Consider the following 57344-nt stretch of genomic DNA (forward strand, 5'->3'; position numbering starts at 1 on the left):
TGATGATGCTGCCGTGCTAGCCGCGGTCGATGCGGCGGGTTACCGTGCGTCGAGTGTCTAGCGTGAAACCACCACCCAACCCAACGGCCTGATGAACCCAAAGGCCCTCACGAGGCGTTACACGCTCGATTGATATCGCCCGGATCTTCGGGCACGGCAACATTTCATGATCACCTCCACGGAAAGGAATCCTGCATGTTTGCACGCGACCGCGACGGACACCACCACCCCAACGGCCATACGGCTCACGACCAGCCCCAGTCTGCTAAGGCCACCGCCACCCACACGGATCATCACGCAAGCCACGAAACTGCCATGGGGCACGGTGGGCATGAGCATCATGAACATGCCTCGGGCGGGCACGGCCAGGAGGGCCAACACCATGCCGGCCACGGGGACCACGGTGGACATGCCGGTCACGGCCACGGGGACCACGGAGACCATGTCGGACAGTTCCGGCGGTTGTTTTGGATCATGCTGGTCCTGGGCATCCCGGTGGTCGCATTCAATCCGATGTTCGCCGATTTGCTGGGTTATCAATTACCTGACGCGACCTGGGTGTGGTGGGTCTCGCCAATTCTGGGCACCATTATCTATTTCTGGGGCGGTCAGCCCTTCTTGACCGGGTCCGTCTCCGAGATCCGGGCCCGCCAGCCGGGCATGATGCTGCTTATCGGGTTAGCCATTACGGTGGCGTTTCTTGCCTCCTGGGGCGCAACCCTGGGCATCTTGGATCACGAGCTGAACTTCTGGTGGGAATTGGCCCTACTGGTGGTCATTATGTTGTTAGGCCACTGGATTGAGATGCGATCCCTGGCCCAAACCACCTCCGCTTTAGACTCCCTGGCCGCCTTGCTGCCGGATGAAGCCGAGAAGATCGACGGCGACGAGGTGGTGACGGTCGCTCCAGCTGAGCTGGTCGTCGGAGATGTCGTCATTGTCCGGCCAGGTGCTGCAGTCCCTGCTGATGGCCAGATCGTCGATGGTAGTGCCTCCATGGATGAATCCATGGTCACCGGAGAATCCAAAACCGTCCGACGCGGGCAGGACGACCACGTCGTGGCCGGCACTGTGGCCACAGATTCCGGCCTGCGGGTCGAAGTCACCGCCATTGGAGATGACACCGCGCTGGCGGGGATCCAGAAACTCGTCGCCGACGCCCAAGCCTCCTCATCCAAAGCCCAACGCATCGCCGATACCGCCGCAGGCTGGTTGTTCTGGTTCGCCCTAGGGGCTGCGGTAATTACCGCGCTGGTGTGGTCCATACTGGGCATGCCCGACGCCGCCGTAGTACGCACCATCACCGTGCTGGTCATTGCCTGTCCTCACGCCTTGGGCCTCGCCATTCCGTTGGTGGTCTCCATTGCCACCGAACGTGCGGCCCGTGGCGGGGTGTTGATCAAAGATCGCTTGGCGCTGGAATCGATGCGCACCGTGGATTCAGTACTGTTCGATAAAACCGGCACCCTGACCAAAGGTGAGCCCACCGTCACCGGGATCCACCCGGTCGGGGACCACACCGAAGATGACATCTTGGCGTTGGCGGCGGCGGCCGAAACCGACAGCGAGCACCCCTTAGCCACCGCGATTGTTGGCGCTGCCCGCAGCCGCGACCTCGACGTACCCGATGCCACAGATTTTTCCTCTTCCCCGGCTGTGGGTGTCAAAGCCACCGTCAAGGACACCGTCATCGAAGTCGGGGGCCCTTACCTGTTAGACCACCACGCCCAAGATGAGTTAGCGATTGCTGATCAATGGCGCGACGAAGGTGCCATCATTCTCCACGTCCTAGCCGATGGTCAAATCATCGGCGCGCTGCGCCTCGCCGATGAAATCCGACCCGAATCCCGTGACACCGTGGATGCCCTGCATGCCCATGGGGTTCAAGTCGTGATGATCACCGGAGACGCCCAAGCCGTGGCCGACACCGTGGCCCACGAATTAGGCATTGACCGGGTCTTTGCTGGGGTCCGCCCCGAAGATAAAGCCGCGAAAGTCGCCGAACTGCAAGCCGAAGGCCGCAAAGTGGCCATGGTCGGTGATGGCGTCAACGACGCCCCAGCCTTGGCTCAGGCCGATGTCGGGATCGCCATTGGTGCCGGCACCGATGTGGCCATCGGCTCGGCCGGGGTCATCCTGGCCTCATCAGATCCACGCTCGGTACTGTCGGTCTTTGAACTGTCGCAGGCCAGCTACCGGAAAATGAAACAAAACTTGTGGTGGGCTGCCGGCTACAATATCGCCGCTGTCCCCCTGGCCGCCGGGGTGCTCGCCCCGATTGGGTTTGTCCTGCCGATGAGCGTGGGGGCAATCCTGATGTCGGCCTCCACCGTGGTGGTCGCCCTCAATGCCCAGCTGCTGCGCCGCTTGGATCTCACCCCGGCTGCCAGTGTCGCCAGGTCCCTGGACAGGGCACCCGAAACCTTGGACGCCTAACATGAGACGCTGCTGTGACAACACCGGTGCAACCCGAAAGTAGACCCATGACCAACGCCCCGCATTCCGAATCCGCTGACCACGGCTATATCAGTGACAAAGACCGCTACCTGGCCCGATTGAAACGCATCGAAGGCCAAGCCCGCGGCATTCATCGCATGATCAATGAAGAGACCTACTGCATTGATATCCTCACCCAAATCAGCTCCATCACCTCAGCCCTGAACAACGTCGCGCTGAGCCTACTCGATGACCATGTGCGCCACTGCGTCGTCCGTGCAGCTCAAACCGACGGGCCAGCAGCCGAAGAAAAGCTTTCCGAAGCTGCCGACGCCATCGCCCGCTTCGTCCGCTCCTAAAAACCACCACGGCCAGACGTTCAACCTCCTGCGCCCACTGCCCAAGTGGACCAGATCGATAAGTAAAAGCAGGTCAGCAGGCTACTGACCTGCTCCCAACCTGAGCTGGACCGGGGCCTCGACCCCAGGGCGCTGCGTGGAAGACACCTTGAACACAACGGACACGGCCTCAACGCCCCGACGGTACCCTTAGGGGGTAGTCCTATCTTGGGCGCTACGTCAGATACTTCACTCGTGGAAAGGCTCCATTCATGACAGGAACACCACTACGGCGCCGCATCACCGGCTTGATTGCCGTTGCGGTACTGGGGGCCAGTGTGGTCTCATGCGCCGGACAAGACCAAGACGCCACAAACGCCCCTCAGACCGATAGGGATGGTGTCGGAGTGACAGCCGGAGCCAATCAACCCGCAGAAGTCAACGAGGTGGACCTGCACTTTGTGGCGATGATGACACCACATCATCAACAAGCCGTGGACATGAGTGAGATCATCCTGACCGCCGAGGGCACCAGCGCAGCCACCGCGGACTTAGCCGACCGGATCAAAGTCGGCCAACAAGAAGAAATCGACAGCATGGTCGGCTGGGCTGAGCAATGGGGCCAACACGACCTGATGGCACATCATGCCACCCACATTGCCAATGGCATGATCACCCCAGAACAGCTGGACCAGCTGGAAACACTTGCGGGCGAGGAAGCAGACACCCGATTTCTCCAGCTGATGCATTTCCACCACCAAGGGGCCATTGCCATGACCCAGGACCAAATCGACAACGGCGGCTACCAACCTCTAGTGGACCTAGCCCAACAAATGATTGACATCCAAACCGCTGAGATGCGCGAGATCGAACAACTCCTGGACGCCAAAGGTGAAAGGCTTCTGACTGAGTAACCAGCACGCTGCATCCAAAGGCCACGGCACGGGTATGCCGCCGTGGATTATGGCTGTCGCGGCAATGATGGCCGTGCAGCTGTCCAATGCCCTGTCAGTGCCGGTGATAAACCAGGTTGGATCGGCGGGTACCGCGTGGTTGCGCATGTGTTTCCCCTCACCCCACTCCACAACGACCGCGTCGACGAACAGGCCTTCACGGACCTCATCGAGCGGCTGGCTGCGTCGGAGGTGGATTCGATTACCGCGCTCGGATCGACCGGCTCTTACGCCTACCTCACCCCGGAAGAGCGCGACCGCGTTGCGACACTCGCGGTCGAGCATGCCGGATCGGCTCCGGTGTTCATCGGTGTCGGAGACTTGCGCACCTCACATATCCTCGCCCATATCGATGCCGCAGAACGGGCGGGAGCTTCGGGGGTACTGGTACCCCCGATGACATATCAGCCCCTCACCGACGATGACGTGTTCGAGCTGTATCGCACCGTGACCGAGCACACGGAACTGCCGGTGATCGTCTACGACAGCCCCGGCACCACCCACTACATATTCACCGGCGACCTCTACGCCCGCATTGCCGGCCTGCCGGGAATAGCGTCGATCAAGATCCCCGGCGTTCCTACTGACCCGAAATAAGCGACGGAGCACGTCGCCGCGATCCGTTCGATGGTGCCGGAGCACGTCACGATCGGGGTTTCCGGTGACGCCGTCGCCGCGAACGGCCTGAATGCTGGCTGTGATGCTTGGTACTCGGTAATCGGCGGCACACTGCCCAAGCTTGCCCTCGCAATCACCGACGCCGCGCAAGAGGGCCGCGAGGGCGAGGCTGCGGCAGAATCGGAGCGGCTCGAATCCTTGTGGGGTTTGTTTGCCGAGTTTGGGGGCAGTCTGCGTGTGACCGCTGCGATCGCCGAACACCTGGGCCTAGCACCTCACGGGTGCCTGCCGTTGCCAATACAGGGCCTTACCGAGGCTCAGCGCGCCCGTGTCGTGCAAGTGGTGGACGAGCTCGGTCTTGCCTGACCAGCTGAGTCTCCCCATGCGTACGGGTGCCCGGGTGGGCGGCACCTCGTCAATCAACGGCACCAGGGCATAGAAAACCCCGGGACATCGAGTGAACGATGTCCCGGGACTTCACACTGTGCGCGAGAGGGGACTTGAACCCCTACGTCCGAAGACACTGGAACCTAAATCCAGCGCGTCTGCCAATTCCGCCACTCGCGCGGGCGAACCCAGCATACAAGACCCTGACTTTGGTCAGTGGGGCTCGAGGTGGGTTCGCGGGATTGGGGCGAGGTGCCGAGGTGGTCGGCTGCCGAGGTGGGGAAGCGGCTCGGCTGTTGCCGGTTGGTCAGTCGATGCCGAGTTCGCGGCGCAGACGCTCCACGTGGCCCTTGGCACGTACGTTGTACTGGGCGACCTTCACAACACCTTCTTCATCCAGCACGATCGTGGAGCGGATGACACCCTGGACGATCTTGCCGTAGTTCTTCTTTTCACCGAACGCACCCCATTCGGTCATGACCTGTTTGTCCGGATCAGACAGCAGCTTGAAGTTCAGGCCTTCCTTTTCCACAAACTGGGCGAGCTTTTCCGGTTTGTCCGGTGAAACGCCCAGCACGGTGTAGCCGGCAGACTTCAACGACGACAGGCTGTCACGGAAATCGCATGCCTGCGTGGTGCAGCCGGGAGTCATGGCGCGCGGGTAGAAGTAGACGATGACGGGCTTGCCGCGCAGGTCAGACAGGGTGACGTCCTCACCCGTGTGATCAGTCAGAGTGAAATCTGGGGCGGTGTCGCCGATCTCTAGGCGGGTCATTGCATTCCCTTCGTTAGGAGCCTTGTTCTGCACTTCATTCTGCCACCTGCCTTGCCACCTGCCGCCTGGTGTCAGTCGGTCACGGTAAGCTCGGAGGAGTAAGCAGACTTCCGAAGAAAAGGAATGCGCGTGAGCAACGTCTACACCTCGGACATCACTGTCGACAACGCTTCGAAGGCACAGCTCGAAGAATCCATCCGCCTGCGCGAACAGCGCCTGGCTGCCAACATCGACACCCTCATCGGCGAAGTCCACCCTAAGGCCATTGCCGCTCGTGCAACCGGCCGGGTCAAGGGAGCCGCCGTCAACTCGGACGGTTCAGTCCGCGCTGACACCGCCGCACTCGTCGGCGGCCTTGTTCTCAGCGCTGCAGCGATTGTCGCCCTGGGCATTGTGCGCAGCCAGCGCAAGTACTGATCAGGCATTGATCGGCAAGTATTCGCTGTATGTCTGAAACGTCGCGTACTCGGCCGGCGGCAGAAACCGCCGGCGAGCTTCCCATCCGCATGCTCCACGACCGTCTGCTCGTGGAACCTGACAAGGAAGCGGGGGAGCGCAAATCCTCTGCTGGCATTGTCATCCCCGCAACTGCGGCTATGGGCAAGCGGCTGGCGTGGGGCACGGTGGTGGCTACCGGCCCGAATGTGCGCCAGGTCAGCCTGCACGACACCATCCTGTTCGACCCAGAAGACCGTGCCGAGGTCGAACTCGACGGATCCCTGTACACGCTTCTGCGTGAACGCGATATCCACGCGATCTCGCAGACCGCGGGCGAGGACAGCACCGGCCTGTACCTGTAGCCGCTAGGGCGGCTGCTGGTTTGGCGTCGGGGCTGCCCTCCCTGATCGCACGAGGTGCCGCTCAGCTCGGTCTTGTGCGGTTGGTCACAAAGGCCGGATTTGGGTTGATTTCGATTTCCCACCGCCGCAGGAAGTGTGTATAGTAGTTTCTCGTTGCGCACCTCTAGCTCAATTGGTAGAGCAACTGACTCTTAATCAGTGGGTTCCGGGTTCGAGTCCCGGGGGGTGTACGAATCACCAAGACCGCCGTCCAGCATCGCTGGGCGGCGGTTTCTTTCGTTTGAGGCCTATGCGTTCCCGCCTCATCGATCGTTGCGAGGGGCTGTATTTCATGCGCAGGGTTGACTGGTCGACTGCGGCACGACTATTGTAGTCGTATCAACCTCAGCCGTTGACCCTCCACCGATAAGGAGAGTGCCGACGACTGAGGTTTTCGCGTATGCAGTGGAGGCCGCAAATGCACAGGGCGAGAGATCACAGAATGCCGCTTCGTGAAATCACGACAGCTGTGCTTGTCGACGGAGGCTTCTACCGTAAGCGAGCAGCCGCCCTGCTCGAAACACTGATACCGTAACGACCTCACCACAGCGTCCTTGCAGCTAAAGCACCGGCCTACAGGTGCGTAATGCTCAAGAGAACATTAACCCCACAGCACGCAGGGTGCGGGATTGCTTTTGTTTACGGAAACGAGGGGCAGCTAAGTCCCTACTGTGGGGAGGGCGGTCCGATGTCAGAGTTTGATGACGTCAATAGGTACCTCGAGTCGATGTATCGCGTCTTTTATTCGCTGCTTGCGATTGCTGACGAATCACGTGGACGTGAGCCCAGGCGAGTTTATACGCCGTTCGAACAAGAGCCGTCTCTATTCTTTGACGATGCTTATAGTGCAGTTGTCGATGCTGGCGTGATTATTGAAGATGACGAACTGCTGGCAGAAGCAGTAGCGATCGGGAACGAGTTCCTTGAGGTGCTTGAGGAAGAAGGTACCGAGGAAGACAGGTTCAACTTCAGCTATTACTTCGACCCGTTCGTTGAAATGCACCGTCAGGCGGGCCTGGACGTCTGAAGCCTCCGGATGCAGAGACCGCCACCGAAAGATGGGAGCTGCTGTTATTCCGTTTGGAATTTTTGCCTGCTTTTCAGTGCTGGACTGGGCGAGAAGTGACAAGCATCGAGGCCCAGTTGGTTTGGCAGAAGCCTCATCGGCGAAAGGATGCAGTTCTTCATGACGACTTCTAAGCAGTGGGTTCTGGCTTCCCGCCCCACCGGCACCCCAACTATGGACAACTTCCGCCTCGAAGAGGTGGAACTTCCCGAGCTTTCCGACGGCCAGATTCTCGTAGAGAACAAAGTCACCACGGTTGATCCCTACATGCGCGGCCGGATGAACGATGTGAAGTCCTACATTCCACCTTTCGAAATCGACAAGCCGATGACCGGTGGCGCTGTCGGCATCGTCCGCGAATCCCGCTCCGAAAAGTTCAAAGTGGGTGACGCCGTCAGCCACTCGCTGGGCTGGCAGGACGTCGCCGTCGTCGATGAGTCGGCTGCCAAGCCCGTCGACCTCGACATGGCACCCGCGCACGCCTACCTCGGCATCCTCGGCCTGACCGGTCTGACCGCCTACGTTGGTCTGACCCGCATTGCCGAAATCAAGGAAGGCGATGTCGTGTTCGTTTCCGGCGCGGCCGGCGCAGTCGGCTCGGCTGTCGGTCAGTTCGCACGCCAGCTCGGCGCATCGAAGGTCATCGGATCGGCAGGCACCGACGAAAAGGTTGAGCGGCTTATGGAGCTCGGCTTCGATAGCGCCATCAACTACCGTGAAGGCAATCTTTCCGCACAGCTCAAGGAAGCTGCGCCAGAAGGCATCGACCTGTACTTCGACAACGTCGGCGGAGAACACCTCGAAGCAGCCATTGCCCGCATGAACGAGTTCGGCCGCGTCGCCATGTGCGGCGCGATAGCGCAATACAACAACACCGAAAAACCCTCGGGGCCGCGCAACCTCGCACTGGCCATCGGCAAGTGCCTTACTCTGCGTGGATTCGTGCTCGGCAAGTATCTGGACGCCGCCCCTGAATTCCAGGAGCGCATGGCTCCGCTTGTCCTCAACGGCGACATCAAATACGACGTGACCACCCGCCACGGCATCGAAGCCATGCCTGAGGCATTCCTCGAGCTTTTCACCGGCGGCAACACCGGCAAGATGGTCGTCGAGATGTGACCACTGGGGTTCGCAAGCCGTGGTGAGCTCCTCCTCGTGAGAATGACGAGGGGGATCTCACCACAGGGGCTCCCATCTAAAAGCCGGTAAGTGCGTCTAGACAAAAGCTGAAGATTTCAGCCCTCAACCTTCGCGCCGCCGGCTAAACTTTTGCCCAGATTCACGCCGCGCGAAGGGCGCCGGCGCATTCCGGAGGGCCAACCCATGCAGAATCTGCAGAAGAAACTCACCCGAACATTTGCCGTCGGCCTGATTCTGATTATGGGCTTTGTTCTTGCCGGCTGCGAGGGCGTTGCTGCGGGGAAGCTCAATATTGATTTGAGCTTTGACAAGGAAGGGCGTCTCACAGGCACTTACAAGTTGGTGGTTAACACCGCCCTCGTTGAAGAGGAATTGTCAGCTTCCGGCGCCTCGCTCGACAAGGATGAAGTCAGTAAGCAACTCGACCGGCTGGTCGATGACCTGGAGAGTGACGCCCCAGAAGGGATGACGGTCGAGAAAATCGACACCGGGTCCGAAGCGGGGCTGAACATCACTCTTGACGAGGTGCCGTCCGGCGAATTCGACATCGACGGCCTCGAGGGCCCTGATGCTCTGGTGAACGTCAACAGTGACTTCATCTCGGTAGGTCTGGCGAACCCCGTCCAGCCGGAGGCTCTTCTCAACCACGGGCTGCCGGCAGACCCCTCTGAAGTGCTCACAGAAGCGCAGATGACACTCACTCTGCCAGGCAACATTGACCACGACACCGGCGGTGAGGTCAACGGCAACACCGTGACCTACGACCTGCTCACCTACGACGACTTTGCAATTGCCGTCTCAGCGCCGCTCTCCTCCGGCCCCTTTGCTGCCACCGGCTTCCCATGGATGTTCATGGCCATTTTGATCGGCGGAACCGTTCTGCCGATCATCATTGGGGCAGTGATCGTCGTGATCGTAGTCAAGAGGCAGAAAAAACAGCGGCCAGCACCAGCGTCTCCGGGTGCTTCAATGGCGTATCCGCCGCAGGGGCAACAGTCGGCCAACCCGGGCCAGGTGCCCCACGGCGGGCAGAACCCACCGCGGGGATACCCGGGCCAGCAGCCGCCGCAGAACCCACCTCACGGTTCAGGACCGACGCCGCCCAACCCTCCTCAGAGGTAAGCCTCGGCCGCCCGCTGCTGACACATTCGGCTGAACCGCAGGGCGCAGGCGAAGCTAGCTGGGGTGTTCCGCTTGATCAGTCGGAAACGACCTGCGTATTCCCTCCTTTAGTGAACCTCACCGTGCCCAAGGGCGGCAGGTTCGATCCATGGAGCACGTGGCTGAGTGCGCGGCGGGGCGACTGCGCTTGGTGCAGACGCTCAAGCCATGGCCGCCAGGCTTCAGCGTTGAGTCGAAAATCCGGGAAATAGTCGCCGAACCACTGTTTGAAAAGATGGCCGTGTGCGGTTTCCTGCAATTCGCCCTGCTTCCGCGCACCCGTCAGCAGCTCAGAGAGTAGGAAGTATTGGATCGGGCTGAAGCCGGCATTGTGCAGTTCTTCGGCTGTGTCTTTCCAAGATTGGGGGACGCGCGTGCCGCCCTTGACGACGCTGCCTGCAATGAAATTCATGATGGTCGCCCCTGGGAACGCAGGGCAATGGTCGAGCATGTAGCGAGACCACAGAGGGCGATCAGCTTCAGGGACTTCGCCCCAACCATCCGTTGGGTCGACGTTGTCAGATGTGCCTGTGCCGGTGTTGCCACGGTGAGTAGACATGGGAATGTTCCTTACCGGATCCCGGTGCGTCTGCGCGACGGGATCCATCGACTTGCATGAACGTTTGCTCATGCCGGTTCTTCCCCTGGGGCACCCCGCTCGATGGAGAGGGTTGCCGTGCAGCCAGCCAGGTACTGAAAGCTGCAACTCTTGAACCTGCTGACAACATACTGGAACTGGAGAAACTTCGGGCGGAAGCGGTAACAAATCGTCATATTTGCATACGCGTCCCAAGCTCTCTGTTTGCGGCTAGAATCACGCTCAAACACACGCCGCAAAGTGAAGCAGGGAACCAACCGGAGGCAACCCTATGCAGAACCTGCAGCCGAAACTCACCAGAGCACTGGCCATCAGCCTGGCTCTGATCATGGGACTTGTTCTTGCCGGATGTGGGGGAGTCGCCGCCGGAAAGGCGGACATCAATCTCGACATTGACGAAGATTTGCTTGTCAGCGGCACCTACCAGATGGGTGTTGACCTTGTTCGTCTTGAAAAAGAAAAGTCGATTTTCACATCTGTGCTGAGTGAGAGCGAACTCGATCAACGCGCTGATGAGATGGTCAGCGACTTACAGAACAGTATCCCGGAAGGGGCGACCGTCGAGAAAGTCAAAACCGGTTCGGAAATCGGGATCATGATCACTCTCGACAAGGTTGTGGCCGAGGACTTCGACATCGACGGTGTGCCTGGTCCCGACATCATGCTGGAAAAAGACGGCGGCGTGATCTCGATGAGTATGGAAAATCCGGTTTCGGCTACGGTTCTGGGAAATCTGGGATTCCCTGTGGACCCGTCAGAAACGGTTACTCAAGCACAGCTGACGCTGGCCTTTCCCGGCGACATTATTGATGCCGAAGGCGGTCGCGTCAACGGCAACACCGTGACCTACGACCTTCGCTCTTACGGGCAGAACACTATCGTTGTCAATGCGGAAGCACCCAGCTTCCCGTGGCTGCTCGTATTCGTCATCATCGGCGTGGTGCTGCTGCTGATCATCGGTGCCGTCGTCATCTTCCTGCTCCTCAAAAAGAAGAACGCTGGGCAGCCTGCCGCGCCAGTAGTCAGCGGCCAGTATCCCTATGACGGGCAGACTTCTGCCTATCCGGGATCCGGGCCTTACACGGGCCAGGTGCAGACTCAGGGGTATCCGGGGCAGCCGCCTCAGGGTTCGGGATCGGTGCCGACGTACCCTCCGCAGGGCTCAGGTCCGATGCCACCGCAAGGGGCAGGCCCGGTGCCGCCTCAACCTTGGCAGAGTCCGCCTCAGGGTTCGGGACCGGTGCCGCCTCAACCTCCGCAACCGCCGCAGGCATAAGCCGCCACACCTGTCGAGGCTGCCAACCTCACCCACAAAAAAATTCCCGGGCGCCATATGAACGGTGCCCGGGAATTGACTGGGGTGGCTAACGGGACTTGAACCCGCGACCCCCGCGACCACAACGCGGTGCTCTACCAGCTGAGCTATAGCCACCATCACTGCCGCTTGGACAGCATTGACAATGGTAAGTCACGCTCGGCCGTAAGGCCAAATCGGCTCATGTTTCACTCCGTCGAGCTCAACAGGCGCCTTGCTGAACCCCTGCATTCACACCGCGAACAGTCACGTTCTCACCAGCAGATAAACGAGCCATAACGTTTTCCGTGCAAACTGGGAACTGCAATATGCGCGGCGTAAAATCACTCAGGTGAAATAGCGGTTCACCCACCCGCTGGCAGGTTGGAACCAATCCCCTTTGACTCCCCAGTAGAAAGCCCGAGGATGAAGCACGCTGACGTCAGCTTTGCTGAGGACAGAACTGTCCTGCTGACGATCGACGGCGCCTCGGAACAGTGCCGCGACCTCGGCGCAGCACTTGCGGCCGTCCGCGACGAAGCGGCAATCGACGATCACCCCATATTCGTGCAGATCACCGACGGTGATTCTTCACATTCCGTGGTCATCGCGGCTGATGGAACAGTGGCAACAAGCGAACTTCCCATAATCCAGCCGCAGAACGCAGTAGAGAACAGAGAAGACCGCACTGTCGAAAGCGCGCAAGAATCAAAAGCTCCCGACCAGGGGAGCGGGCTGGAAAATCAGGCGGACACCTCGGCACCCTTCACAGAATCAGCCGTGCCATACGCCTCGGCTGCGGGATCCCCGGAGGGTGATTCCGCACCCCGGCCAGCAAGGGCAGACGGGCCGGTGGAGGAGCCTGGTGGCACCTCGGAAGAAAACGGCACAAGGCGAGCCGCAAGGCGCCACCGCACCCGGCAGGGCAACGGATCACTGCTGACCCGGCTGCTCTCTGACGAACCAAAACCAACAAGGACCGCACGCGAAGACCGCCGCAAACGCAGGCCATCCATGCTGGTGCCGTCAATCGTGTTGGCTGTCATGCTGATCGTGGTCATCGTTCTGTGGGTCATCCCATCATTCGTCGGCGCACCCGACGGCGGGCTGGAAGAAACCTCAGCAAATGTCTCCGGTGGAGCCGAACAGCCCAAACTGAGCCTCAAAAAATCAGACAGCGTCGTTCCCGGATTCAAGAATGAACCTGCGTGGGAACTCCCTGTCGACCCTGCGGCATCAGTCAGTGCATCCGAACGCGGAATCGTCGTAGTCAAAAACCAAACCGTCGACATCTACGACCCGGCAACCGGCCGCAAACGCACAAACATCACCATGGACGGCGATATTCAGATTGCCGCCGAGACCAAAATCAACAACCGCCCAGCCCTCCTGCTGCGCTCAGGTGATACCGCAGAAGTCCTCTTCGACGGTGAAGACAAAACCCACAAGTACGAACTTCCCAAGAACGCCGAAATCTCGCTGGCCGGAACATCACCCATGATCGTCGCAGACGAAAAGCTGTACCACTTCCACGATGACAAAGTGCACCCCGTTGTGGGCATCGAATCCGGCTTCACCCCCATGGGGCTCGACGGTCGGAAGATCATCACCGCCGCCTTCGACGGTGACGTCGCAGTATCCGACACCGACACTGGCCTGACGGAGAAGTTCTCACTCGAAAAACCTGGTCGCGACCTCGTAATCCTCAAGTGGGTGACAGCCGGACACGGCAAAATCGTCACCGTGTGGGGCGAAAGCGGAACTGAACTAGAATCCGACGCCTCTGTGCAGGTCGTAGTCAGCGACACCAGCCAAGGCAAGATCGTGTCAACGGTCGAAGCTCAGGCGAACCGAATCTCCGAAGCCAAATGGGAACGGGGGCAGGGCTTCCACCTGGCAGTATTCGGTCCCTACCTGTTCGACATGAAGACCGGCCTGCTGGTGCGTGACGAGGCAGGCGAAGATGTGCGCTTCGGGGAACCCCGCGGCACATACACGCCCGCAGTGGTCGAAGGCAGCCCCGCAATCGTCGCAGGTGACGCCGCCTACGAAACCAGCAACAACCTCATGGCCGTCGATTCGGACGGCGAATACGCGGTCGTCCGCAGCGAATCCGATACAATCAGAGGCTACGCACAAGCACACGAAGGGTAATAACGGGCGTTGCGCCGTACTTCGGTCAGACGTTCGAAACAGCTGAGCACGCACATTTGAGCACGTACAACGCTGATGCACACACCGGAAGGCGGCATGAGAATCACGTTCAAGCGCCCGGCGATAGCCGTCGCGCTGTGCTGTTTTGCCGCCACCGGCCTGCTGTTTACAGTTTCTGTCCCGGCAGCCTCACAACCGGAAAACGATCCGCCCCCGACTTCAGGCACCCCGTACGAGCCCACTGATCCTGACGGCAATAACAGCCCTTCGCCGTCAGACGAACCCTCCGACGACTCGGTGGACACTTCACCCACGGATGAGCCAAGCGACGAAGCGACGGAGAACCCGACGACGCAGCCGTCTGACGAACCTAGCGACGAACAGACCGGTACTCCGACGAATAAGCCAACCGAAAAGCCGACGGACAAGCCCACGTCGAAACCCACTCAGAAGCTAACTGAGAAACCAGACCCGGAGCAGCCGGACGAACCCGAGGATCCTCCAGCCGACGACCCGCGCCTGCCGCGCACAGGTCCGCCTGGCAGTAGTCCACTGCCTCCCGACGGCCGCTTCAACAGTGACAGCTCTGGCCGGCAGGGCGGCTATCCGGACACCGGCAACAGCGGCACAAACTGGGTTCCGCAGAGCCCCAGCCCCGGTTCTGGCGGCTATGCCGAACAGAACCGCGGTGCGGTCAACGACCCCGTTCCCACTCCTGAAGCCGAACAGACCGAGTCTTCCGAAGACGGCAGCCGCAACTCCGCGCTGAAAGGCAGCCAGGCTGGCGTGGACAATGCTGAAGCTCGCAGCAGCAGCCTGCTGTGGGGTGGCCTGACAATCCTCGTGGGCTTGGCCATCATTGTGGCGGCGTGGCTGTTCCTGCGCCGCTCACAGAAAGACCAGAAGCAGCGCGGCTGAGTGCGCCCCTGGCGCACAATGACGAGGCGGAGCACCAAATCCCGGAGTCTCGGCACCAGGGAGCCCCGGCACCTCGGCACCGGATCTTCAGAACAGCGGGCGGTCTGGCGTGTGCCCCTCAAGTTCCAACAGCATCCGCTTGCGCTCAAGCCCGCCGGCATAGCCGACCAAACCGCCGTCGGCGCCCATCACCCTGTGGCACGGCACGATGATGCTGATGGGATTGTGCCCCACAGCGCCGCCAACAGCCTGTGCCATGCCCGGTTTGCCCAGCTGCCGGGCAATCTGCCCGTACGTGGTCAGTTCGCCAAACGGAATGTCCAGCAGCAGCTGCCAAATGCGCTTCTGACTGTCGGTGCCGTGCAGAGCAATAGGAACATCGAAAGTCTGCCGCTGCCCGGCAAAGTACTCACGCAGCTGCTCAAGTGCCAGTCCGATGACCGGATCACCAGCTGCCGAGGCGGAGCTGAGCTCCCGCCCGAAAACTTCCGGTTCGGGACTGTGCTTGATGGGCACGTGGTGAACTCCGACCAGCTGGTCGTCGTGCGCGATGACAACGGTGGGCCCGGTCGGCAGAGTCACGTGCGCGTGACGGGCTGAGCACATAGGATCAGCGGCCGTCGTTTTCTATGTCCATGCGCTGCAGGCTGATCTGACGTGCCGAAGGTTCGACGTTGGACTTCACAACCGTCTTCTCTGTGACCTCGAAGTTTTCGCGGTATTTGCCGAACAACAGCCGGCCTTGAGAGACGAGCGCTGTTGAGGAATTGAAGATCATGAGCGTAAAGGGGAACAGCAGCCACTGAGCGAGCATCGACACTGAGCGCAGTCGTGAATAGCGCACAGGCCTGGGTGGGAGCAGGTTGACGAACACCAGCAGCGATGTGAGCAGCATGATCATGGCCACCTGCTGGATGGCACCGACCAAGAACGGCATGTTGCTGGTGAATTCCGGTGCGTTTTCGCCGGTGGCACGCAGCACCAGGAACGGCACCCAACCGCCTACGGCGATGATGAGCGAAACACTGGCAAGCGTGACGTGGCTTTCCAACAGCAGGATGAACTGACACAGCGTGCGGAAGAACTTGGGCTTCGAATTGGCCCAGCCTTTAACGGCGTACGGAACGTCAGATGCTCCGTAGGACCAGCGGGACAGCTGTTTGAACTGCGCTTTGATCGACTGGCCCAGGTTCCCCGCCAACACCGCGTCCTGATAAATGGGCACGTGCACCGGGATCACCCGGTAGTTGCCGTCGAAGTGGAAGTACGACCGCCAGAACTGGTGGCCGTCTTCGACGATGGTGCGCGTGGACCAGAAGTCCATGTCGATAAGCGCATCGAGCGGCTGCGAATGTGATGCGAAGTTCCGCAGCGAAAACGGCCGGACCGTCTGTGTGAGATTGAAGAAGCAGTTGGCCGATGCGATCACGCGGGTGACCGCGGGGGCATCCCAGATGTTCGACAGGTACAGCGCGATCGGCTGATAGGACGCCCGCTGACGGTCTTCAGCCCGAATGTATTCGTAGGCGACGTAGTCGAAGTAGCTTTCGTACGGCTTGTTGTCACAGTCGAGAGTGGTGACCATGACTTCGGCAGGGTCGTAGCCGTTTTCTTCCGCCCACATGGCTGTGCGCCGGCCGGCGTAGGTGATGTTGCCGCCCTTGCCGGTGATTTCACCGGGGATATCGCGGGGGTGTTCAACGAGTTCGTAGGTGCCGAACTTCGCGCCGTACTTTTCCTTCAGCCGCTGCGCCGTCAGCTGCATGTCCGGGCCACCGCGCTCTTCGTAGGCGAAGAAGATGTGCAGGTGATCCGCCGGTGTCGTTGTGTACAGCAGCCCGCGGATGGTCGGTTCGATGACTTCGTACGGTTCGTTGTACGCCGCAATGATGACTGCGTGCTGCACCCTGGCCGGGTGCGGGTAGTTCTGGGGGTTCTTCTGCACCTGCCGCAGCAGCTGCCGATGCTGGGCTGCCCTGAACGATCCCGGTGGGGTCGGCGGGACTCGTTTGCCGTCCAAGACCAGCGCAATGTCCAGCAAGCGTGCATTCCAGTCCACGCGGGCAGCCAGGCGAAAACGCCGCAGTCCGCGCACAAGGTCAATCGCACCGCGCACACCCCGAATGAACATGTAGGCGACGATTGCCAGCACCCACAGCGCACCCCACGTGGGGTTGATGAGCGACAGGATGACGACAGCCGCGAGGTTCCCGTAGCTGAAGAGCGCCGGGATCATTTCGAAGAAACGGTAGCGGGAGTCCCGCTTGCCCAGCGGGATTTCGTTGCCTTCGTTTGTCGGCAGAAGGGGAGCGGCGGTAGTGCTCATGTTCAGCTGTCTGCCGAGGTGCCTGGGGACTTCGGCTGGTCACTTTCGGCTGAGTCGGTGGGGAAGTACTCGGAGGTGATCTCCGATGCGATCTTGGCCGAAGCTGTTGAATCCGGGGCGTCTGCCGTGAACACCGCACGACGGTAGTAGGCGAGTTCGGCAATGGAATCGAGAATGTCGCCAAGGGCCCGGTGGTTGCCTGTCTTGGCAGGAGCGGAATAGTACGACGACGGGAACCAGCGCTTGGCCAGTTCCTTAACCGAGCTGACGTCGATGATGCGGTAGTGCAGATAGTCGACGAGTTCCGGCATCTGCTGCTGCAAGAACATTTTGTCAGTGCCGACTGAATTGCCGCCCAGCGGCGCCTTGCCGGAAACCGGGACGTGCGAACGGATGTAGTCCAAGACGTGCTTCTGTGCGTCGGCAACCGTGGTGCCCTGGTCGAGTTCGTCGATCAGCCCGGATTCGCGGTGCATGTTCGTCACGAAGTCGTTCATGTTGTTCCGCGCGGCCTCAGACGGCTTGATGACGATGTCGATGCCGTCGTCAAGCGGTTTGAGGTCGAAGTCGGTGACAATCGCCGCGACTTCGATCAGTTCGTCCGTGCCGACCTCAAGGCCGGTCATTTCGCAGTCAATCCATACAATTCTGTCTACAGCCACGACGCCCATATTAGCGGTGCGGTCTGACACAGCCCGCTGAGCGTGAGCAGACCGCTGAGAGTCCGCCCAGAACTCGGCTTTGTCGGGTACGTAGAATGGACAGTTGAACCGCAAGCTGATCGAAGGGGAGCGCGTGCGCTCAATTGCTGCAGTCGTGATGATCGTCCTGGGCGCTGTACTCGGCGTCGTCGGAGTTCTTCAGAAGACCGTGTGGGCACCGCCGGAAAACATTACGGCGACCACGCAGACTGATGAAAGCTCCGCCGCGGCCGTCATCGAGCCCGGAGTTCTCAACCTGTATCCCGGTGGAGCCCAGGTAACCGTTAAGGGCACCGGCGACATTACCGTTGCCCACGCCTCGAAGCCCAACGTCGAAGCGTGGCTCGGCGAAGCCTCCTACCTCGACATCACGGGGCTGAAAACCCAAGAAGAGCTGCGCACAGAAAAAGTTGCCGGCGAAGAAGACAGCGTGCCCAACCCCGCGGGAGCAGACCTGTGGGAAGACTCCACAACCGAACCCGAACAGGTGACCTTCACGTGGGACGAACCGGCTGGCGACACCTCGTTCTTGATCGGCAGCAGCGAAAAGACTGACCTGCAGGTCTCGGTTACGTGGCAGAACGACGCCACCAACGCGTGGTCGACCCCGCTGATCGTCATCGGACTCATCCTCATTGTTCTGGGCATCCTGCTGTTCATTTCCGGCACCAAAGCGAAGAAGCGCGAAAAAGAACGCGAGCAAGCGCGCCGTGAGCGCCGCCGCCGTCTGGCCCAGATGGGTTCGGCGTTTGCGATCGTTCCCGGCCTGGCGCTCGCAGGCTGTGGTGCACCCGAACTGCCCGAACCGCAGCCGTTGGAAACTCCCACCGCGCCGGCTGCCTCCGTCACCGACGAACAGCTTGAACGTGTGCTGGAGGACATCCACACGACTATCAAGGAAGCCGACGACAAACTCGACACGAAGAAACTCGGCGAACGTGCCGACGGCAGCTTCCACCAGCAGCGCGAAGGCGCCTACAAGATCAAGAAGAAGGATAAGAAGGCCAAGCTGCCGGCCGCCCCAGCCTTTGACGATGTCAAGGTGAACTTCACCTCGGCAACCGACTCCTGGCCGCGGATCACATCGGCAGTCGTCAGCGGAAACGACCAAACCCAGCTGGTCATGCTCAGCCAGCAGGACCCCCGCAGTCCCTACCGCCTATGGGCGCTGACCGTGCTCCTGCCCGGCGCTGAATTCCCAGAAGTCGAAGATGCGCGCGTCGGTTCAGGCCTCCTGGCGGCCGATCAGGACGGCCTGGTCATGACGCCCAAGCAGACCGTCGAAAACTACGCTGAAAAACTCCAGAAGCCCAACAAGGCCAAGCGCAAGGGCGACTTCGAAGACGACGCGTTCGCCAAACAGGAACTCGAAACGTACAAGAAGATCAAGAAGGAAATCGAAAAGGGCAACGGCTCGGCCAAGGTTGAGTACAGCCCCGGCAAGCAGATCGCAGCCCAGTCGACCACCGACGGATCGGCCATCGTGATCGGCTCGGCAGTGCAGACTCTTTCCCTGTCACCCGAAACGCGCGAGGGCCAAACCGGCGAACTCACAGTGCCCAACCCGCAGGCCAAGGTCGTCGGCGAAAGCAAAACCCAGCGCACACTGCAGACCGAATACACACAGGTCTACGCATTCGTCGTGCCCAAGAAGGGCGAAGGCAAGGTGCGCCTGATCGGCGTTTCAACCGCCATGTCCGACGCCAAACTCAGCGGCAACAACTGACGAGGAGAACATGACTATTCCCCAGCAGCCCGAACACCCCGGACACGGCCAGCAGGCAGAAGGCCCGCAGGCCGGCCAGCCGAACCAGCCCGGCCAGCCGGGAGCCCAGGAAGGCCAGCCAGGAGCCCAGGAAGGCCTGGACCTTTCAGCGGTTCGCGGACACGGCACCTCGGCAGCTTCGGCACCGGGCGGTGCGGCACAATCAAGCGAGGCACCCGGCCCCAACCAGGTCGAAGTTCCCGCACTCGCCTTCGAAGTGAACGAGCAGACCTTTGAATCGGCCGCCCGACTGTCGATGGAACTGCCCGTGGTGCTCGTGCTGTACTCCGGCCAGCAGCCCGAAAGCCAGCAGATCCTGCCCGTCATGCAGAAGATCGTTGAAGACCAGGCTGGTCGCGCAGTGCTGGGACTCGTGGATGTTGCCACCAGTCCCGCCATCCAGCAGGCATTCCAGGTGCAGGCCCTGCCGACGGTTGTCGCCGTCATCAAGGGCCAGCCCGTTCCGCTGTTCCAGGGTATGCAGCCCGAAGCGCAGATCCGCCAGCTGTTTGACCAGATCGCACAGGCGGCGAGCCAGGCCGGACTGCACAAAACCGCGTGGGTTAAAGGCGCTCCCGGGCAGCAGGGTCCCCGCCACCCCGAAGCGCTCGAAGCACTGGAAGCCGGCGACCTCGACCGTGCCGAACAGGTGTACAAGAACGCACTGGCCGAATCACCGGCAGATGACGAAGCGAAAGCCGGCATCGCCCGCGTCGGTCTGCTGCGCCGCACCCGAGACAAAGACCTCGCCGCTGTGCGACAGGCCGCAGCTGACAACCCATCGTCCGTTGATGCGGCAATCGACTGCGCCGACCTCGACGTAGCAGGCGGCCACGTAGAAGACGCATTCACACGACTGATCACGCTCATCGGAACCACCGCAGGCGACGACCGCGAAAAACTCCGCGTACACCTGCTGGACCTGTTCGACGCCGTCGGCGCTGAAGACGCACGCGTCGTCAAAGCCCGCGGCCGTCTGATGCGCGCACTGTTCTGATGACACGGCTTCTGAGCGCCGGACTGCTGGCGCTGGTTGGAGTTCTCGGCTTGGTGCTGGTGACATCAGCACTGTCCGTTGTCGGCTTTGACGGGCAGGCCCGCACCGAGGCGATGACCGCTGACGAACGCAGCCAGGCAGTCATGATCGACCAGCAGCTGATTCCCGTGACCAATGCTGTGGCGGAGGTCAGCGTCGAATCCGACAGTCCCGTGTTCATCGGAACCGCCAACGGGGTTGACGCTCGCAGCTACCTGTCGGGCACCGCGCACGACGAAGCCACCAAGATCAAACTGCCGGGCGAAATCGAGCACAGGTTCGTAGCCGGGGGAGACTCCCTGCCGACTGATCCCGAAAGCCGCGACTGGTGGATTGCACAGGAAACCGGGACATCGCCGAAGGTGCGGCTTGGCCTCGACAGCAACCCGCAGATGGTCGTTGTTGCCGCACCTGAAGGTGACCTCGCTGACGCCAAAATCACCGTCACGGTTGACACGCCCGGTGTTGTTCCTCTGGCACTCATCGGCCTGGCTTTCACAGTGCTGGCCTTCGCGGCTGCAGTGTGGCTTTTCCTGTCCTGGAAGCACGACCAGCCGAAGGTCGCGGTGGGCCGCCGACGCGGTGCGGGCGAACAAGATGCCGAGGCGCCCGGCACCCGGGTGCCAGAAGGCGAGGAGCCGGGCGGCACCTCGGCAGCAGATGGGGAGCCGGACGCTCAGGTGCCAGAAGGCGGGAAGCCGGGCGGCACCTCGGCAGATGTGAAGAAGACAGCGGAGGGAGCCCGATGAAGCGCGCACTCAGCCTGATGACGGCAGCCTTTGCGGGACTGGGGCTGCTGAGCGCGTGTGCCGGCGCGCCGCCGATTGCCCGGCCTGCGGTTCCGCAGTCCAGCGAATACGCGAAGGCGCCGCTGCGTGCCGGCGATGGTTCGGAGTTCATCACCGACTACACGAAGAAACTGCAGAAAGCGCTTGCTGATGACGGCAAAGGTCTGGATGAAATTCAGGGCGGACCGATGCTCGACCGCACAAAAGCTGAAGTTCTCGTAGCGAAAGCCGAAAAGAAGAAACTCGGCACGGTCGGCTTCGACAAGGTGGTTGCAGGCGGGCCGAAGCAGTCGGAGTATCCGCTGTGGTTCTTTGCCTTCGCCAATGCTGACGATGCCGAATCCGGCACGCAGGCTCTCCTGGTGACGCGTGAAGACGCCAACAGCGAATGGACAGTGCAGCAGGGACTTTTCATCGACCCCGAGCGGGTGCCGAACCTCGCACTGGAAGACGGCCAGGTTGCTGAGGCAGGCAAACAGTACGCCGTCGATTTCGGCAAGACCGTCACCGCGGTCAAGGACTACCTCAGCGGTGCGGGCAAATCCGGCGGCGGCGATTCGCTGGATGACTTTGACTTAAGCGGCGACGGCTTCAAGGGCTACCGCGACTACGTTGACGAGTACGCGAAAGACACCAAATCGTTCAAGCGCGTTGAATCACGCTGCCAGCCGTACACGGAAATCGACTTCGAAAAGTACGCGGTGAAAGCTGAGGGCGGCGGCGCTGTTTCGATGGCGGAAATGCGGTGCACCATCACACTCGAGGTGCCCGACGACTTCAACTTCACACTCCCCAAACAGGTTTCCGCCATCACCACGGGGAAGAAGAACGGCAACCGCGTAGAAATCGAAGCGTCAATCCCGTTCCTCATTGAAACCAGCAAGGACAAGACCAAGCTCACCAGCCCCGACTGGTTCCCACTGTCCGGCAAACAGACCTCCGCAAAGGGTGGGGGCAAGGACAAGGGCGAAGACAAAGGCAAGGACGAAGGCAAGGACGAAGGCAAGGGTGAAGGCAAGAGCAAGGACGAAGGCTCCGGCGACTGAGCCGCGCTGGCCTAGGTTGGCTCAGGCTGGTTTTGGCGGTCGGGGCGCGCCCTTAAGCCTGGTTACCACCGGGTAGCAACAAAAACTCCCGTTAGCAGTTACGGCTAAAGCGCAGATTCCGGCTAAGGGGTGTCTCGGTGCGGCTAAGGCGTGGATTTGTTGCTAACGGGTGTTTTTGTTGGTGGATTGGCTGGCCGAGGTGCCGGCTGACTGGCCGAGGTCTCTTCTGGGGGCGAGGCGCCTTCTGGCTCGAGGTGCCGGGTCCGCCGGCTTAAGCCCCGTACTGCTGGGCGATGCGGTCTACGCGGATAAGCCACAGGATGCCGAGCACTGGCAGCACCAGCGGAACGAAGCCGTAGCCGATGCCGAAGCCTGACCACACGGTGGCTTCGGGGAAGAGCTCCGGCCTAACAAGGCTGAAGATGCCGACGGCAATAACTCCGACAAGTTCGATGAGCACCGAAACGACAGCAATCCGGTGGGCTGTGCGGTTGGCGATTGCCAAACAGACCGTCGCGACAATGTAAACAACAGCCGAAAACGCCGACAGGCTGTAGGCCAGCGGCGCACGGTCGAAGTGCGAAACAAGCTGGTAACCGGCCCGCGCGGATGCCGACAGCGCAAAGATGCCGTACACCGCGGTCAGGGCGCGCCCTGGCCCGGAGTGCATTGCAGAGTATGCGTGCGGCTTGGTGCCGGAAACTCCAGCGTTGTCAGCGTTTGCGTTCGTGTTCACAGCCAGATCTGGTCCATTCGAATAATCATGACGATGACGGTGGCGCCGGCTGCGGCCAGCACCCACGGGCCCCATTTGCTGGGCTCAATGTATCCCCACACCGCGGCTATCGGCACGAGGATGATTGCGGTCAGCACGTACCCGAAGAACAGCAGCGGGTCGGCATTTGTCTGCCCGAAAAGCACAATGCTGGTGACCAGCTGAACGATCAGCAGCAGAAGCACTGCACCTGCCCACCAGATCATTGCGATCGGTGCCGGACGGTTTCGCAGGGCCTGGATGGTGCCCCACAGGGCAAGCAGCCCGGCGGCCGCATATTGGGCATAGGTCAGGAACGCAATCACGCCTTAGAGTGTATCGCCGCGGTCGTTAGACTCGGTGTGTGCGTTCCTATTTCGACTATGCAGCGACATCGCCCATGCGCCCTACCGCGCTGAAGGCCTACACCGACGAACTGCAGAAAATCGGCAACCCATCGGCCCTGCATTCGCTGGGCCAGCAGTCACGCCTGCGCTTGGAGGATTCGCGCGAGGTGCTGGCTGGGGCGGTCGGCGCGTCGACCCCGGCCGAGGTGGTGCTCACCTCAGGCGGCACAGAAGCCGACAACCTGGCCATCAAGGGTCTGTTCTGGCATCGCAACGGCGTGCCGGCCGAAGGCACGGGCGCGCCAACACCCGCCCCTGAACTGTCGCACCCGATTATCATCACCACCCCGATTGAGCACAACGCCGTCCTCGACACCGCCGGCTGGCTTGAAACCCAAGGCGCGCAGGTGCTTCTGGTCGACGTTGACACCGACGGCGTCATCAAACTCGACCACCTGGAGGAGCTGCTGCGCGACCACGGCGACCGCACGGCCCTCGTGTCGATCATGTACGCCAACAACGAAATCGGCACTGTCCAGCCGATCAAGGAAGCGGCAGCACTCGCCAAGGCCGCGGGCGTTCCCATCCACACTGACGCGGTGCAGGCATTCGGCCAGCTGCCGCTGAACTTCGCCGATCTGGGTGTTGACGCGATGACTGTCACGGCCCACAAGATCGGCGGCCCGGTGGGCATCGGCGCTCTCATCCTGTCGCGCGACATCAAGGCGGTCCCCGTTCTGCACGGTGGTGGCCAGGAGCGCTCGCTGCGTTCGGGCACCCTTGATGTTGCAGGGGCTGCCGCTTTTGCCGCCGCCGCGCAGGAGGCAACGGGGGACATAGCTCACGAGGCGCCGCGCCTGTCTGGTCTGCGTGATCGGCTGATCGCCGGTATCGAGGACAGCGTCCCGGATGCTCACCTGTCAGGCCACCGTGAAGACCGGCTGCCGGGCAACGTCCACTTCACTTTCCCCGGAGCGGAAGCCGATTCCCTCCTGTTCCTGTTGGACGCGGCAGGTTTTGCCACCTCGGCCGGTTCGGCCTGCAGTGCCGGTGTCAACCGGCCCAGCCACGTACTCCTGGCCTGCGGACGCAGCGAAGACGAGGCCCGCTCATCCCAGCGGTTCACACTGGGCCACGGAACAACAGAAGAAGAAGTCGACAAGCTCATCGAAGTCCTGCCCGGTGTTGTCGAGCAGGCACGCAAAGCCGGCATGAACTCCGCCTACGACTGGAGCCAAGCCGACTGAGCCGCAGTTCGGAATAGAATCAATGGCCCAAACGCTGTAACAGCAGAGCTTTGTAACAGCAGGGCGCTGTAAGATCGCGGGCGCTTTCACAGCCAGCAGCCCAATCGAAGGAGGGACCGTGAAGGTACTGGCAGCCATGTCAGGCGGTGTGGACTCAGCTGTCGCCGCCGCACGAGCCAAAGACGCCGGACACGAAGTCGTCGGCGTGCACTTGGCGCTGTCGCGTATGCCCGGAACCCTGCGCACGGGGTCGCGCGGCTGCTGCACCATCGAAGACTCCCGCGATGCCGCCCGCGTTGCCGGCATGCTCGACATCCCGTTCTACGTGTGGGACTTCTCCGAGCGCTTCAAAGAAGACATCGTCGATGACTTCATCGCCGAATACTCACAGGGACGCACCCCCAACCCGTGTATGCGCTGCAATGAGCGCATCAAGTTCGCAGCCCTGCTCGACCGTGCGCTCGCCCTGGGCTTCGACGCGATTGCCACCGGCCACTACGCCGAAATCCAGTGGGTCGACGGCCACCCGCAGCTGCACCGCGGTCAGGACATGAACAAAGACCAGTCCTATGTGCTGGGCGTGCTGACAGAAGAGCAGCTGCGCCACTGCTATTTCCCCATTGGCGCCAGTGCCGCCAAGGCCGATGTTCGAGCCGAAGCTGCCGAACGCGGCTTCCCCGTGGCGAACAAGCCCGACTCCTACGACATCTGCTTCATCCCCGACGGCAACACAAAAGCGTGGCTGGCAGACAAGATTCCCATGCGCCCCGGTCTCATCAAAGACAAAGAGGGCGAAGTGCTGGGCGAACACGACGGCGCACAGTCGTACACCATCGGCCAGCGCAAGGGTCTGGGAATCGACAAGCCGACCGCCGACGGCAAACCCCGCTACGTGGTCGACGTCGACACCCGCACGAACACCGTCACGGTGGGCCAGAGGCCGGACCTTTCCATCACTCGCTTAACGGGCATCCGCACCACGTGGTGCGGTCAGCCGCCGGAAGGTGCCGGCAGCTCCGAAGATCAGGCCATGGAATGCGAAGTGCAGATCCGCGCCCACGCTGAACCGGTACCGGCCCGCATGTGGATGGGCGAATATCTGCCGGATCCGCCGGAAACCGAATTCAACGTTCCGCAGGCTCGGCCTGCCGGACAGCTGATGCACATCAGCGTCGACGAACCCCTAAGCGGTGTCGCACCCGGCCAGACGATGGTCGTCTACGACGGCACCCGGGTGCTCGGCCAGGCCACGATCGACCGCACGGCAGCCTGACATGACCGGCCAGTCTGCATCACCCGGTTCGCCGCTCACTTCGCCCATCACCGCCGAACTGGCAGCGGCCGGCACCAGGCCCATCGACCGAGCCCGCTTCGCTGCCGGCGGTGTGCTGTTCTCCCAGCGCAGAGCAGGCCAGCAGGGTGTCGGCATTTTCTTCAGCGAAGGCGAGGCTCAACCCCGCGACATCCTGCCGGAGAACCTGACGGCAGGTTCGCGCGTTCACGAATACGGCGGCGGCGCGTGGGACTGCGCAGACGACGGCACGATCGTGTTCGTCGACCGGGTTTCGCAGCGCCTCTACACGGTCACCCCTGGCACAGCCCCGCAGATGCTTACAGATGATTCCGCCGGCAGTGTGTTCTTTGGTGACATAACGGCAGCCCGCATCCCCTCAGCTGCCCCGACCGGCACCTCGTCAGCCCCTGTTTTCACCGCGGTACGTGAGTTCCGCGGCACGCACCCGCACGACGTTGTTCGAGACATCGTCCTCATCGACCCGAGCGCAGACACCCCTGTGCGCTCGCTTTTCCCCGCGGACTGGAAGGGGGAGGACCGCCCGCACTTTGTGGCGTATCCGCGGCTGTCCCCGGATGCACAGCACCTGGCGTTCATCGGCTGGGACCACCCGGATATGCCGTGGGATGCCACCCGCCTGTTGCTGGCTGACCTCGACCCGCAGACCCTCAAACCGCAGGGTTCGCCCGTGGCCATCCTGGGTGCTGAGAAGCGTCAGTCGATTCTTCAGCCCGAATGGCTCAGCCGCTCCACACTGACGGTCAGCACTGACGCTCGCGGCTCGTGGTCCGTGGTGAGCTTGGATGTGCGCGTGTTTCGGGATCGTGCGCTCGGCACTCCCGGAACTCCCGAGGCGGAGGTTGCCTCTGTTCTTGACGACCCCGGTGAGATCGGGGGTCCTCTCTGGACGCTGGGTTCACGCTGGTACCTGCCGGTGCTCGGCGGGCAGCGGATCGTGGCGACCGCCGCGCGCGACGGAATCTCGACCCAGCGCACTGCAGCGCTTTTGTGGGCCGACAGCCGCCCCGACTACCAGGGCAGCGGCCCCGTGGATTTCGAAGCCGACATCGACTGGGCCGAAATCGAAGACTTCCGCGACACCGTCGCCCTCATCCGCGCAGGCGGACGTAACCGGGTTGACGGCCTGTACACCTTCGACATCGCTTCAGGTGAGCTCGAACCGGTGGCCCTGTCGATCGTGCTGCCGGAGAGCTGGTCGGCTATCGCCGAATACCTGCCGCGGGCCGAAGTGCGCGAATACTCCGGCATTCAAGCTGTCTGGTACCCGCCGCGCAGGCCGGACAGTGCAGCGGAAGACGACCGCGGTGCGACCGGTGACCTCCACCTCGGCGGCGGTGCTGAACAGGCCCCACCGTGTGTGGCGTTTGTACACGGCGGCCCGACCTCGCGCGTTGTTCCGCGGGTGACGCTGCACCACGCGTACTTCACGTCCCGAGGGATTGCGGTCATCGACGTCAACTACCGCGGCTCGACCGGAATGGGACGGCAGTACCGCGAAGCGCTCAAGGGCCAGTGGGGCGTGCTTGACGTTGCCGACACCGTGACTGTCGCCCAGGGCTTGGCCGAAGACGGCCTCATCGACCCTGACCGCGTGGCCATCAGCGGCGGTTCCGCCGGCGGCCTGACGGTGCTGCAGGCGCTGACTACAACAGACGTCTTTGCCTGCGGAAGCTCGTATTACGGGGTTGTGGACCTGCGTTCGCTTGCCGAAGACACCCACGACTTCGAATCCCGCTACCTGGATGGGCTCGTGGGCGGTGGGGATCCCGAAACGCTGCGGAAAGCATCACCGCTGGCCCGCCTTGAGGACATCAGCGCACCCGTAGCCGTGTTCCAGGGCGAAAAAGACGCCGTCGTCCCGCCGAACCAAGCGCGCGCACTCATCGACGCACTGGAAAAGGCAAACCTGCCCTACGCCGCACGATTCTTCCCCAGTGAAGCCCACGGCTTCAGTGATCCCGAGGCCATCCGCACCTCGCTGGAAGAAGAACTGAGCTTCTACGGCCGCATCATGGGCTTCCCCGTTGACGTCCCGCCGGTGCAGCTGCGAGGACGCGGCAGGTGAACCTGACGGCCACAACCGGCGTGTGGGCCGGAACCGAACCGCGTGAAGCTTTCAGCGCCGCCGTCAGCGCATCTGGCGAAGGCCTGCCGGCCATCCCGCAGATCGCCCAGCCTGCCGAGGGCGGCACCCGCTGGGCGTTGGACTTCCTGGCACCGGCGGCGGGCATGCTCGACCTGCCCGTCGACCTCAGCCCCGCCGGCTGGCGGCTGGCCAGGGGAGAGGGCCGCGAACAGCGACTCAGCCGTTCTCACACCGCCCAAATCCTCGACGCCGTCGAAGAATACTGCGACGAACGCCCCACGTTCCTCACCCTGCCCGGGCCGTGGCACCTGATCCGCCACATGACACTGCCGACTGGGGCGCCCGTGCTGTCCGGCTTCGGTGCCGTGCGCGATGTCCTGCAGGCTTACGCTTTCGCTGTCCAGGCGCACCTTGCCGAGGTGGAGCGCAGGACCGGGCAGGCACCTCGGGTGCGGATTGTGGAGAGGCACCTGGACCCGATCCTCACCGGGTCAGTGCCGACCGACTCCGGGTTCCGGACCCTGCCCGCCCTGCCGGAGCAGGCAGTGTTCACAGGACTGCAGTCCTTCCTGGCCAGGTGCGGGGAGAGCCCGCTGCTGCACGTGCCGAAGCTTGCGACCGTGCGGATCGGCGGGAAGGACATTCGGCACGCTGATCAGCTGCTCGACATCGGTGCCCGGTCGATTGTTGTCGATCTGCCGGCTGGCTCTGGAGCGGCTCGGTCTGATGGGGCTGCTGTCGAGGTGGCGGCTGGTGATTCTCCGGCCGGTCTGGCCCGGTGGGAGCGGCTGGCTGAATGGGTTGATGCCGGGCACGAGGTGTGGCTTAACTTCCCGCACACCATCCAGCGGGCGCGGTTAAGTCAGACCCTGGCGCTAGTGTGGGAGCCGTGGCAGAGAATCGGCATGAGCCGCACCTCGGCAGCCCAGTTCGGTGTCCTGACCGGCCTTGCTGAACCGGCTTCTGCAGGTCTGCTGCCCTCACGGGCTGACACCGGCACATGCCGCAGCCTCATGGAGGCCGCAACGGATATTCACAACGCGCTGAAAGAAGAAGAATGAGCACCTATTCACCGGAACAGGCAGCCGAACGCGCTGCCCGGCTGCGCGCTGAAATCGAAGAACACCGCGAGGCCTACTACGTCCACGACGCCCCCACGATTCCGGATGCCGACTTCGATGCGCTCATGCGCGAACTCGAACAGCTCGAAGCCGATTTCCCGGAACTGGCTGCAGCAGATTCACCCACCCAGAAGGTCGGCGGCGGCGTTGACACAGAAGCCTTCGCGCCGGTCGACCACGTGGCCCGCATGTACTCACTGGACGACGTCTTCTCCGTCGAAGAACTCGACGCCTGGTTCGCCCGGGTCAAGCGCAGCGTTCCAGCCGGCACGCAGTTTCTGTCGGAAGTGAAGATCGACGGTCTGGCGTGCAATCTGCTCTACCGCGACGGCACACTGGTGCGCGCTGCCACGCGCGGTGACGGCTACACCGGCGAAGACATCACGGCGAACATCCGCACGCTGAAAGACATTCCGGTGGAATTGGACACTGACGCCCCGCCGGCGCAGGTCGAAATCCGCGGGGAGGTTTTCTTCCCGCTGAAAGACTTCGCTGATCTCAACGCGGGCCTCATTGACGCCGGCAAGGACCCCTTTGCCAATCCGCGCAACGCCGCAGCTGGTTCGCTGCGCCAAAAAGATCCCAAGGTCACAGCGCAGAGGCCGCTGCGCATGCTCGTCCACGGTGTTGCCGCCTGGGAGGCCGGTGAGGGCCAGGAACTGCCCAAGCGTCAGTCTGAGGTCTACGACATTCTAGGTTCGTGGGGCCTGCCCATTTCGCAGTACTACAAGCACTGCGAAACCGAAGACGACGTGCATGCCTACATCGAGCACTACGCCGAACACCGGCACGACCTCCTGCACGACATCGACGGCATCGTCATCAAAATCGACGACTTCGCGGTGCAAGAACAGCTGGGCTATACATCGCGAGCACCCCGCTGGGCGTGCGCGTACAAGTACCCGCCAGAAGAAGTCACAACAGAACTGCTCGACATCCGCGTGCAGGTGGGCCGCACCGGCCGGGTGACCCCGTTCGCCATTATGGAACCCGTCCTGGTGGACGGCTCGACGGTCGAAAAGGCCACTCTGCACAACGGCTACGAGGTCAAACGCAAGGGTGTGCTCATCGGCGACACCGTTATCCTGCGCAAAGCCGGCGACATCATCCCCGAAATCCTCGGGCCGGTGGTTGATAACCGCGACGGCACAGAAGTCGAATGGCACATGCCCACCCATTGCCCGGACTGCGGTACGGAACTGGTCGAACAGAAAGAAGGCGACCGCGACCTGCGGTGCCCGAACTCACAGACCTGCCCGTCCCAGGTGGCCAACCGCCTGTTCTATCTGGCTTCCCGGGCAGCACTCGACATCGAGGCCCTCGGCGAAGAAGCCTCGCTCGCACTGACCAACCCCCTGAGCCCGGACGAACCCCCGCTGCGCTCAGAAGCAGGCCTGTTCGACCTCAAGGCCGAAGACCTTGCCGATGTGTGGGTTGAACGCGAAGAAAAGAAGAACGGTGTGCCCACCGGCAACATCAAGCGCATCCGCTACTTCTACAACCAGCCCGAGTACTACACCTCAGGGCCGGACAAGGGCCAGATCAAAACCCCGGCTCAGCCGTCTGCGGGCACGCTGCGCATGCTCCAGGAAATCGAGGGGGCAAAAGACAGGCCGCTGTGGCGCGTGCTCGTTGCCCTGTCCATCCGCCACGTGGGCCCCACCGCCGCGCGGGCGCTGGCAGCTCACTTCGGATCAATGGAAGCGCTGCGGGCCGCCGACCTTGATGCTCTGACCGAGGTTGAAGGTGTGGGCACGACAATCGCCCAGTCGCTCCTTGACTGGTTCGAAGTCGACTGGCACGCAGAAATCGTCGACCGCTGGGCCGCCGCCGGGGTGTCAATGGCCGACGAGGTCGCCGAAAGTGCCGAAGAAGCCGGGCCGAAGCCGCTGGAAGGCAAAACGGTCGTGGCGACGGGCTCGCTCGAAGGCTACACGCGGGACTCCGTGAAGGAGGCCATCATCGTCGCCGGAGGCAAAGCCGCCAGTTCGGTCTCGAAGAAAACCGACTACGTTCTGGCCGGCGAAAAGGCCGGTTCGAAGCTCGCAAAAGCAGAAGAGCTCGGCATCACCGTGCTGACAGAAGAGCAGTTCAACGCGCTGCTGGCCGGAAAAGACGTCTGAGTCAGCGGAAGTACAATCAGACCAGCAGTTATATCAAGCAGAAAGGGTGACGATGTCGGAGGAATCCGCAATCACATCCGACCAGATTGCGCACTTGGCGCAGCTGTCGCGCATCGCCATGAGCGATGAAGAACTCACAGGACTCGCTGACGACCTCGGCACCATCATCGAGGCCGTCGCGCAGGTCAAGGAAGCAGTAGGGGAAGACACCCCGGCCACCAGCCACCCCATCCCGCTGACCAACGTCCTGCGCCCCGACGTCGTGGGCCCCGTGCTCACCCCCGAACAGGCTCTCTCCGGCGCTCCCGCGCAGGAAGACAGCAAGTTCCTCGTGCCGCAGATTCTGGGGGAGGACTGACATGGCCGATCTGACTCAGCTTTCCGCACTCGAACTCGCTGAAGGCCTCAAGGCCGGCGAATACAGCTCGACCGAAGTGACCCAGGCGCACCTGGACCGCATCGAAGCTGTCGAACCGCAGGTCAAGTCCTTCGTCACCGTCACCGCCGACACCGCTCTGGCGGCAGCGGCCGATGTTGACCGTCGCCGTGCGGCAGGCGAAGACCTCCCGCTGCTGGCCGGTGTGCCAATCACCCACAAGGACCTCGTGGCCACGGAAGGCATCCGCACCACCGCATCCTCGAAGATGCTCGAAGACTGGGTGCCGCCGTACTCCGCCACCGTCTACGAAAAGACGAAGGCCGCCGGCATGCCCATGCTCGGCAAGACCAACCTCGACGAATTCGCCATGGGCCAGTCCACCGAACACTCGGCGTTCGGCCCCACCCGCAACCCGTGGAACCTCGACCGGATCCCCGGCGGTTCTTCCGGTGGTGCGCTCGCCTCGCTGGCAGCATTCCAGACGCCCCTGGCACTGGGCACCGACACCGGCGGGTCCATCCGCCAGCCGGCTGCCTTCACCGGCACCGTCGGCATGAAGCCCACCTACGGTTCAGTTTCCCGCTACGGCATCATCGCCATGGCAAGCTCGCTGGACACCGTGAGCCCGTCGGCGCGCACGGTTGCCGACACCGCGGCCTTCCACCAGATGCTGGCCGGTCATGACCCACTGGACTCGACGTCCCTGCCGGACGAAGTCCCGGACTTCCTCGCAGCTGCCAAGCGCGGTGCCGAAGAAGGGCTGAAGGGCAAGCGCCTGGGCGTTATCCGCCAGCTGCTCAGCGACGACACCTCAGAGTCTGTGCGCGCTCAGTTCCAGGCCGCCGCCCACGAAGCCCAGAAGCAGGGTGCAGAAATCGTCGAAATCGACGTGCCCAGCCTCGGCTACGCGGTGCAGGCCTACTACATCCTCATGTCGTCGGAAGTGTCGTCGAACTTGGCTCGCTACGACGGCATGCGCTTCGGCCTGCGGGTCGAACCCGAAGAAGGCCCCGTCACCGCTGAAACCGTGATGGCTGCCACTCGTGCCGCCGGTTTCGGCAAGGAAGTCAAGCGACGCATCATCATGGGCACCTACGCCCTGTCGGCAGGGTTCTTCGACGCGTTCTACGGCTCAGCGCAGAAGGTGCGCACCCTCATCCAGCGCGACTTCGCCCAGGCCTTCGAACAGGTCGATGCGCTCATCGCACCCACCACGCCGAACACCGCGTGGGAATTCGGTGCGGAAAACCGCCTGAGCCCCATGGAGATCTACCTGTCAGACGTCACCACGATCCCCGCGAACCTCGCGGGCATCCCCGCCATGAGCCTGCCGGCCGGCCTGGCAGACGACGGCCTGCCCGTCGGTCTGCAGCTGCTGGCACCGGCCAGGGCCGATGAGCGTCTGTACCAGATCGGTTCGGGCTTCGAAGCCGCGCTGAACGCAGCTCGCGGCGGCAGTGTGCTCGACAACATCCCCGCACTCGCAGCGGACAAGAACTGAGGAGCGGAAACATGAACTACGAAGAAGCCGTATCTAAATACGATCCGGTCCTCGGCATCGAAGTCCACGTTGAACTCGGCACCGAGACCAAAATGTTCGACGCCGCCCCGAACACCTTCGGCGGCACCGCAAACGCCAACGTGACCCCCACCTCGCTCGGCCTTCCCGGATCGCTCCCGGTGGTCAACGAAAAGGGTGTCGAATCGGCCATCAAGATTGGCCTGGCACTGGGCTGCGAGATCGCCGAATCGTGCCGTTTTGCGCGCAAGAACTACTTCTACCCGGACCTCGCGAAGAACTTCCAGACCTCGCAGTCTGACGAACCGATCGCCTACGACGGTTCGGTCGAAGTTGAACTCGAAGACGGCGAAATCGTCACGGTCCCGGTTGAGCGCGCCCACATGGAAGAAGACGCCGGCAAGAACACCCACGTGGGCGGTTCCGGCCGTATCCAGGGTGCCGAATACTCGCTGGTCGACTACAACCGCGCGGGTGTTCCGCTGGTCGAAATCGTCACCCGTCCCATCGAGGGCACCGGCGCACGCGCACCGGAAGTCGCAGCCGCCTACGTGCGCACACTGCGTGACATCTTCCGCGCCCTCGGAGTGTCCGAAGCTCGCATGGAGCAGGGCAACGTGCGCGCCGACATCAACGTGTCGCTGCGCAAGTCGCCGGATGCGCCACTGGGCACGCGCACCGAAACCAAGAACGTCAACTCGTTCCGCTCGATTGAGCGTGCGGTGCGCTACGAGATCGTCCGCCAGGCCGAACTGCTTGATGCCGGCGAATCAATCCTGCAGGAAACCCGCCACTTCCACGACGAAACCGGTGAAACCTCGCCCGGTCGCGAAAAGTCGGATTCCGATGACTACCGCTACTTCCCGGAACCGGACCTCGTGCCAGTTGTGCCGTCGCGCGAATGGGTTGAACAGCTGCGCGCCGAACAGCCCGAACTGCCCACGGCAAAGCGTCGTCGTCTCATTGGCGAATGGGGCTTTTCCGACCTCGAAATGCGCGATGTCATCAACGCCGGGCTGCTCGAAACGATCGAAGCGACCGTCGCCGCCGGTGCCAAGCCGCAGGGTGCGCGCAAATGGTGGACCGGTGAAATCGCCCGCCAGGCCAAGCAGCAGGACGTCGAACCGGAAACCCTCGTGGCTCCGGCTCAGGTTGCCGAACTCGAAAAGCTCATCGCAGACGGCAAGCTGAACGACAAGCTGGCCCGCAAGGTCCTCGACGGCGTCATCGCCGGTGAGGGTGACCCGCAGGCGGTCATGGAAGCCAAGGGCCTGGAAATCGTCAAGGACGATGGCGCGCTCGAAGCCGCCGTGGACGCCGCGATTGCCGATAACCCTGATGTTGTCGAGCGCATCAAGGGCGGTCACATGCAGGCCATCGGCGCCCTCATGGGTCCCATTATGAAGGCCACCCGCGGGCAGGCTGACCCCAAGCAGGCACGCGAACTCATCATGAAGAAGATCGGCTGATATGACTGCGCGCTGGCGGAAACTGTGGGAACGCGAACTGGGCTCAACCGTGCCCAGCTACCGCTTCCTGGTGGCAGATTCCGTCAGCGAATCAGTCACCCGCGCGTGGAAGGCCCGCGGGTACGAACTGGCAAGCACTTCCGGCAGCACCAAGGCACTCGGCCCGCTCATGCACCGGAACGTGCTTGCCAGTCGCGCCGTTTTCATCGGCACAACAACCGTCGGCGGGATCGTCACGGGAGGACTGGCGTTCCTTACCGGCGTTGCCTCGCTCATCGTCGGTGACCTCGTGGATCCCGGCGCAATCCTCACCGGACTGTCAGCCGCCGGCACGCTCGGCACATCCGGGTACACGGGTGCGCGCTACCTACGGGATCCCAAGCGGCTGAACAAGAAGGCGTTGGAAGACGCACAGAACGCTATGTGGCTTACCCCTCAGGCGCTCGGCTATTCCTTTGGGCGGCAGGACACCGATGAACAGCGGCTGTTCCACCTGACCGTGCACATCGCACAGCAGATCAGCCGCACCCCAGCCTGGAACGACCCCGTGCTGGAAGACCACGTGTCTCACATCGATCTTGACCACGCCGTGTCGACGATCGGTGTGCGGCTGCAGGAAATCTTCCTGCTGCGCAGCGAACTCGAATCTCTGCGCGATAGGCGAACCGCACCGCAGATCGACGCCTATCAAGAACAGCTTGCCGCGGCATTCCGTTCGATTGCCGACCGTGTGACCGCAATGCACGACTACCTGGGCGGTCTGGGCCGCCTGTCGGTCAAACTCAGCGAACTGCAGCGCAGCGAACAGTCTCGTGAAATCGGGGAACGTGTGCTCGACGTGGTCGCTCGCACCGCTGCTGATGACGCTGCATTGACCAACCTCGAGCACCTGGGGCTGGCGGCAGATTCGCACGTCGAATCCATCCAGCAGCTGCTGGGTGAACTTGAAAGCTCAGCCGCGGAATTCAGTGGGGAAGCTGAGGCGGTGGGGCTCGACCGCGAACTCGACAGGTAACCGAACCCCGCAGGTAACGCGAAACCGGCAGGGGAGCGGCGCCTCGTCAGCCAACAGAACCCCGCGGATACCCGCGGTCAGGCGTGCAGTGGTGAGCGGCGCCTGGTCAGATCAGTCCAGGTCTTCGTCGACAGCTTCGTGCCCGAACGGGTCGGGGTCGGTGCCCGGCAGCCACGACAGGCCCGGTTCGCCGTAGCCGAATTCAGCTTTGGCACGCGTCCACTTCTTAGCCCAGCGCTTATCCAGGCGGTCAACGTAGAGCGTGCCCTGCAGGTGATCGAATTCGTGCTGCATGATGCGGGCAAACCAGCCTTCAGCGCTCAAGGAAATGCGCTCACCGTTTTCATCAAAGCCGTTGACCGTCACCTTGTTTGCGCGCTTAAGGGGAAAGTCCAAGCTCGGCACAGACAAGCAGCCTTCGGATTCCGTGTCCGGGTGCGGGCGGCTGTCGGGGATGCGCGAAGCCGTGAGAATCGGGTTGATGAACACTCCGCGGCGACGGCGGCCCTCAACTTCGTCATCCGCGTCATAGACGAAGATCTGCTTGCCAACGCCGATCTGCGGGGCGGCCAAACCCACGCCATTGGACACCTTCAGCGTTTCGAACATGTCTGCGACGAGAGTGCGCAGATCATCATCGAAATCGACAACGGGATCGGCTTTGCGGTGCAGAACAGGTTCGCCGTACACGACGATCGGATGAATTGCCATGCGCTCATCCTATCGACAGGCACTGACACGGGCAGGACATCCACCCGCGCCGACAAGGGAGCGAATTGTCCGGTGGGGAAGCGCAGTCTGGCGCATGGGCTACATGCTCACAGGCTGTGATGTGCCCCTCATCGGCCGTCCCCGGTTGTGCTGTCGCGAAGTCGACGGGCCATAATCGGGAATATATGTCCGGTCAGCTCTGTTATCCGGACTGAAGATCAGCAGCTGAAGCCATTGGCTGGTGTGTCACGTGTAAAAGCGGGACTGCCGGCAGCAGTTCCGTGAACCTTTTCGAATCAACTCAAAGGAAAGCTGTGACTGTTTACAACAGTGTTTCGGAACTCGTCGGCAAAACACCCCTCCTGCGTCTTAAGCACGCCAGTGAGCGCACCGGTGCTGAAATCCTCGCCAAGCTCGAATACTTCAACCCCGCCAACTCGGTGAAAGACCGCATCGGCGTTGCCATGATCGACGCCGCTGAGGAAAGCGGCCAGCTCAAGCCCGGCGGCACGATCGTCGAAGCCACCTCGGGCAACACCGGCATCGCCCTGGCCATGGTCGGAAGCTCGCGCGGCTACCGCGTTGTGCTGACCATGCCGGAATCCATGTCGATGGAACGTCGCGCTCTGCTGCGCGCATTCGGTGCTGAACTCGTTCTGACCCCCAAGGCCGACGGCATGAACGGCGCTGTCAGCAAGGCCAAGGAAATCGCTGAAGAAACCGGCGGTCTGCTGGCTTCGCAGTTCGCCAACCAGGCCAACCCCGAAAAGCACTACGCCACCACCGGCAAGGAAATCCTCGAAGACGCCGGCACGGTCGACATCTTCGTTGCCGGCATCGGCACCGGCGGCACCATCACGGGTGCTGGCCGCGCTCTGCGCGAAGCCAACCCGGACGTGAAGATCGTCGCTGTCGAACCGGAAGCTTCACCTCTTCTGTCCGAAGGCCAGGCTGGACCCCACGCCATTCAGGGCATTGGCGCGAACTTCGTTCCCGAGGTTCTCGACACCGAGCTCTACGACGAAGTCCAGACAATCGGCAACGAAGAAGCTCTCGAGGCTGCACGCCGCGTGGCTCGTGAAGACGGCACGCTCGTGGGCATCAGCGCAGGTGCTGCTCTTGCGGCAGCCGAAAAGGTTGCATCGCGTCCGGAAAACGCCGGCAAGAACGTCGTCATCATCTTCCCGGACCTCGGTGAGCGCTACCTGTCGACGCCGCTGTTCCAGGAATACATGCACTGATGAGCCGACTCCTCAAAGGTGCGCTGCTGGCCGGCAGCGCGGCACTCAGCACGGCCGCCGCGGTCGGTTTGTCTAAGCCGAACGTGCGGGCGACTGTGCGCGAAGACCTCGACAATGCCCGCCGCCGTGACCCCGCGGCGACGAACGATGTTGTCACTGCGCTGAGCTACCCGGGCCTGCACGCCATTTGGGCGCACCGGGGGATTCACCGACTGTGGAACAGGCCCGGTGGCAAGGCTCCTGCACGTCTGCTGTCGCAGGCTGTGCGGGCGCTGACCGGTATTGAAATCCATCCGGGTGCCACCATCGGCCGGCGGTTCTTCATTGACCACGGCAGCGGTGTTGTTATTGGTGAGACAGCTGAAATCGGCGACGACGTCATGCTGTACCACCAGGTGACTCTCGGCGGGACGTCCACCGAGGCCGTCAAGCGTCACCCCACCATCGGCAACGATGTGCTCATTGGCGCCGGAGCTGTTGTGCTGGGGCCCGTTGAGGTTGGCGATGGTTCTTCGGTCGGTGCGAACGCTGTCGTTGTGGGCGATGTTCCTGACGGCACGATCGCCGTTGGCATTCCTGCCAAGATCAAACGCCCCAAGGAGCGCCACGTCCCCACCCACGGCGAGGTGGAACTGGTCGATCCCGCCATCTGGATCTGATCTGGACGCGGTTTTGTGAGTGGGTCACGCGGTGAGGTGATTCGTTTCAGCGGCTGTGGCCCCTGTCTTACGGCAGGGGCCACAGCCGTTTGTGGGATCGAACCAATAGTCCAGCATCAAGGTGACGGCCCCGGGGAGTGGTGCGGCGCCTCGTCATCGCGCCCTGCCACACGCTTTAGCAACGAAAACTCCCGTTAGCAGTGGTTGCTAAGGCGCGGATTCCGGCTAACGGGTGGCTCGCCGGAATGAACTCACGAGGTGGAGGTCAGGCTGACCTGCTGGGTCGGGAATTTTCCCCCGGCACCTCCCCGTTAGAATGGTTGACAGTTCAATCAACTCAATCTGAGTCTTAGGAGCGCACTGTGGAATTCGGAATCTTCACCATCGGTGATGTCACCCGCGACCCCGTCAACGGCGCCATTCCCACCGAGCACGAACGGCTGATGAGCACCGTGAAGATCGCCGAACACGCAGAAGCCGCCGGGCTCGACGTCTTCGCAACCGGCGAGCACCACAACCCGCCGTTCGTCGCCCCGGCCAACCCGACAGTCCTCTTGGCGCACCTGGCCGCGCGGACCGAGAAGATCCACCTGAGCACCTCGACGACCCTCATCACAACCAACGACCCCGTCCGGCTGGCCGAAGACTACGCCTACCTGCAGCACCTGGCTGGCGGACGCATCAGCCTCATGATGGGCCGCGGCAACACCGGACCCGTCTACCCGTGGTTCGGCCAGGACATCCGTGAAGGTATCCCGCTGGCAGTCGAAAACTACGCACTGCTGCACCGCCTGTGGCGCGAAGAGAACGTCAACTGGGAAGGCCGTTTCCGCACGCCGCTGCAGGGATTCACGGCAACTCCGCGCCCACTGGACGACATCCCGCCGTTTGTGTGGCATGGCTCTATCCGCTCGCCCCAGATTGCCGAACAGGCCGCCTACTACGGCGACGGCTTCTTCCACAACAACATCTTCTGGCCCACATCCCACACCGCGCGTATGGTCAACCTCTACCGCCAGCGCTACGAGTACTACGGCCACGGCAAGGCCGAACACGCAATCGTCGGATTGGGCGGCCAAGTCTTCATGCGCAAGAACTCACAGGACGCGGTCAATGAATTCCGCCCCTACTTCGACAACGCCCCCGTGTACGGCCACGGGCCCAGCCTGGAAGAGTTCTCCACGCAGACACCGCTGACAGTCGGCAGCCCGCAGCAGGTCATCGAACGCGCCCTCAGCTTCCGCGACTGGGCAGGCGACTACCAGCGCCAGCTGTTCCTCATCGACCACGCGGGCCTGCCGGAGAAGACCGTGCTCGAACAGATCGACATCCTCGGCGAAGAAGTCGTCCCGGTCCTGCGCCGCGAATTCGCAGCCATGCGCCAGCCCGGCGTTCCTGAAGCGCCAACGCACGAATCACTCATGGCTCGCCGTGCAGCAGGAGAAGACCCCATTCCCGGTGGCGGACCGAACTCCAAGGCCGCTCAGGAACATGCACGCGCTGCCGAAGAACACCAGGAGGGCTGACCGTGAAGATCACAGCGCTGACAGTCTCACTGTCCGAATCGAGCACCAGTAACCGGCTGGCGCAGAGGATTCTCGATGCAGCGGCAGAGCTAGCAACAGAAGCCGCGCCAGAAACCGCGGCAGCAGACCCACAAGCGACAGCCCCATTCGAAACCGAGATCATCAACCTGCGCGAGTTCTCCCACCAGCTGGTTGATTCCATGCTCACCGGAGTGCCATCGGACGAGCTCGACGAGGTCTACGCCAAACTCCGCACTTCTGACGCTGTGGTTCTCGCAGCGCCCGTTTACAACGCCGCACCCATTGGGCTGCTGACCATGTTCCTGCAGCTGTTCCCCGAGGCCGGTCTGCGCGGCATCCCCGTCTTGCTTGCCTCAACCGGCGGCACCGCCCGCCACTGCCTGGCCATGGATCATCACATTCGGCCCCTCATCGCCTACCTCAAAGGGCTTGCCCTGCCGACGACGGTCTTCGCCGCCACCGACGACTGGGGACTGCCGGAAGAACAGACCGGCATGCGCAGGCGGATCGAGGCGGCAGTTGAGGAACTGCTGGAACTCACCTCGGGAAGCAGGCAAGGTGCCGGAAACTCACGAGGTGCCAGCACCTCGGGCGCCCACGGCACCTCGCGCCGTGTGGAACCGGTCGATGAGTTCGACCCGAACACCATCACCCCGTTCGACCAGCTGCTCGGCCGCTGAACCGGGGCAAGGGAGCGGCGCCCAGCCGCAGTCAAACGAGAAGCTGAGCTCCACCTCGGGAGCCCCGCCTCGGTAGCCGCGCCCCGTCAACCCAACCAGCCCTGTCCGCCTTGTGAACTGGGCCCGGACGAAACTCAGCCAGGCTGACACAATGAGGCCATGAGCACGATCACAAAAATCGCCTTTCCGGACCCCGACCTTCTTGACGATGTGCGCTCGCGTCTGAGCGAAAGCGCCCGCAGTGCCCTGGACCTGCGTGTGTGGTCGGCTGAACATCCGGACTCCGACCCAGCGGATCTCGACGCTGTGATCCTGCCCTATCTGGGTGCGGAGGAGACCGTCGCGAAGCTGGATGACATCAACGACCTCAAGCTCGTCCAGGCACAGACCACCGGCTACGACGTGGTCAACCACCTGGTCGGCAAGGTCACCGTCACCACCGGTGCGGGAGCGCACGCGGCAGCGACCGCGGAACTTGCCGTCGCCCTCGTTCTGGCGCGGCTGCGGGGGCTCGACGAGGCGGCGCGCAATCAGCTGACCGGCACTTGGGACCACCAGCGCCGCCTTTCCCTGGCAGACAGGAAAGTCACCCTGCTGGGTGTCGGCGGCATCGGCGAGGAAATCCGCCGCCGCCTGGAGCCGTTCGAAGTTGAGATCACCCGTGTGGGCAGCCGCGCCCGGGAAGACGAACACGGCACGGTCTACGGCAACGACGACCTCGCGGAGATCTTGCCGAACACGGAAGTCCTCATCATCGTCACGCCCCTGAACGAACACACCGAAGGCATGGTGAACGCGGAATTCCTCGGACAGCTGCCCGACGGTGCGCTCGTGTGCAATGTGGGCCGCGGCAAGATCGTCGACACGGACGCGCTGCTCGCTGAGCTCGAATCGGGCCGACTGCACGCCGCGCTCGATGTTGTCGACCCCGAACCGCTGCCGGAAGACCATCCGCTGTGGAAGGCGCCCAACACGCTCATCGCCCCGCACGTCGGCGGCAACACGAGCGCTTTCTTCCCGCGGATCCTGGGGATCCTCACGGAGCAGCTCGAACGGATTGCCGCGGGCGAGGAGCCGCTCAACAAAGTCTGAACCTGCTGGTACGCACCCCGCCTGTCCGAATAGTGCACACGTTCTCCAGCATGTGGACAAGAGGATCTAGACTGCGCTTATGAGCGAAACACCAGATATCAAGCCGCGTTCGCGCGACGTAACGGACGGACTCGAGCGCGCCGCTGCCCGCGGCATGCTGCGGGCAGTTGGAATGGGCGACGAGGACTGGGAAAAGCCGCAGATCGGTGTGGCCAGTTCGTGGAACGAAATCACCCCCTGCAACCTCACCCTGGAAAAGCTCGCCGGATTCGCCAAAGAAGGCGTCCACGCTGCCGGCGGCTACCCGCTGGAGTTCGGCACGATTTCCGTGTCCGACGGCATTTCCATGGGCCACGAGGGCATGCACTATTCGCTGGTGAGCCGCGAAATCATCACCGACTCGGTGGAAACCGTCTTCGGTGCTGAGCGCCTGGACGGCTCAGTTCTCCTGGCCGGCTGTGACAAGTCGATTCCCGGCATGCTCATGGCGGCAGCCCGCCTGGGCCTGTCGAGCGTGTTCCTCTACAACGGCTCGATCATGCCGGGTACTGCAAAGCTGTCGGACGGCACCGAAAAGGAAGTCACCCTCATCGACGCCTTCGAGGCGGTCGGCGCCTGCCGTGCCGGCAAGATGACCGAAGCCGATGTCGACGCCATTGAACGCGCTGTCTGCCCTGGTGAAGGTGCGTGCGGCGGTATGTACACCGCCAATACGATGGCCTCGGCCGCCGAAGCCATGGGCATGTCGCTGCCTGGTTCGGCAGCCCCGCCGGCCATCCACACCAACCGCACGCTCTTCGCCCGCGCATCGGGCGAGGCTGTTGTCGAGCTGCTGCGCCGCGGCATCACCACCAAGGACATCATCACCTACGAATCGATCTGCAACGCGATCGCCGTGACGATGGCCTTCGGCGGTTCGACCAACGCGGTGCTGCACCTGCTGGCTATCGCCCACGAAGCCGGTGTTGACCTTTCGCTTGATGACTTCAACCGCATCGGCGACAAGGTCCCGCACCTGGGCAACGTCAAGCCCTTCGGTGACTACGTCATGAACGACGTCTTCAAGATGGGCGGCGTGCCCGTGGTCATGAAGGCGCTGCTGGATGCCGGTCTGCTGGAGGGCGACTGCATGACGGTCACCGGCAAGACGGTTGCCGAGAACCTCAAGGCCATCAACCCGCCGGACCCGGACGGCAAGATCGTCCGCGCTATGAGCAACCCCATCCACAAGACCGGTGGTCTGACGGTGCTCACCGGTTCGCTGGCACCGGAGGGTGCGGTCGTGAAGTCGGCAGGCTTCGACGCCGACGTCTTCGAGGGCACCGCGCGCGTCTTCGACCGCGAACAGGCCGCAATGGACGCCGTTCTGGAAGGCAAGCTCAAGGCCGGCGACGTCATCATCATCCGCTACGAAGGCCCCAAGGGCGGCCCGGGTATGCGCGAAATGCTCGCCATCACCGGTGCCATCAAGGGTGCGGGCATCGGCAAGGACGTTCTGCTCATCACCGACGGCCGCTTCTCGGGTGGTTCAACCGGTCTGTGCATCGGCCACGTCGCACCGGAAGCCGTTGACGGCGGACCGATCGCCTTTGTCGAAGACGGCGACAAGATCACCGTCGACATCGCCGCCCGTTCGATCGACCTGCACGTCGATCAGGCCGAACTCGACCGTCGTCGCGAAAACTGGACGTTGCCGGAGAACCCGCGCCTGCACGGCACGCTCGGCAAGTACGCCAAGCTGGTCCGCTCGGCTGCGCTGGGGGCCGTCACGACGGACTAAGTCACGTCAGGGGAGTGCCGCACACGCTCCCGAGGTGCCTGCTGTTCGGGGTTCGCCCAAGGTGCCAAGGCTGCGGGCGCTGGCGGGCGCCTCGGCGGCGGTTCCGGCAATCGACGTGATGGAATTCGTAATCAGATCGTGATCAGGTAACTGGGATACAACTCACAGAAACGATGGCAATTCAGTTATGATTCCTCGCATATCGCAGAGCGTTTATGCATCTAAATGGTGCGTAAACGCGCATGCGATGGTGTTTGATCGTGGGCTGCTCATGCGATGACATATGCGGTGTGGCGCCGAGTGTCGACGCCGCCCAAGACAATGACCGCCACTACGGCCAATGGGGGCCGCGGGAGACGACCGTAGATGAACTCACTCGTCATCATGTTTATTGGCCTGGTAATGATCCTGGCCGGCTATTTTCTTTACTCCAAGTTCCTCGCCAAGAAGGTCTACCAGCTTGACGAGCACGCCATCACCCCCGCGCACGCGCAACGCGACGGCGTCGACTTCGTGCCCACCAACAAGTGGGTGCTGTGGGGACACCACTTCACCTCGGTAGCGGGGGCGGCGCCCATCACGGGTCCCGCGGTCGCCATGATCTGGGGCTGGCTGCCGGCATTCCTGTGGGTGACCATCGGTACGGTGTTCTTCGCCGGCATGCACGACTTCGGTGCGCTGTGGGCCTCGACCCGTAACAAGGGCCGCACGATCGGCGATCTGGCCAAGCGCTACATCGGTGGTCGGGGCTCGCTGCTCTTCACCGTCGTTATCTTCCTGCTCATCATCATCGTCAACGCGGTGTTTGCCTCGATCATCGCCGGCCTGCTCGTCACCACACCGACCGCAGTCATCCCGACCTGGGGTGCGATCGCCATCGCGCTGTGCATCGGTCAGGCTATCTACCGCCTCAAGTGGAACCTGCCGATCGTCTCGATCGTCGGCGTCGTCGCTCTCTACGCGCTCATCATCCTGGGCGACATGTTCCCGATCGTCCTGCCCGAAACCGTCATGGGCATGTCCGCACAGGCGTTCTGGATCGTCGTCCTCTTCCTCTACGCGGGCGTCGCCTCTCTCTTGCCGGTGTGGATGCTGCTCCAGCCGCGTGACTACATCAACGGCCTCCAGCTGTTCATCGGCCTGGGCATCCTCTATGCCGCAATCATCATCTCCGCGCCGACGGTCCTCCTCGACCCGGTGGCTTCGGAACTGCCCGCCGGCCAGGCACCCATCTGGCCGCTGCTCTTCGTGACCGTCGCCTGTGGCGCGATCTCCGGCTTCCATGGCGTGGTCGCCTCGGGCACCTCGTCCAAGCAGCTCGACAAGGAAACCGACGCCCGCTTCGTTGGCTACTTCGGTGCTGTGGGCGAAGGCCTGCTCGCGCTCGGTACGATCATCGCCGTGTCCTCCGGCTTCAAGGCCATAGGTGACTTCCAGGAGGCCTACGCGAACGGCGGAATCGGCGCTTTCGTCTCCGGCGGTGGCAACATCCTCAACGAGGGACTCGGCATCCCACTGAGCCTGTCCGCAACGGTCCTCGCGACAATGGCCATCCTCTTCGCCGCAACGACGATGGACACCGCCGTACGTCTGCACCGCCTCATCATTGCGGAAATCGGCGCGCAGATGGGCGTGAAGATCACCCCGGTCGTCGGCACGATTATCGCGCTCGCCCTGGGCCTCGGCCTGGCATTCGGTGCGGGTGAGGGCGGAGCCGGCGACGGCGGCATGATCCTGTGGCCGCTCTTTGGTACGACAAACCAGATCCTGGCGGTGCTCACGTTGTCCGTCCTGGGCGTCATGCTGTTGCGCAAACGCAGGCCGGTCCTGCCGATTCTCATCCCGCTCCTCTTCGTCTTCACCATGACGTTCTGGGCACTGGTGATCCAGCTTGGGCAGTTCTTCACCGCGCAGAACTGGCTGCTGCTGGGCTTGGGCTCCGCGATCTTTGTGGCCGCGCTCTGGACCGTCATCGAATCGGTGTCGTCCATGGTTAAGGCTGGACAGAGCGATCCCGAACCCGAAGGCGAGGATCCGGTCGAGCGGCGCACCGTCGCCGATTCCCCGCAGGAAACCGGCTCCAAGTGACCGATAACTCGCCCCAGCCTGCGGGCTGTGATTCGTCGGGCGGGCAGGCGTCCCAGAACGGGACGCCCGCCCGCCAGCACGGTGGGTTGCGATGCCGCGTCGAAGAGCTTCGGCGCGGCATCGCCGCATTCACCGAGGGGCTCGGAGAGTACTACTACGGCCCCTACCGACAGGCCCTCGCTCGGGCTCAGCGCGACGAGGATGACCTATTCATGCTCTACGTGTGTGGCGAGGCACTCGGAATCCCCAACCCCGCCAGCGCCTACACGATGGAGCTCTACCCGATCGTGCTCGAGGAGTTCCACGCCTGGCATACCCGCATGGGCATGGACCGCCCGCCCACGGATGGCATCAAGTGTTGTTAGGAGGCCACTAGCATGACCTTGCGTGAACTCGTGTCTACGCGGCGGGTGCTCTTCTTCGGAGGCAAGGGCGGCGTGGGCAAGACGACGTGCGCCGCGACGGTCGCTCTTGACCAGGCTCGAGGTGGCCGCCGGGTGCTGCTCGTGTCGACCGACCCGGCGCACAACCTGGGCCACCTGTTCGGACGGACAATAGGCGGTTCGCCGGTGGGGTTGGCAGACAACCTCGATGCCCTCGAAATCGATCCCGAGCGTGCCGCGAAGGAACACATCGAGGCGATCGGCGAACACCTGTACGGACTCGTCGCTGATGGAATGCGCGGTGAGGTGACGCGCTACCTGCGAGCAGCGGCGGCCGCGCCCGGTTCGCACGAGGCCGCGCTGCTCGAGCGTGTCGCAAAACTCACGCGGGACGGCCTGGAGCGCTACGACCTCATCGTCTTCGATACCGCGCCGAGTGGCCACACGTCGCGGCTGTTGTCCCTGCCCGTGGCAATGGCGCAGTGGACGGATGCCTTGCTGGAGAATCGTCAGCGATCCGACAAATTCGGTCGGGCGGTGCGTGCCATGGGTGGCAATCCAATGACCGGCGACGAGGGGAGCCCGAAGGCACGTCGCGAGCGGCGCATCCGCCACTTGCTGTACGAACGGCGCGAGCTGTTGTCGTCCCTGCGGACCACCTTGCAGGACGAGGCGGTCACGGGGTTCGTCGTGGCGCTCGCCGCAGAACGTCTTCCCGTGCTCGAGACGATCGAGCTGCGCGATCAGCTCGCGGAATCGCACGTAGGAGTGCTGGCATACGTCGTGAACAAGCGCTCGCCCGCCGGTGCTGGGGAGCTCCTCGAGGCGCGACGCGCGATGGAGGAGCAGTGGGTGTCCCACCTGCGCGCCGAGGTGGGTGCGGATGCCGTTATTGCGCAGACTCCGCTCCTGCCGGCCGAACCCGTGGGGCTGGACGCCCTCGCGGAGTTCGGCGAGCTGCTCTTTGCCTAACTCTCGCCCGTACATTGAGGGTGTGTGCCGCAACGTGAGGGTGTAGATTCTTACCTGGGGTACGGAGTCAGTCCTCGTCGGGAATGTCGGCCGGGTCAGGTTCCTGGGTCTTGGTGCGGCGCACGGAGATGATCGCCCACACGATCGGAATGAGGGCGACAGCACCTCCGCTGAACAGCCCGCGGGACAGAGGTGTGGTGCCGTCGCGGCTGAAGTTGTCGGCAAGACCCTGAGTGATATCGGGTACAGGGATGACGGGCTGTCCGGTGGTCAAGTGGAACACGATTCCGAACAACAGTGCGGCAACCATGACGCCCATAATCACGTGGGGCCACACCAGCTGGCCCAAGGTGCCCTTGGACAGCAGCTTGTCGACCTGGACACCGTGACGTTCGGCGTAGAAGTAGATGGCAAACGACGGAATCGACGAAAGGACCAGCAGGACGGCGGCCCAGACTCCGTTGCCGGTCAGTGCGAGTCCGGCGGCAACCGCGCTTGACGTGTAGACGCTGACGATGGCGCCAAACGACGTTGCCTGCAGCAGAATGCGGGCTTCGCGTTCATCGCCCATGGTTGCGGAGTCATAGCCCATCATCCGCTACGAAGGCCCCAAGGGCGGTCCGGGTATGCGAGAAATGCTCGCCATCACGGGTGCGATCAAGGGTGCCGGAATCGGCAAGGACGTTCTGCTCATCACCGATGGTCGCTTCTCGGGCGGTTCGACGGGTCTGTGCATCGGCCACGTCGCTCCGGAAGCCGTTGACGGCGGACCGATCGCCTTTGTCGAAGACGGCGACAAGATCACCGTTGACATCGCCGCTCGTTCGATCGACCTGCACGTTGATCAGGCCGAGCTTGACCGTCGTCGCGAAAACTGGACGCTGCCGGAGAACCCGCGTCTGCACGGCACGCTGGGCAAGTACGCCAAGCTGGTCCGCTCAGCCGCAGTCGGAGCCGTCACCACCGACTGAATCCGCTAGGTAGTGCCGAACGACCCGCTGAGTGTGCGGATCTGATTTGGTTTGCGAGGCAGACGAAAGGCGGGGCCTGCTGCAGTGCAGGCCCCGCCTTTCTGTGTGCTGGGAGGCAGCCTCCGCCTCGTCCGCCGTTGTGGGCAAGTGCCGGGGCCACCAACGGATCCGTAGGTGTCCCCGGCATCTGCTTGTGTCAGCGATTGTGACCCGGGCCGTCAGTCCTCATCCGGGATGTCGGCGGCGTCGCGGCGGTCGCGCTTGGACAGGAACGCGGGGCGCAGCACCAGGAGGAGCACTGCGGTCAGCCCTACGCCTGCGGCAAGTCCTATGAGCAGCGTCTGGGCAGTTCCCGCGCGGTCCTCCGAGGCGGTCTGCGCGACATCTGCCGTGGTCGGTCCCACGACCTCAACGAACGGGCCGCCGGTGAACAGTGCCCACATGGCGCCGAACACCATGGCGGCAACGATTGCGAGTCCGATGAGGCTGGGCACGATCTTCTGCGTGCGCGTCGCCCGAGCGTACGGGTCTCCGTAGGGGACGCCGTGTGCCTTCATGTAGGCGATGACGGCCACCGCGGGGACGCCGGTCGCGAACAGTGCGACCACTGCCCAGAACACCAGACCGCACAGCGCTAGCAGCGCTGCCAGGGCGATGCCCGCGTAGATGCCCATGTGCGCGGCGAACGTGTTGGCCCTCAGGTAGATGTCGCGCTGGCGCTCGTCGCCCATGCCGGTGAGGCCGAAGACTGCGTCGATGTTCTTAGTGGGAGATGGGGCTGCCGAGGCGCCGCCCGCCTCCCGCTGGAAATTCTGCGAGGTAGTCATGACATACCTTCTTTCAGTCTTCGTCGGGAATGTCGGCAGGGTCGGGTTTCTGGGTCTTGGTTCGACGCACAGAGATGATCGCCCAGACGATCGGGATGAGCGCGACAATACCGCCTCCGATCAACCCACGGGAGAGGGGTGCGGTATGGCCGTTGCTCATATTGTCGGCAAGGCCCTGCGAAACATCGGTCACGGGGATGACGGGCTGTCCGGTGGTCAGGTGGAACGCAATTCCGAACAGCAGTGCGGCAACCATGAGGCCCATAATCATGTGGGGCCACACCAGCTGGCCCAAGGTGCCCTTGGACAGCAGCTTGTCGACATCAACACCGTGACGTCCAGCGTAGAAGTAGATGGCAAACGACGGAATCGACGAAAGGACCAGCAGGACGGCGGCCCAGACTCCGTTGCCGGTCAGTGCGAGTCCGGCGGCAACCGCGCTTGACGTGTAGACGCTGACGATGGCGCCAAACGACGTTGCCTGCAGCAGAATGCGGGCTTCGCGTTCATCGCCCATGGTTGCGGAGTCATAGCCCATCATCCGGTCAATACGAGGTGTCGGGGAGTTCGTCATGAGTTGTCCTCCTGTGCGGTGGGAAAAAGATCTTCGACTGTGCTGTTCAGCAGCTGTGCGATTGACAGTGCTAGGTAGACGCTGGGGTTGTAGTCGCCGCGTTCAATCGAAATGATCGTCTGCCGCGACACACCCGCCTTTGCAGCCAGCTGAGCCTGTGTGAGTTCGGCAAGCAGTCTGGCGCTTTTCACTTTCGGCTTGGGGTGTGTGCTCATCTGTCCTCATGTCTAGTTTGTTTGACACAAGGTTAAGGAAACTAGACATAGCATGTCAATCAAGCCTGACATAAAGGCAAGAATCTTTGACATTGAGGGTCTATGCAAGCGTCCCGAACCACAGCGGAAGACCAGTGACGCGCGCCCGGACCTGGCACCTCGTCAGCCCAAGCGGGAGCTCTACAGGAGTGAGTCTTTCCAAGCAGCGTGAAGATGAGCGAAGCGTCCCTCGCCGGCAATGAGCTCGGCGGGAGTGCCGTCTTCGACAATCCGGCCGGCATCCATGACAAGAACACGGTCGGCGATTTCGACCGTCGACAGGCGGTGGGCAATGATGACCGCTGTCCGGCCGGCGAGGATCGTCTCGAGTGCCCGCTGCACCAACTTCTCTGATGGCACATCCAGGTGAGCCGTGGCCTCGTCAAGAACGAGCACTGCAGGGTCGGCCAAGAACACGCGCGCAAAGCTCACCAGCTGACGCTGCCCGGAGCTCAAACGCCCGCCGCGTTTGCGCACATCCGTGTCATAGCCATCCGGCAGACTCTCAATGAATTCGTCCACACCGACGGCGCGTGCGGCCGCGCGGACTTCGTCATCAGACGCATCGGGGCGGCCGATCCGAATATTGTCGGCAATCGTTCCGCCGAACAGGAACGATTCCTGCGTGACCATGACAACGGCTTTGCGCAGATCAGCATCCGCAATGTCTCGCAGGTCCACTCCATCGAGTTTCACCGCGCCTTCCAGCGGATCGTAGAAGCGGGTCAGCAGCTTCACCAGCGTTGACTTGCCAGCACCTGTTGCGCCCACGAGTGCGACCGTCTGCCCGGCCGGCAAGCGCAGATCAAAGCGGGGGAGCACATCCTGTCCGTCCCCGTACGCAAAGCGAACGGCATCGAAGACCACCTCGCCGTCGGCCTCGACTGCCTGGGGAGAGGCGGGATCAGTGATGGTGGGTTCGACCTCGAGAACGGCCGTGATCTTCTCAAGTGCAGCCTGCGCCGACTGGTACATGTTGAATGTCTGCACGAGCTCATCAAGTGGGGCGTAGAAGCGGCGCACATAGAGGACGAACGCGGCGAGCACACCCACTTGCGTGTGCCCGCTGATCACAAGCCACGCGCCCAGGAGGATGATCGCGAACTGCGAAAGGTTGCCGATCAGCCGGGTCAGCCCGGCAAAAGTTGCCACTCCTCGCAGAGCGTCGGTGTTCGCCTTGCGGTAATCGTCATCGTGGGCAGACAGACTGGATTTGCGCTGCGGCTGCCGGCGGAAAGTCTGAACAGCGCGGATGCCGCCCATGGACTCCGTGAAGTCGATGATCACCTTGGCAATCGACGTGCGCGTCCGCCGGTAGGCTGCGCGCTGTGAGCGCTGAGCCGCACGGGTGACGAAGTACAGCGGGATGAAGCCGGCGAAGGTGACCAAGGCCAGCGGGATGTCGAGGAAGATGAGAATCGCTGCGATGACCGCCATCTGCACGACCCCGGAAATCGCTGAGATGAGCGAATAGCCGAGGAACTCCTGCACCGACTCCATGTCCGATGACTGCCGGGACACCAGCCGGCCTGAGCTCTGCTTTTCGTGATAGGCGATGTCGAGTTTCTGCACGTGGTCGAACAGGCGACCGCGCAGAGTCACCATGATCTTCTGGCTGACGATCCCAATGCCTCGGGTAGCTGCCCAGGAGGCAGACGCACCAAGAACCACAAACGTCGCGAACAGGCCCACATTAGTCCACAGGGGGCCGAAATCGCCGTTCGTCGCGGCGGGCAGACCGTGGTCGAGGGCGCGGGCAATGAACACCGGGCCGAGCGTGCCGGCCGTGGCGAAGAACAGGACCAGCAGGGTCAGCACGATGAGGATCCCGCGGTAGGGCCGGACCAGCTGCAGGAGGAGCGCGCGAGAGCGTTTCGAAATGCCCTCCGGAAGGGCATCAATGTCCGAGGTGGAGGTCACGGTGTCGCTCATGCCTGCGCCCCCATGAGGTTGCGGTAGGTGGTCGAGTTGGCCGTGAGTTCGCGGTGGGTGCCGGTTTCGACGACCGTGCCGCCGTCCAGCACAGCGACCCTGTCCGCGAGCAGGGCGGTCGACGGGCGGTGGGCCACGACAATTGTTGTGGAGTCCGGCAGCACCTCGGCCAGAGCGCGCTGCACACGGTCTTCCGTGTCGACGTCAACGGCTGAAAGCGGGTCGTCCATCACAAGCACGCGCGGCTTGCCGATGATGGCCCGCGCCAGGGCCACACGCTGGCGCTGACCGCCGGAGAGGCTCAGCCCCTGTTCGCCGACCTGCGTTTCCAGGCCGTCGGGAAGTGCCTGCACAAAGTCCCACGCGGCGGCAATGCGCAGCGCCTGCTCGATTTCGTCCTCACTGGCTCCGGGTGCGCCCATTTCGACGTTCGCCCGGATGGTGTCAGAGAACAGAATGGGGTCTTCAAAGGCGAACGACACCAGGCCCCGCAGGGCGTTGAGCGGGATGTCGCGGATGTCCCGGCCGTCAATCGTGATGGCACCGGAGGTGACATCGTGAAGGCGCGGGATGAGTGAGACAATCGTCGACTTACCCGATCCCGTGGGCCCCACGAGCGCCAGAGTTTCACCGGGTTCAACGGTGAGGTTCACATCGTGCAGCAGCGGGCGCTCGCCATCGTCGAAGGTGAATCCGACGCGTGTAAACTCCAGTCTTCCCTCAGCGGACGGCACGGCGGCTGCATCGTCGATTCCGCCCGCGGGGTCTTCGATGCCGATGTCTTCATCGAGCACTTCCCAATACCGCTGTGCGGCGGTGATGCTGATGAGGAAGTCGGCCAGCAGGAAGCCGAGCATTTCAATGGGCATCCGCAGAATCCACGTGATTGTCAGCGCAGCAACCACCTGGCCGATGGTCACCCAGCCCTCAAGGACACCCCACGCGCCCAGGCCCAGCATGACGACCTGCGCGGCCGCCGGCAACATCTGCATCGAGGCCCACATCCAGGAATCGAGCTTTGCCAGGCGCACCTCGTAGCCGGCCAGACGGTGGGAGAGTTCAGAAAACCTCTGCGATGCCCACGATGACCGCCCGAAAGAGCGCAGAATCCGAATGCCGAGAATCGACTCTTCGACGCTTGTGGTGATTTCGCCCATCGTGTCCTGAGATGCGCGCGACGTCCGCCGATACCGGCCCTCCAAAAGAGCGACAGAACCCGTCAGGGGAATGGCCATGCCGATCACAGTGAGCCCGAACAGCGGGTGAATGAGCCACAGCATGACGGTGCCGATGACGATCGTCACTGGAGTGACCAACATGAACGGCCCGCCGAAGGCAAAGAACCGCCGCAGCTGCGACATGTCCTGCGTGGCACGCGACAGCAGCTGGCCCGAATCCCACGCGTCGTGTCTGCCGACCCGCAGGTACAGAAGGCGGGAGAACAGCCGACCGCGCCACGTGACTTCCCATTCCGAAACCACCCCGGCAACCAGCCGGCGGCGCGCCCACAGGGCAGACGCCTCGGCGATTCCGACCGCCAGAATCGCGGCGGCAGGCCACCACAGGCCGGCGGGGTCGCGGTGGGCGATCGGGCCGTCGATGATGTGGCCGGTGAGCATCGGGGTGGCCAGTGAAATTGCGTTGGCAATGAGCGTGAGCACCATGACCAGGGAGTACACCCATATACGGGCGCGGATGTCTGGCCAGAAACGCAGGAGTGCTCGCATTTGATTCAGCTTATAGGCGCTTCAGCCTGGTGAGAACCTCTGCGTGGGGTGAATGCGGGAACATGTCGACTATTCGGACAATTTCGGCCCTGTAGCCGGGCATGTGCTTAAGGTCCGCTGCCAGGGTGCGCGGGTTGCAACTGGAGTAGATGACGGTTGCAATTCCTGACTTTTCAATCCACTGGCTCATGGGTTTGCCGAGCCCACGCCGGGGCGGATTGACGATGAGCAGATCGGCCGGCTCGCTCTGCTCGCGAGCCCACGTGAACGCGTCTTCCGCTGTGAACTCGACGCGGCCCTCGACTTCCGGGTGCTCACTCACGAGGTGCCTGGCGGCTTCCTGGGCCCGCTCGACTGCTTCTGGGTTGAGTTCGGCGGCGTGGATACGGACCTGCGGTGAGGCGAGTGCCGCGTGGAGGGCAAAACCGCCGACACCGCAGTAGAGGTCCCACACGGTGAGGGGAGTGGCGGGAGTGGTTGCTGCTTGGTGGGCGGCGGCGTGTGCTTCTGCGGCGTCGGCAATCCATTGGCGGACCGTCCGGTAGAGCTCGCCGGCAACAGCTGTGTTCGTCTGGAGGAAGGACTGCGGGCCGGGCAGGAGCGTGACATCGCCCTGAGTGACCGGCAGGGAGCGCTCGCCGTGCAGGTGGATTTCTGTTGGGCCTTCGATGATGGCCGTGTGCTCAGGATTGATGTTTGCGCTGATGAGCGTGATGCCGGGAACGGCTTCCAGTAGGCGGGGAAGCTTTTCCTGCAGACGCGGCAGGGCGCTTTCGGTGCGCAGGACGAAGCGGATCGCCAGCTTGCCATCATCGCCTTCTGTCACGATGACGTATTTGAGTTCGCCCTTGCGCGCACGCACTCGGTAGGGAGGGATCTGTGCGGCTTTGATGATTGCTGGGATTGCATCCAGAGCGCGGTGGATGACGGGGGAGTAGAGCGGGCAGTCAGATAGGTCGATGCCGGCGAAGTCCTCGTCGAGAATGCCGAGTGTGGGTTCGTTGACGGTGCCGCCGACGGCCATTTTCGCGGTGTTGCGGAAACCGGAATCCGCGCTGGTAATGGGGTCTGCGAAAACCGCGTCGGGGCTCCTGTCGGCCAGGGCGTGTTCGATGTTCGCGGCAAGTTCGCGTTCAATGCGTGTCAGCCGCTGGTCGGTTGGGACCTCGATAAGCGAGCAGGTCCGGCAGCGGTCGGCAGCGTAGTGGGCGCAGAACATACAGCAATCCTAGGCGCTGTGTCAGACCCTGCTGTTAGTGTTCGAACATCCGAAAGGAAGAGCGCTATGACACCCACGCCGCGGAAAACGGACGACTCCAAACGCCGCCTGTCCATACTTGTGGCTGCCTTCGGCGCGATCGTCGAATGGTTCGACTTCTCCGTGTTCTTCTATGTGTCCGTCAATTTGGCGCGTGTGTATTTTCCGGGGCAGGAAAACTCGCTGCTGCTGACTTTGGGAGTTGGCGCGGCAGGCTTCTTCTTCCGACCGCTGGGTGCCATGGTCTTCGGACATTTGGGCGACAGGGTCGGCAGGCGTGCAGCGCTTGTGGTTTCAGCGGTTCTCATGGCGGTGGCCATGTTCGGAATCGCCATTACGCCCGGCTATGAACAGATCGGCATATGGGGCGGAGTCATCATGATTTCGCTGCGCTGCCTGGCGGGCTTTTCTGTCGGTGCCGAATACACCGGCATCATGGTCTTCCTCATGGAAACTGCCAAGGAAGGTCGTCGTGGTTTGGCCGCCAGCTGGGCGGCTGCGAACTCTGAGGTCGGTGCGCTCTTGGCCGTGGGCTCCGGTGCGCTGCTGGCCAATCTGCTGACCCCAGACCAGATGGACTCCTGGGGCTGGCGCGTGTTGTTCATCATCGGCGGTGTTCTGGCGGCTGTGATGATTCCGCTGCGCAAACACCTGGAAGAAACCGACACCTTCAAGAAGGCCCAGGACAGCGGAGCCAACTCGGGCTCACCGCTGCTCGACGTTCTGCGCCGTCACCCTAAGGCCGTCATCGTGGCGTTCCTGGTGTCGTCGGTCGGATCTGTGTCGTATTTCCTCAACATCACCTACGTGCCCACGTTCCTCGAAACCGTTGTCGAAATGGACGGTGCTGGTTCGCTGGCGTTCGGCGCGATTGCCGGCGTGGCTGCCATCATCGTCACACCCCTGATCGGACTGGCCTCTGACAAGTTCGGCAGGCGGACCATGTTCGCGGCTCTCAGTGCGGTTCTGGTGTTGACAACAATTCCCGCATACGCGCTGCTGTCCCACGCCAACCCGACAACCGCAGCGACTGCCGCCGCGTTCCTCGCGGTTCCCGCTGCCGGATGGTCGGCGGTTGCTGCGGCCGCGATACCCGAACAGTTCACTGCCATCGGCCGCTTTTCCGGTATGGCGATCGGCTTCAATACGGCCACCGTGGCCTTTGGAGGGCTGTCGCCGATCATTGCCGCCAGCCTCGTTCAGGCCACCGGATGGAACCTTGCTCCGGCCGGCTACGCCACTGCCATCGTGTTGGTCGCCGGGATTCCGGCACTGCTGCTCATGCGCGAACGCGGCCACGCACCCTTGGTGGACATCGATGCGGACACCGACCTTCCACCTCGTGTCTCAGAAAGTGGACGAATCGTATCCGCAAATTGACATTGCCCACGTGGCCTAGTTCACTAGGTCACATGTTCACCGACGTCATTGTCCTTATTAGCAGGCGCGCGAGGTAATCCCTCCCAGCGTTCGCTTGGACGATCATCGCGCGCCCCTCCAGGATCTGGCAGGGGCTTTTTTTATTGGTGATCACCAGGGCGAAGACAATACACAGGTACACGCAGAGGAGTTCACCGTGGCATCAAAGCCCGTGCCGGCGCCATCGCCATCGCGCCAGGCTCAACAGCCCGCCAAAAGAGGGCGGACTGCCCCCGAGGTCCTGACGGGCGCACAGGCCATCATTCGCAGCCTTGAGCTGATGGGCGTCGACACCGTATTCGGACTGCCGGGCGGAACCATCCTCCCGACTTACGACCCGCTGATGGATGCAGAATCCATCAACCACGTCCTCGTCCGCCACGAACAGGGAGCCGGGCACGCGGCAACAGGCTACGCGGCTGCCACAGGGAAGGTCGGCGTATGCATGGCGACCTCCGGTCCCGGTGCGACGAACCTCGTCACCCCGATTGCCGATGCTCACATGGACTCCGTGCCGCTCGTGGCGATCACCGGCCAGCAGTCCTCCAAGATGCTCGGCACCGACGCATTCCAGGAAGCGGACATCGTGGGCATGACAATGCCCGTCACCAAGCACTCGTTCCTGGTGACCCGGGTTGAAGACATCCCGCAGGCAATCATGTCGGCGTTCCACATCGCCTCGACCGGCCGCCCCGGCCCCGTTCTGGTGGACGTGACAAAGGACGCCCAGCAGGCTGAGGCTCCGTTCATCTGGCCGGAAGCTCCCAGCCTGCCCGGCTACCGTCCCGTCGCCAAGCCGCACAACAAGCAGATTCGCGAAGCCGCGCAGCTGATCGCGCAGGCCAAGAAGCCGGTGTTCTACATCGGCGGCGGTGTCATCCGCTCCGGTGCTTCCGCTGAGCTGCTGCGCTTGGCCGAAGCAACGAAGATTCCGGTGGCCACGACGCTTATGGCCCGCGGCGCGTTCCCAGACTCCCACCCGCAGCACGTGGGCATGCCCGGCATGCACGGCAATGTGTCAGCTGTTGCCGCATTCCAGAAGTCGGACCTGCTCATTGCGATCGGTGCGCGCTTCGATGACCGCGTTACGGGTGACCTCGCGTCATTCGCCCCGTACGCAAAGGTCATCCACGCCGACATCGACCCGGCTGAAATCGGCAAGAACCGTGCGGTCGATGTGCCGATCGTCGGCGACGCCCGCGAAGTGCTGAGCTCGCTGCTGAATGAGCTGCGCGAATCGCACTCGGCGGCACTCGAAAACGAACGCCCCGCCTGGTGGGCGAAGCTCAACGGGTGGAAAGAGACGTACCCGCTGGGCTATGAAGCCAACGATGTCGGACTGTGCGATCCGCAGTACGTCATCAAGCGCATCTCTGCGCTGACAGGACCCGAAGGGGTTTTCGCCGCAGGTGTTGGACAGCACCAGATGTGGGCGAGCCAGTTCGTGAAATACGAACGCCCCAATTCGTGGCTCAACTCAGGAGGGCTCGGCACCATGGGCTACTCCGTTCCGGC

50 protein-coding genes, 3 tRNA genes, 2 pseudogenes and 1 riboswitch (1 of these 56 running past the window's edge) are annotated in these 57344 nt (G+C 62.7%); of the genes and pseudogenes, 38 read left to right on the forward strand and 17 right to left on the reverse strand.

What is annotated here, in order from left to right:
- Positions 1–195 precede the first annotated feature (195 nt).
- The 4 genes and pseudogenes from HMPREF3087_RS07540 to HMPREF3087_RS07555 all read left to right on the forward strand — a co-directional run bounded on the left by HMPREF3087_RS07540 (position 196) and on the right by HMPREF3087_RS07555 (position 4711).
- A complete protein-coding gene (locus HMPREF3087_RS07540) occupies positions 196–2436 on the forward strand; it encodes a heavy metal translocating P-type ATPase (RefSeq protein ID WP_256173068.1) in 2241 nt (746 codons plus the stop codon).
- A gap of 47 nt (positions 2437–2483) precedes the next feature.
- On the forward strand, positions 2484–2795 hold the full coding sequence (locus HMPREF3087_RS07545) for a metal-sensitive transcriptional regulator (RefSeq protein WP_070428678.1): 312 nt from the start codon (positions 2484–2486) through the stop codon (positions 2793–2795).
- Between the two features lie 251 nt (positions 2796–3046).
- The gene (locus HMPREF3087_RS07550) at positions 3047–3688 is read left to right on the forward strand and encodes a DUF305 domain-containing protein (RefSeq protein ID WP_070428679.1); all 642 of its coding nucleotides are present in this window, start codon (positions 3047–3049) and stop codon (positions 3686–3688) included.
- Positions 3689–3823: 135 nt separating this feature from the next.
- A pseudogene (locus HMPREF3087_RS07555) lies at positions 3824–4711 on the forward strand (dihydrodipicolinate synthase family protein).
- Between the two features lie 119 nt (positions 4712–4830).
- On the opposite strand, the gene HMPREF3087_RS07560 reads toward HMPREF3087_RS07555, so the two are convergent.
- Together HMPREF3087_RS07560 and bcp are read right to left on the reverse strand one after the other, a co-directional pair.
- Positions 4831–4912, reverse strand: a tRNA-Leu gene (locus HMPREF3087_RS07560).
- A 127-nt stretch (positions 4913–5039) separates the two neighbouring features.
- Positions 5040–5507: a thioredoxin-dependent thiol peroxidase gene (bcp, locus tag HMPREF3087_RS07565; protein ID WP_070428680.1), complete on the reverse strand. Its 468-nt coding sequence runs from the start codon at positions 5505–5507 to the stop codon at positions 5040–5042.
- 123 nt (positions 5508–5630) lie between these two features.
- On the opposite strand from bcp, the gene HMPREF3087_RS07570 reads away from it, so the two are divergent.
- The 6 genes from HMPREF3087_RS07570 to HMPREF3087_RS07590 all read left to right on the forward strand — a co-directional run bounded on the left by HMPREF3087_RS07570 (position 5631) and on the right by HMPREF3087_RS07590 (position 9674).
- Positions 5631–5924: a DUF3618 domain-containing protein gene (locus tag HMPREF3087_RS07570; RefSeq protein ID WP_231863960.1), complete on the forward strand. Its 294-nt coding sequence runs from the start codon at positions 5631–5633 to the stop codon at positions 5922–5924.
- A 29-nt stretch (positions 5925–5953) separates the two neighbouring features.
- Positions 5954–6307, forward strand: coding sequence for a GroES family chaperonin (locus HMPREF3087_RS07575; protein ID WP_070428681.1), 354 nt, complete (start codon positions 5954–5956; stop codon positions 6305–6307).
- A gap of 157 nt (positions 6308–6464) precedes the next feature.
- Positions 6465–6537: transfer RNA gene (locus tag HMPREF3087_RS07580), tRNA-Lys, on the forward strand.
- Positions 6538–7034: 497 nt separating this feature from the next.
- Positions 7035–7373, forward strand: coding sequence for a hypothetical protein (locus HMPREF3087_RS10545; RefSeq protein ID WP_101672458.1), 339 nt, complete (start codon positions 7035–7037; stop codon positions 7371–7373).
- Positions 7374–7532: 159 nt separating this feature from the next.
- Positions 7533–8531, forward strand: a complete 999-nt coding sequence (locus tag HMPREF3087_RS07585; RefSeq protein WP_070428714.1) for an NADP-dependent oxidoreductase — start codon at positions 7533–7535, stop codon at positions 8529–8531.
- A gap of 204 nt (positions 8532–8735) precedes the next feature.
- Positions 8736–9674: an LppM family (lipo)protein gene (locus HMPREF3087_RS07590; protein WP_070428682.1), complete on the forward strand. Its 939-nt coding sequence runs from the start codon at positions 8736–8738 to the stop codon at positions 9672–9674.
- A 76-nt stretch (positions 9675–9750) separates the two neighbouring features.
- Here HMPREF3087_RS07590 and HMPREF3087_RS07595 read toward each other — a convergent pair whose 3' ends face one another.
- Complete coding sequence (locus tag HMPREF3087_RS07595) at positions 9751–10272, reverse strand: hypothetical protein (protein WP_256173069.1); 522 nt, start codon at positions 10270–10272, stop codon at positions 9751–9753.
- Between the two features lie 43 nt (positions 10273–10315).
- Positions 10316–10428, reverse strand: a riboswitch (SAM riboswitch).
- Positions 10429–10582: 154 nt separating this feature from the next.
- Between HMPREF3087_RS07595 and HMPREF3087_RS07600 the strand changes: the two genes are divergently transcribed.
- The gene (locus HMPREF3087_RS07600) at positions 10583–11587 is read left to right on the forward strand and encodes an LppM family (lipo)protein (RefSeq protein WP_061941058.1); all 1005 of its coding nucleotides are present in this window, start codon (positions 10583–10585) and stop codon (positions 11585–11587) included.
- A gap of 80 nt (positions 11588–11667) precedes the next feature.
- On the opposite strand, the gene HMPREF3087_RS07605 is transcribed toward HMPREF3087_RS07600, so the two are convergent.
- Positions 11668–11743 (reverse strand) — tRNA-His (locus HMPREF3087_RS07605).
- Positions 11744–12031: 288 nt separating this feature from the next.
- Here HMPREF3087_RS07605 and HMPREF3087_RS07610 point away from each other — a divergent pair.
- Together HMPREF3087_RS07610 and HMPREF3087_RS07615 are read left to right on the forward strand one after the other, a co-directional pair.
- Positions 12032–13759: a hypothetical protein gene (locus HMPREF3087_RS07610; protein WP_070428684.1), complete on the forward strand. Its 1728-nt coding sequence runs from the start codon at positions 12032–12034 to the stop codon at positions 13757–13759.
- Between the two features lie 96 nt (positions 13760–13855).
- Positions 13856–14677 carry a hypothetical protein gene (locus HMPREF3087_RS07615; protein ID WP_070428685.1) on the forward strand — a complete coding sequence of 274 codons (822 nt, stop codon included), beginning with the start codon at positions 13856–13858 and terminating at the stop codon, positions 14675–14677.
- An 87-nt stretch (positions 14678–14764) separates the two neighbouring features.
- Here the strand turns inward: HMPREF3087_RS07615 and HMPREF3087_RS07620 are convergent, their stop codons facing one another.
- From HMPREF3087_RS07620 to orn, 3 genes are read right to left on the reverse strand one after another with little or no spacing between them, the layout of a single operon-like run.
- Positions 14765–15259 (reverse strand): methylated-DNA--[protein]-cysteine S-methyltransferase, encoded by a 495-nt coding sequence (locus tag HMPREF3087_RS07620; RefSeq protein WP_305366901.1) that lies wholly within the window; start codon positions 15257–15259, stop codon positions 14765–14767.
- Positions 15260–15287: 28 nt separating this feature from the next.
- Positions 15288–17003, reverse strand: coding sequence for a glycosyltransferase family protein (locus HMPREF3087_RS07625; RefSeq protein WP_070428687.1), 1716 nt, complete (start codon positions 17001–17003; stop codon positions 15288–15290).
- 2 nt (positions 17004–17005) lie between these two features.
- The gene (gene orn / locus HMPREF3087_RS07630; protein WP_370919330.1) at positions 17006–17629 is read right to left on the reverse strand and encodes an oligoribonuclease; all 624 of its coding nucleotides are present in this window, start codon (positions 17627–17629) and stop codon (positions 17006–17008) included.
- Positions 17630–17768: 139 nt separating this feature from the next.
- Between orn and HMPREF3087_RS07635 the strand changes: the two genes are divergently transcribed.
- The 4 genes from HMPREF3087_RS07635 to HMPREF3087_RS07650 are packed head-to-tail and all read left to right on the forward strand — an operon-like array spanning position 17769 to position 22339.
- The gene (locus tag HMPREF3087_RS07635) at positions 17769–19430 is read left to right on the forward strand and encodes a DUF8094 domain-containing protein (RefSeq protein WP_083272095.1); all 1662 of its coding nucleotides are present in this window, start codon (positions 17769–17771) and stop codon (positions 19428–19430) included.
- Between the two features lie 10 nt (positions 19431–19440).
- Positions 19441–20466, forward strand: a complete 1026-nt coding sequence (locus HMPREF3087_RS07640; protein ID WP_070428689.1) for a tetratricopeptide repeat protein — start codon at positions 19441–19443, stop codon at positions 20464–20466.
- Positions 20466–21254 carry a hypothetical protein gene (locus HMPREF3087_RS07645; RefSeq protein ID WP_070428690.1) on the forward strand — a complete coding sequence of 263 codons (789 nt, stop codon included), beginning with the start codon at positions 20466–20468 and terminating at the stop codon, positions 21252–21254. The genes HMPREF3087_RS07640 and HMPREF3087_RS07645 overlap by 1 nt, the downstream gene beginning before the upstream one ends.
- The gene (locus tag HMPREF3087_RS07650; protein WP_070428691.1) at positions 21251–22339 is read left to right on the forward strand and encodes a DUF8094 domain-containing protein; all 1089 of its coding nucleotides are present in this window, start codon (positions 21251–21253) and stop codon (positions 22337–22339) included. Before HMPREF3087_RS07645 ends, HMPREF3087_RS07650 begins: the two co-directional genes overlap by 4 nt.
- A 271-nt stretch (positions 22340–22610) precedes the next feature.
- Here the strand turns inward: HMPREF3087_RS07650 and HMPREF3087_RS07655 are convergent, their stop codons facing one another.
- Both HMPREF3087_RS07655 and HMPREF3087_RS07660 read right to left on the reverse strand, forming a co-directional pair.
- On the reverse strand, positions 22611–23009 hold the full coding sequence (locus HMPREF3087_RS07655) for a hypothetical protein (protein WP_070428716.1): 399 nt from the start codon (positions 23007–23009) through the stop codon (positions 22611–22613).
- Between the two features lie 62 nt (positions 23010–23071).
- Positions 23072–23419, reverse strand: a complete 348-nt coding sequence (locus HMPREF3087_RS07660; protein WP_019174727.1) for a hypothetical protein — start codon at positions 23417–23419, stop codon at positions 23072–23074.
- A 38-nt stretch (positions 23420–23457) separates the two neighbouring features.
- Between HMPREF3087_RS07660 and HMPREF3087_RS07665 the strand changes: the two genes are divergently transcribed.
- The 9 genes from HMPREF3087_RS07665 to HMPREF3087_RS07705 all read left to right on the forward strand — a co-directional run bounded on the left by HMPREF3087_RS07665 (position 23458) and on the right by HMPREF3087_RS07705 (position 35714).
- A complete protein-coding gene (locus HMPREF3087_RS07665) occupies positions 23458–24687 on the forward strand; it encodes a cysteine desulfurase family protein (RefSeq protein WP_083272097.1) in 1230 nt (409 codons plus the stop codon).
- A gap of 118 nt (positions 24688–24805) precedes the next feature.
- On the forward strand, positions 24806–25960 hold the full coding sequence (mnmA, locus tag HMPREF3087_RS07670; protein ID WP_062019348.1) for a tRNA 2-thiouridine(34) synthase MnmA: 1155 nt from the start codon (positions 24806–24808) through the stop codon (positions 25958–25960).
- A gap of 1 nt (position 25961) precedes the next feature.
- The gene (locus HMPREF3087_RS07675) at positions 25962–28067 is read left to right on the forward strand and encodes a S9 family peptidase (RefSeq protein WP_070428692.1); all 2106 of its coding nucleotides are present in this window, start codon (positions 25962–25964) and stop codon (positions 28065–28067) included.
- Complete coding sequence (locus HMPREF3087_RS07680) at positions 28064–29149, forward strand: hypothetical protein (RefSeq protein ID WP_070428693.1); 1086 nt, start codon at positions 28064–28066, stop codon at positions 29147–29149. The genes HMPREF3087_RS07675 and HMPREF3087_RS07680 overlap by 4 nt, the downstream gene beginning before the upstream one ends.
- The gene (gene ligA / locus HMPREF3087_RS07685; protein ID WP_070428694.1) at positions 29146–31332 is read left to right on the forward strand and encodes an NAD-dependent DNA ligase LigA; all 2187 of its coding nucleotides are present in this window, start codon (positions 29146–29148) and stop codon (positions 31330–31332) included. The genes HMPREF3087_RS07680 and ligA overlap by 4 nt, the downstream gene beginning before the upstream one ends.
- A 52-nt stretch (positions 31333–31384) precedes the next feature.
- Complete coding sequence (gene gatC, locus HMPREF3087_RS07690; RefSeq protein ID WP_019174733.1) at positions 31385–31690, forward strand: Asp-tRNA(Asn)/Glu-tRNA(Gln) amidotransferase subunit GatC; 306 nt, start codon at positions 31385–31387, stop codon at positions 31688–31690.
- 1 nt (position 31691) lies between these two features.
- Positions 31692–33212, forward strand: a complete 1521-nt coding sequence (gene gatA / locus HMPREF3087_RS07695) for an Asp-tRNA(Asn)/Glu-tRNA(Gln) amidotransferase subunit GatA (protein ID WP_070428695.1) — start codon at positions 31692–31694, stop codon at positions 33210–33212.
- Positions 33213–33223: 11 nt separating this feature from the next.
- Positions 33224–34699, forward strand: coding sequence for an Asp-tRNA(Asn)/Glu-tRNA(Gln) amidotransferase subunit GatB (gene gatB / locus HMPREF3087_RS07700; RefSeq protein WP_019174735.1), 1476 nt, complete (start codon positions 33224–33226; stop codon positions 34697–34699).
- Between the two features lies 1 nt (position 34700).
- Positions 34701–35714 carry a hypothetical protein gene (locus HMPREF3087_RS07705; RefSeq protein ID WP_070428696.1) on the forward strand — a complete coding sequence of 338 codons (1014 nt, stop codon included), beginning with the start codon at positions 34701–34703 and terminating at the stop codon, positions 35712–35714.
- 111 nt (positions 35715–35825) lie between these two features.
- On the opposite strand, the gene def is transcribed toward HMPREF3087_RS07705, so the two are convergent.
- Positions 35826–36425, reverse strand: a complete 600-nt coding sequence (gene def, locus HMPREF3087_RS07710; RefSeq protein ID WP_061943383.1) for a peptide deformylase — start codon at positions 36423–36425, stop codon at positions 35826–35828.
- Between the two features lie 314 nt (positions 36426–36739).
- Between def and cysK the strand changes: the two genes are divergently transcribed.
- The 9 genes from cysK to HMPREF3087_RS07755 all read left to right on the forward strand — a co-directional run bounded on the left by cysK (position 36740) and on the right by HMPREF3087_RS07755 (position 46867).
- Positions 36740–37666, forward strand: a complete 927-nt coding sequence (gene cysK / locus HMPREF3087_RS07715) for a cysteine synthase A (protein ID WP_070428697.1) — start codon at positions 36740–36742, stop codon at positions 37664–37666.
- Positions 37666–38325 carry a serine O-acetyltransferase EpsC gene (gene epsC / locus HMPREF3087_RS07720; protein ID WP_061943377.1) on the forward strand — a complete coding sequence of 220 codons (660 nt, stop codon included), beginning with the start codon at positions 37666–37668 and terminating at the stop codon, positions 38323–38325. The genes cysK and epsC overlap by 1 nt, the downstream gene beginning before the upstream one ends.
- A 362-nt stretch (positions 38326–38687) precedes the next feature.
- Positions 38688–39851: an LLM class flavin-dependent oxidoreductase gene (locus HMPREF3087_RS07725; RefSeq protein WP_070428698.1), complete on the forward strand. Its 1164-nt coding sequence runs from the start codon at positions 38688–38690 to the stop codon at positions 39849–39851.
- Positions 39852–39853: 2 nt separating this feature from the next.
- Entirely contained in the window at positions 39854–40552 is a 699-nt protein-coding gene (locus HMPREF3087_RS07730) for an NAD(P)H-dependent oxidoreductase (RefSeq protein ID WP_070428699.1), read from the forward strand.
- A 159-nt stretch (positions 40553–40711) separates the two neighbouring features.
- Positions 40712–41644 (forward strand): 2-hydroxyacid dehydrogenase, encoded by a 933-nt coding sequence (locus tag HMPREF3087_RS07735; RefSeq protein ID WP_070428700.1) that lies wholly within the window; start codon positions 40712–40714, stop codon positions 41642–41644.
- A gap of 79 nt (positions 41645–41723) precedes the next feature.
- Positions 41724–43424: a dihydroxy-acid dehydratase gene (ilvD, locus tag HMPREF3087_RS07740; RefSeq protein ID WP_070428701.1), complete on the forward strand. Its 1701-nt coding sequence runs from the start codon at positions 41724–41726 to the stop codon at positions 43422–43424.
- A gap of 366 nt (positions 43425–43790) precedes the next feature.
- Complete coding sequence (locus tag HMPREF3087_RS07745) at positions 43791–45512, forward strand: carbon starvation CstA family protein (protein WP_070428702.1); 1722 nt, start codon at positions 43791–43793, stop codon at positions 45510–45512.
- Positions 45509–45877 carry a cory-CC-star protein gene (locus HMPREF3087_RS07750; protein WP_370919329.1) on the forward strand — a complete coding sequence of 123 codons (369 nt, stop codon included), beginning with the start codon at positions 45509–45511 and terminating at the stop codon, positions 45875–45877. The genes HMPREF3087_RS07745 and HMPREF3087_RS07750 overlap by 4 nt, the downstream gene beginning before the upstream one ends.
- Before the next feature lie 12 nt (positions 45878–45889).
- The gene (locus tag HMPREF3087_RS07755) at positions 45890–46867 is read left to right on the forward strand and encodes an ArsA family ATPase (protein WP_070428703.1); all 978 of its coding nucleotides are present in this window, start codon (positions 45890–45892) and stop codon (positions 46865–46867) included.
- 67 nt (positions 46868–46934) lie between these two features.
- On the opposite strand, the gene HMPREF3087_RS07760 is transcribed toward HMPREF3087_RS07755, so the two are convergent.
- Complete coding sequence (locus HMPREF3087_RS07760; RefSeq protein WP_141738907.1) at positions 46935–47462, reverse strand: PTS system mannose/fructose/sorbose family transporter subunit IID; 528 nt, start codon at positions 47460–47462, stop codon at positions 46935–46937.
- Here HMPREF3087_RS07760 and HMPREF3087_RS07765 point away from each other — a divergent pair.
- Positions 47458–47838: pseudogene (locus tag HMPREF3087_RS07765) on the forward strand (dihydroxy-acid dehydratase); the annotation flags it as partial. The gene HMPREF3087_RS07760 and the pseudogene HMPREF3087_RS07765 overlap by 5 nt on opposite strands.
- Before the next feature lie 218 nt (positions 47839–48056).
- On the opposite strand, the gene HMPREF3087_RS07770 reads toward HMPREF3087_RS07765, so the two are convergent.
- The 6 genes from HMPREF3087_RS07770 to HMPREF3087_RS07795 all read right to left on the reverse strand — a co-directional run bounded on the left by HMPREF3087_RS07770 (position 48057) and on the right by HMPREF3087_RS07795 (position 54371).
- Positions 48057–48665, reverse strand: coding sequence for a hypothetical protein (locus HMPREF3087_RS07770; protein ID WP_061943344.1), 609 nt, complete (start codon positions 48663–48665; stop codon positions 48057–48059).
- A 13-nt stretch (positions 48666–48678) separates the two neighbouring features.
- A complete protein-coding gene (locus HMPREF3087_RS07775; RefSeq protein ID WP_070428705.1) occupies positions 48679–49239 on the reverse strand; it encodes a hypothetical protein in 561 nt (186 codons plus the stop codon).
- Positions 49236–49454, reverse strand: a complete 219-nt coding sequence (locus HMPREF3087_RS07780) for a helix-turn-helix transcriptional regulator (protein ID WP_061943338.1) — start codon at positions 49452–49454, stop codon at positions 49236–49238. Before HMPREF3087_RS07780 ends, HMPREF3087_RS07775 begins: the two co-directional genes overlap by 4 nt.
- Before the next feature lie 180 nt (positions 49455–49634).
- Positions 49635–51425 carry an ABC transporter ATP-binding protein gene (locus tag HMPREF3087_RS07785; RefSeq protein ID WP_070428706.1) on the reverse strand — a complete coding sequence of 597 codons (1791 nt, stop codon included), beginning with the start codon at positions 51423–51425 and terminating at the stop codon, positions 49635–49637.
- Positions 51422–53152 (reverse strand): ABC transporter ATP-binding protein, encoded by a 1731-nt coding sequence (locus HMPREF3087_RS07790; RefSeq protein WP_070428707.1) that lies wholly within the window; start codon positions 53150–53152, stop codon positions 51422–51424. The genes HMPREF3087_RS07785 and HMPREF3087_RS07790 overlap by 4 nt, the downstream gene beginning before the upstream one ends.
- Positions 53153–53162: 10 nt before the next feature.
- Positions 53163–54371 carry a methyltransferase domain-containing protein gene (locus HMPREF3087_RS07795; RefSeq protein WP_070428708.1) on the reverse strand — a complete coding sequence of 403 codons (1209 nt, stop codon included), beginning with the start codon at positions 54369–54371 and terminating at the stop codon, positions 53163–53165.
- Between the two features lie 66 nt (positions 54372–54437).
- Between HMPREF3087_RS07795 and HMPREF3087_RS07800 the strand changes: the two genes are divergently transcribed.
- A complete protein-coding gene (locus HMPREF3087_RS07800) occupies positions 54438–55790 on the forward strand; it encodes an MFS transporter (RefSeq protein ID WP_070428709.1) in 1353 nt (450 codons plus the stop codon).
- Positions 55791–56001: 211 nt separating this feature from the next.
- Positions 56002–57344: the 5' portion of an acetolactate synthase large subunit gene (locus HMPREF3087_RS07805; RefSeq protein ID WP_370919331.1), read on the forward strand. The gene runs 478 nt beyond the window's last position; only the first 1343 of its 1821 coding nucleotides appear in the window; it begins with the start codon at positions 56002–56004; its stop codon lies beyond the right edge, outside the window.

Origin of the sequence: Brevibacterium sp. HMSC22B09 (genome assembly GCF_001806795.1) — a bacterium.
GTDB lineage: Bacteria > Actinomycetota > Actinomycetes > Actinomycetales > Brevibacteriaceae > Brevibacterium > Brevibacterium ravenspurgense.

Excerpts from the sequence above, each read along its gene's own strand:
- ligA (WP_070428694.1), top strand. The coding sequence starts at position 29,146 with ATGAGCACCTATTCACCGGAACAGGCAGCCGAACGCGCTGCCCGGCTG.
- HMPREF3087_RS07570 (WP_231863960.1), top strand. The coding sequence starts at position 5,631 with ATGCGCGTGAGCAACGTCTACACCTCGGACATCACTGTCGACAACGCT.
- bcp (WP_070428680.1), bottom strand. The coding sequence starts at position 5,507 with ATGACCCGCCTAGAGATCGGCGACACCGCCCCAGATTTCACTCTGACT.
- HMPREF3087_RS07790 (WP_070428707.1), bottom strand. The coding sequence starts at position 53,152 with ATGCGAGCACTCCTGCGTTTCTGGCCAGACATCCGCGCCCGTATATGG.
- gatB (WP_019174735.1), top strand. The coding sequence starts at position 33,224 with ATGAACTACGAAGAAGCCGTATCTAAATACGATCCGGTCCTCGGCATC.
- HMPREF3087_RS07550 (WP_070428679.1), top strand. The coding sequence starts at position 3,047 with ATGACAGGAACACCACTACGGCGCCGCATCACCGGCTTGATTGCCGTT.
- HMPREF3087_RS07615 (WP_070428685.1), top strand. The coding sequence starts at position 13,856 with ATGAGAATCACGTTCAAGCGCCCGGCGATAGCCGTCGCGCTGTGCTGT.
- HMPREF3087_RS07600 (WP_061941058.1), top strand. The coding sequence starts at position 10,583 with ATGCAGAACCTGCAGCCGAAACTCACCAGAGCACTGGCCATCAGCCTG.
- HMPREF3087_RS07775 (WP_070428705.1), bottom strand. The coding sequence starts at position 49,239 with ATGACGAACTCCCCGACACCTCGTATTGACCGGATGATGGGCTATGAC.
- HMPREF3087_RS07595 (WP_256173069.1), bottom strand. The coding sequence starts at position 10,272 with ATGTCTACTCACCGTGGCAACACCGGCACAGGCACATCTGACAACGTC.
- def (WP_061943383.1), bottom strand. The coding sequence starts at position 36,425 with ATGGCAATTCATCCGATCGTCGTGTACGGCGAACCTGTTCTGCACCGC.
- HMPREF3087_RS07735 (WP_070428700.1), top strand. The coding sequence starts at position 40,712 with ATGAGCACGATCACAAAAATCGCCTTTCCGGACCCCGACCTTCTTGAC.
- HMPREF3087_RS07755 (WP_070428703.1), top strand. The coding sequence starts at position 45,890 with ATGACCTTGCGTGAACTCGTGTCTACGCGGCGGGTGCTCTTCTTCGGA.
- HMPREF3087_RS10545 (WP_101672458.1), top strand. The coding sequence starts at position 7,035 with ATGTCAGAGTTTGATGACGTCAATAGGTACCTCGAGTCGATGTATCGC.
- epsC (WP_061943377.1), top strand. The coding sequence starts at position 37,666 with ATGAGCCGACTCCTCAAAGGTGCGCTGCTGGCCGGCAGCGCGGCACTC.
- HMPREF3087_RS07540 (WP_256173068.1), top strand. The coding sequence starts at position 196 with ATGTTTGCACGCGACCGCGACGGACACCACCACCCCAACGGCCATACG.
- HMPREF3087_RS07590 (WP_070428682.1), top strand. The coding sequence starts at position 8,736 with ATGCAGAATCTGCAGAAGAAACTCACCCGAACATTTGCCGTCGGCCTG.
- HMPREF3087_RS07745 (WP_070428702.1), top strand. The coding sequence starts at position 43,791 with ATGAACTCACTCGTCATCATGTTTATTGGCCTGGTAATGATCCTGGCC.
- HMPREF3087_RS07800 (WP_070428709.1), top strand. The coding sequence starts at position 54,438 with ATGACACCCACGCCGCGGAAAACGGACGACTCCAAACGCCGCCTGTCC.
- HMPREF3087_RS07785 (WP_070428706.1), bottom strand. The coding sequence starts at position 51,425 with ATGAGCGACACCGTGACCTCCACCTCGGACATTGATGCCCTTCCGGAG.
- orn (WP_370919330.1), bottom strand. The coding sequence starts at position 17,629 with ATGACCGGCCTTGAGGTCGGCACGGACGAACTGATCGAAGTCGCGGCG.
- HMPREF3087_RS07640 (WP_070428689.1), top strand. The coding sequence starts at position 19,441 with ATGACTATTCCCCAGCAGCCCGAACACCCCGGACACGGCCAGCAGGCA.
- HMPREF3087_RS07575 (WP_070428681.1), top strand. The coding sequence starts at position 5,954 with ATGTCTGAAACGTCGCGTACTCGGCCGGCGGCAGAAACCGCCGGCGAG.
- HMPREF3087_RS07760 (WP_141738907.1), bottom strand. The coding sequence starts at position 47,462 with ATGATGGGCTATGACTCCGCAACCATGGGCGATGAACGCGAAGCCCGC.
- gatA (WP_070428695.1), top strand. The coding sequence starts at position 31,692 with ATGGCCGATCTGACTCAGCTTTCCGCACTCGAACTCGCTGAAGGCCTC.
- HMPREF3087_RS07610 (WP_070428684.1), top strand. The coding sequence starts at position 12,032 with ATGAAGCACGCTGACGTCAGCTTTGCTGAGGACAGAACTGTCCTGCTG.
- HMPREF3087_RS07795 (WP_070428708.1), bottom strand. The coding sequence starts at position 54,371 with ATGTTCTGCGCCCACTACGCTGCCGACCGCTGCCGGACCTGCTCGCTT.
- HMPREF3087_RS07585 (WP_070428714.1), top strand. The coding sequence starts at position 7,533 with ATGACGACTTCTAAGCAGTGGGTTCTGGCTTCCCGCCCCACCGGCACC.
- HMPREF3087_RS07770 (WP_061943344.1), bottom strand. The coding sequence starts at position 48,665 with ATGACTACCTCGCAGAATTTCCAGCGGGAGGCGGGCGGCGCCTCGGCA.
- HMPREF3087_RS07705 (WP_070428696.1), top strand. The coding sequence starts at position 34,701 with ATGACTGCGCGCTGGCGGAAACTGTGGGAACGCGAACTGGGCTCAACC.
- HMPREF3087_RS07780 (WP_061943338.1), bottom strand. The coding sequence starts at position 49,454 with ATGAGCACACACCCCAAGCCGAAAGTGAAAAGCGCCAGACTGCTTGCC.
- HMPREF3087_RS07645 (WP_070428690.1), top strand. The coding sequence starts at position 20,466 with ATGACACGGCTTCTGAGCGCCGGACTGCTGGCGCTGGTTGGAGTTCTC.
- HMPREF3087_RS07650 (WP_070428691.1), top strand. The coding sequence starts at position 21,251 with ATGAAGCGCGCACTCAGCCTGATGACGGCAGCCTTTGCGGGACTGGGG.
- HMPREF3087_RS07675 (WP_070428692.1), top strand. The coding sequence starts at position 25,962 with ATGACCGGCCAGTCTGCATCACCCGGTTCGCCGCTCACTTCGCCCATC.
- HMPREF3087_RS07655 (WP_070428716.1), bottom strand. The coding sequence starts at position 23,009 with ATGCACTCCGGGCCAGGGCGCGCCCTGACCGCGGTGTACGGCATCTTT.
- HMPREF3087_RS07625 (WP_070428687.1), bottom strand. The coding sequence starts at position 17,003 with ATGAGCACTACCGCCGCTCCCCTTCTGCCGACAAACGAAGGCAACGAA.
- ilvD (WP_070428701.1), top strand. The coding sequence starts at position 41,724 with ATGAGCGAAACACCAGATATCAAGCCGCGTTCGCGCGACGTAACGGAC.
- gatC (WP_019174733.1), top strand. The coding sequence starts at position 31,385 with ATGTCGGAGGAATCCGCAATCACATCCGACCAGATTGCGCACTTGGCG.
- HMPREF3087_RS07545 (WP_070428678.1), top strand. The coding sequence starts at position 2,484 with ATGACCAACGCCCCGCATTCCGAATCCGCTGACCACGGCTATATCAGT.